Origin of the sequence: Sphingomonas sp. Leaf38 (assembly GCF_001421825.1) — a bacterium.
Taxonomy (GTDB): Bacteria; Pseudomonadota; Alphaproteobacteria; order Sphingomonadales; family Sphingomonadaceae; genus Sphingomonas.
Window position 1 is genome coordinate 1,270,549 of record NZ_LMLD01000011.1, and the last position, 57,392, is coordinate 1,327,940.

The following is a 57,392-nucleotide window of genomic DNA, read 5'->3' on the forward strand; positions in this document are numbered from 1 at the left end:
CGGGGAAGGATCGTTATGGGGGCGTCCCAAATCAGGCCTAATCGTCGCTTGATCTACATCTGTCATAAGATTGTCATCGTAAGGGCCGACTGCGACTCCATGGTTACATCCACATTTGCACGCGACGCGCTGACGGCTGATTCGAGCGCCAGCGACGCGGCGCCGCGTACCGGTCCCAAGCTCGATTACGCGCTGCATCCGGCGGGGCGGTGGATCTTTCTCGCGGTGCTGATCGGCGGGCTTGCCTATGCCGGGTTCAGCATCGCGTTCGACACCGCGCAGGTCGGCGAGAGCCTCGCGGGCGGCGCGTTCGCGTTTCTCGCGCTCGCGCTGTTGATCGCGCTTGGGTTCGAGTTCGTGAACGGCTTCCACGATACCGCCAACGCGGTGGCGACCGTCATCTACACGCATTCGATGCCCGCGCCGCTTGCGGTGGTGTGGTCGGGGTTCTTCAACTTCCTCGGCGTGATGCTGTCGTCGGGTGCGGTCGCATATTCGATCGTCACTTTGTTGCCGGTCGACCTGATCCTCAACGTCGGCAGCGTCGGCGGGTTCGCGATGATCTTCGCGCTGCTGCTCGCGGCGATCGTCTGGAACCTGGCGACCTGGGCGGTCGGCTTGCCCAATTCGTCGAGCCATGCGCTGATCGGCTCGATCCTCGGCGTCGGCCTCGCCAACCAGCTCATCCGCGGCGGCGCCGACGGGACGTCGGGCGTCGACATGGCGCAGGTCTGGAAAGTGCTGTCCGCGCTCGCGTTCAGCCCAATCGTCGGCTTTGTCGGCGCGCTTCTGCTGCTGCTCGTGATGAAGCGGTTCCTGCGCGACAAGGCGCTGTACGAGGCGCCCGAGGGCCAGACGCCGCCGCCGCGCGGCATCCGCGCGCTGCTGATCGGCACGTGCACCGCGGTCAGCTTCGCGCATGGCAGCAATGACGGGCAGAAGGGGATGGGGCTGATCATGCTCATCCTGATCGGCTGCGCGCCGACCGCTTATGCGCTCAACCGGACGATGCCCGAGAGCGCGACTCCCGCGTTCGTGCAGACCGCGCAGGCCGCCTCCGCCGCCTACCGCGCGCATGCCAATGGCGCGCCGGCCAGCGTCGGTGCGGCGCGCGCGCAGGTCACGCAGGCGCTGAAGACCAAGCACGTCTCGGATCCGGTCATCTATGGCGCGTTGGCCACTCTGTCGGACGACGTGTCGAGCCGGATCGCGGGCTATGGGTCGCTGGGCAAAGTGCCCGCCGCGGCGACGCCGAACCTGCGCAACGACATGTACCTCGTGCTCGATACGACCAAGCTGATCGCCGCCGACACGTCCGCGCAGAGCCGCTTCACCGCGCAGGAGATCACGACGCTCAAGAGCTACAATAGCGGGCTTGAACAGGGCACGCGCTATATCCCGACCTGGGTGAAGGTGACCGTCGCGCTGGCGCTGGGGCTGGGGACGATGGTCGGGTGGAAGCGGATCGTCGTCACGGTGGGCGAGCGGATCGGCAAGACGCACCTGACCTACGGGATGGGCGCCTCGGCCGAACTGGTCGCTGCGTCGACGATCCTGCTGGCGGTGAATTTCGGGATGCCGGTGTCCACCACGCACATCCTGTCGTCGGGCGTCGCGGGCGCGAGCGTCGCCAACGGCGCCGGGCTGCAGCGCCGGACGGTCATGAACATGGCGCTGGCCTGGGTAATGACGCTGCCGGTGGCGATGCTCCTGTCGGGCGGGCTGTACTGGCTGCTGCTGACGCTGGCGCATGCGCTGGGATATTAATCCCCGCTTTACGGCGTTGATCAGAGCCCGATCGCCAGCCTGAGCGTGATCGAGCGCGGACGGATCGGGACGGTCTGCGTGGTGGTCGCCAGCGTAAAGGGGTTGCCGAAGCCGAAGCTGTTGCCGCGTCCGTCGAGCAGATTGTCGACCGTGACCGACCAGTGGCGCGCACCATCGTCGAGGGTCGCGCCCGCGCCGAGAGTCGCGTAATCGCCCGCGGGACGATCGAGCAGCGGATCGAAGCTCAGTCGAGTCTGGCCGATATAACGCACCGTCACATACCCGCGCGTGGGTATCGCGTTCAGCGCGAACCGCCGCGTGACACTCAGCCGCGCCGAATAATCGGGGACGACCGGCAAGCGGCGATCGACCTGCTCAGTACGCTCGGTCGCAGGCGAGGTGAGCCGCGCACGTTGGATCGTGGTACCGAAGTCGATCATATAGGGCTCTGCGTCGAACCGCCCGCCAAACTCGACGCCGTAGTTCGTCGCGTCCCCCGCATCGACCGTTCCGAACAACCCATCCGAGCCGACCACGTCGCTGCGAAGATGCTCCCAGACAGATCCAAAGATCGCCCCGCTGAGACTCAGCCGATCGTCCAGCCCGCGAATACGCCAGCCGAGTTCGATGCTCTGCAATTCGTCGCCGGGGATGCGCCGTTCGTTGCTGATCGTCGCGCGCGTGACACCAGCCGGGCGAATGGCGCTGGCATAACGCAGCCAGACCATCCCGGCATCGTCACGATGCCAGCTGAGCGTACCGCTCGGGGTGATGCCCAGCTTGGTGGTGCTCTGCTCGTCGGGGCCCTGCTGCTCGATGTCGTTCACCGTCACGAAGCCTCGCAGGCCGATCTTCAGGTCGAGCGCGGACGACAGTCGCTGCGTGCCCTCCGCGAACATCGCCGCCTCGAACACCGCTTCCTTGTCGTCGCGTGCGATTGCGCGGGTCGCATCCGTTTCGAAGCGGCCTTTGAGGCGCGTGGTCGCATGCAGGATCGACGCGCCGACGATCCAGGGGTGGCGCGCCATCGGGTCGCTGAGCCGGACCTCCTGAGTCAGGAGCCGGATCGCCCGATCCTCGACATAGGCAACGGGCGCGGCCGTCCCGAGTGCCCCCGCCAGAATGCTGGCATCGTAGGTGCTGCCGAATTCATGCGAGACGATCGAGGTGGTCGACTGCGCGTCGAGGCTGCCGATCGGGCCGTGTACATCGAGCGAGCCCGACACGAAGTCATTGTCCTGCGGTTCGGCAAGAGCGGTCGCGCGCGCGAGCCCCTTGGTCGCGTACTGGCTGTCGCGCGCCTCTATAGACTGCGCGACAGCGCTCGCGGTCGCGCTCCAGCCATTGCTGATCGCCCAGCGCAGTGCGGCGCGACCGCCACGGCGGGTGGTTCGGTTGACATCGCTCTTGTCTCGGCCGGTGTCATCGATCCAACCGGGCATCGTCTCGGTCCAGCCCGACGCGCGTAGGGCGAGCGTCCCGGTGACGATCGGCAGGTTGAGCGTCGCGTCGAGCGCGCCCCCGAACGCGCCGTTGTTGATGCCGGTCGCTTCGCCCGCGACGCTGCCGGAAACGTCGTCGAGCTCGGGCGCGGCGGTGACGATGCGGATCACGCCGCCAAGCGCGCCGGTGCCGTACAGCGTACCCTGCGGTCCGCGAAGAATCTCGACGCGGTCGATGTCGACCATCCGCAGATCGGGATCGGGCGAGGAATAGCCTATCCGCGCGTCGTCCAGATACAGGCTGACGAGCGACTGGCTGGTGCCATTGAATGCGCTGTCGGCGACACCGCGCAGGAACACGCGATCACGGCCGGGGCCGAGATTGGTCGAAAACGCGCCGTCGGTGGTCGCGAGCAGATCGACCAGGCCACGCTTGCCGGCGAGCCGGTCGAGCGACGGGCCGCCGAGGATGCTGATCGACGCGGGCAGGTCCGATAGCCGTTCGTCGCGCTTGCTGGCGGTGACGATGATATCGCCACCTTCGATGATCGGCGGTGCGACGGCATGCGGGGAGTCCGGCCGACGGGGCAGCGGTTCGATCCGCCAGGTTGCTACATCGATTTGGACCGCGCGCAGATGCGTTCCCGCGAGCAATCGCTTCAGCGCCTGCGCAACATTGCTGGCGCGCGTTGTCTTCCGGGGCGGCGTATCGGGTAGTGCGCCGGCCATGCCGATCGAGATGCCGGTCTGGCGGGCGAGCGCGTCGAGCGCGATCCGCAGCGATCCGGCGGGAAGGACGATGCGCGCGGGGTTGCTGCGCGGGGGCTCAGCGTGAACCGATGCGCTCGATATGGACGACGCCGTCAGCGCGACGCAGGCGCAGCGGCAGTACCGCACGAAGCTGATCGAGAAGCCGCGAGCCGTCGCCAATCGTCAAAACCCCGGAAAAAACCAGTCCAGCGGCGGACGGATCGACCACCAGCGGGGCGCGGGCATACCGCGATATGTCGGCGACAACCAGCGTCAACGGCGCGCCGTCATAATCGAGGCGGCCGTCGCTCCAGTCCGCCACCGAGGCCGGTGAGATATTGCGACGCTCGGCGATCCCGACGGCGGGGTCGATGTCGATCCGCTGGCCCGCGGTCAAGGTGGTCGGCGGGCTGCCGTCGTCGACATGCGGCGAAACACGGACGCTGCCCTCGGCGACCGCTACCGAAATTCGTCCCTGCGCATTGACGACGGCAAAGCGCGTGCCGATGTCCTGGATGTCATAGCCGCCGGCGCGAACGATCACCGTGCGCGATGGATCGTGACGCACGGAGAAGCTGGCCGCGCCGTCCGCGATCTCGATCAATGGGGTCGTGCCGCCCGACACCGACACGCGCGAGCCGCGATCGAGCCGCATCGCACTGCCATCGGCCAGCGTGATTGCGCGCGTGTCACCGGCGTTGGTGGCATAAAGCTGCACGGCGCGATCCCCGGTATTCGCGACGGGCGACATGACGAAGAGCAATGCCAGACCCGCAGCGAGGGCACCGCCGGTACCGCCCGCCATCCAGCGCCAGCGGGACGAACGCGCGACAGGAGGTCGGTCGGCGAGGCGGTCGTCGTTTGCCGGGAGCACAGCGGCGATCGCCGGGGCCGCCGCGCCGATCTCTGCATCGAGTAGCGCGACCGAGTCGTAGGCAGCGCGGTGCGACGGATCGGCGGCGAGCCAGTCGCCGAAGCGCGCCCAGTCCATGTCGGGCGCATCGATCCGCGCGTGCCAGGCGGCCGCCGCGTCAATCGGATCCTGGGTCGTTGCATCCATCACGGCACCCTCGTTCCGAGCGGATGCCGCCCGCTCGCCTGATAGACGCCACCACGGGCAGCCCACCGCAGTCCGGCGCTAAACTCAATCATTCAGCGCCTTTCTGAGATGGCGCAGCGCGACCGCGACATGCTTTTCGACCGCGCTACGGCTGATGCCGAACTCGGCGGCGACCTCGGCGTGCGACAGGCCGTCGATCTTGTGGCGGCGAAACACGCGCATCGCGCCTTCGGGCGGACCGGCGAGCGCGGCGGCGAGTTGCGCGATCCGCTGGCGTCCGGCGACTGCATCGAACGCGGACGGTGCGTCGTCGACCGCCTCGGCACCGCCCATGATGGTCGTCGTCGCATCGACATAGCCGCTGTCGCGCCGCACCCGCCGGCCGTTCGCGCGGACGCGGTCGAGGACGATGTTCATACCGATCCGGTGAAGATACGCGACCGGATTGGCAATCGGACCCGCGATAGGTTCGGCGATGTGCAGCCAGATCTCCTGCACGACGTCTTCGGCGTCCGCGACGCTGCCCGTCCGCCCGGTGAAGAACCGGATGAGCTGCAGGCGATGCGCCGCAAGGACCGCCGACAGACCGGCGGGCCGAAGAGGGTCCGTGTCGGCTACTGCATGGCTCCGAACGTCATCATGCGGGTCTTGCCCGTTGACCGATCGGAAGTCGCCCCCGAAATGTCGGCGCCGGTCAGGCTTGGCGCAACCCGGTGACCATTCGCCAGGTCAGGACGATCGCGATTGCGACGAGCAGCACCGCGCCCGCCACGAACGAAAGGTAGAAGAGCGGCGCATGCCATGGCGACGCCGCCACCGTCTGCGGTAGGTCGAGCAAAGCGTCCTGCTCGCTCCGCGTCGCGCGCACGATTGGTGTGACGAAGCGCGGCGTTTCGTCTGCGATGAAGAGCTGTGGCGCGATCGCGGTCATCGTCCCGTTCCTTGCTGATACCGTCGGGTGTGATCGATCGCGGGTGCGGCGCCGTAGAGCGCGAGCAGCGCGTCGAAATGATCGTCCATCGTTCGGACCGGGCGGCGGCGCTGCACGGAGGCCGTGATCGTGCGAGCCACGGCGAGGATCGCCTCGGCCGCGTCCTGCGCATCCCCCGAGCGATACCGCGCGCCATCGTTTGCGCAGGCGAGATCGGCCGCGCCGCCCCGGTCGGGTGCGATCAGCGTCAAACCCGACGCGATCGCCTCGGCGGCAACGAAGCAGAATGTCTCCGCCTCGCAACCATGGATCAGCGCGTCGGCGCTGGCCATCAGCCGCGCCACCGCGCCGCGATCGCGGACCGGCTCGAGCAGGCGGACATGTGGATTGTCGCCGATCGCCTCGATCACGCGCCGCTGGCGAGAGCCACCGCCGATGATCAGCAACCCGACCGGCGCCTGCGTGCCGGCGATCGCTGCGGCCTGCGCGACCATGTCCCAGCGTTTCTCGGGTGCATGGCGCCCGACGCCGATCAACAGCAGCGCATCCTCGCCAAGTCCGCACAGCGCGAGCATCTCGCGGCGCAGCGCGGGATCGCGCAGTCGTGGCGAGAACTGACCCGGCTCGACGCCCATCGGATCGGTCGTCACTTTCCGCAGACCGCCCTCGCGCAGCCGCTGCGTCAGGCTTTCGCTCGCGCTGACGATATGATCGAACTGCGCGTCGAGCCGCCGCAGATGGCGCCAGTACCAGTCGAACGCACGATCGATCGCGTGCGTAGACGCGACGTTGCCGAACCAGCGATAGGCATAAGCGGACAATGGGTCGGCATGCGCGATCAGCGAGAGCCGCGCGCGCGATCCCGACCGCGTCCGCCAGTCCGCGACCATCGACGCACTGCGCCACGGCGACGACACCTCGACGACATCCGCATCCTCTTCGTCGAGCATGGCGTGGAGCGCGTCGCGATCGGCGAAATAGCGGTAGGACCGGTCGAGCGGAAAGCGTGGCGAGCGCAGCCAGCGTACGCGCGCATTGGGCCCGCGCCGTTCCTCGCGATCCTCTTCGCCCGGCGCGATCACGACGATCTCGTGACCGCGGTCGGCGAGCGCGACCAGCTTGCGATCGATATAGGTCCGCACCCCGCCGCCAGTCGGCGTGTAGAACGCGCAGACGTCGACGATCTTCATGCTGCCACCGCCAACGGGACCTGCTCGGAGACCAGTTCGGCATAGCGCGACACGGTACGGCGTTCGGCGAGCGTGCGAAGCGTGCGGTCAATGCTGGTCAGCAGCGACTGCTTGGTTATGTCGCCGGGATGCACCGCGACGCGCATCGTCGGCATCCAGTCGGGCAACATGCGTGCGGCGGCGGCGACAGCGAGCGAACTGGCGGTGCGCGCGGGCGAGCGGCTGGCCCAGGTCACGACCGGACCGCGCGCAACGATCGCGCCGGTCCGCGGCTGCCAGACCCTGACATGATCCTCGGCCAGCGCGAAGTCGCAGGCTTTCAGCGCGGCATGCGCGCCCGGACCATAGAGCCAGGCGGGGGCGATGAATCCGGCGACGGGGCGGCCGATGGCCTGTTCGACCATATCGCGACCGGCGCGCATGCGGCGTTCCGCCTCGCCCGCGTCGAGCCCGAGAAACTCGCCTTCGCCAGCGGTCATGTAGCGTGCCTTCAACGCGCTGGCACCGATGCGATGCGCACTCGTGTCGCGATGGTACCAGCCGTGAAGAAACATCTCGACGCCCGCATCCGCCCAGTCGCGCAGCCGCCGGACGAACGCGGGGGACTGATCGATCCGCGCGCTGCCCCAGTGATCGGGCACCACGAGCATCGCGAACCGTGGCCCGCCCAGGATCGTCGCGATCCGCTCGGCAAGCATAGCGATCGGCAACGCGAATGTGGGCGACACGTCGTGGATCGATACGATCAATCGCCTGTCGGCAGGGGGCGCCCGTAACGACGCCCGATCGGCACTGTCGGTCTGCACGATATTCTCGCTCTCGTTCGTCATGGCAACACTGTCGACGGGACGGCACGGCGGATCCGCGTCCGCAGTCCTGCCCCCTCCTTGCCAAAAATTTATTTCACCGCAGCGACAGCAGCGGCTGGGGCCAGCCGCAAACGGCGGCGTCGTTCGGCCATGATCACGGTTTGCCTGCCCGTCTCCCATCCCGCCGACGTGCGATCGGCAAGATGTCCCGGACCCCGTATCGTTCGAAGGAGAGCCGCATGAGCGACAGGCCGATACCGCTGGGACTGCCGCCGCTGGCGCGCGTACATCTGCCGCCGCTGACGCCGACGATCGTGCGCAAGAATGTCCTCGGCCGCTGGCTCGCACCCGTGCTGTCCGCCGCGATCCTGATCGCCGCCTTGTGGCAACTGCGCGGGATCGACGTTCGCGAGATGCTGCGCATAGTGCCGCGCTCGCCGCTGTTCTGGACGATCTTCGCGCTCGGCTATCTGGTCACGCCGTTCAGCGAATGGGTGATCTATCGCCGGTTGTGGCAGTTGCCGCCGATCGGGATCCTGGCGCTGCTGCGCAAGCGGATCAGCAACGAGATCGTCCTTGGCTATTCGGGCGAACTGTATTTCTATGGCTGGGCCCGCAAGCACGCGACGATGGTCGGGACGCCGTTCGGCGCGATCAAGGACGTCGCGATCCTGTCGGCGGTGGTCGCCAATGTCTGGACGCTCGCGCTCGCGCTGGTCAGCTGGCCGACGCTCGGCGCGCTGCATCTGGGCACGGATGCCAAGGTGATGACGCTATCGGCGGCCAGCATGGCGATCCCGTCGCTCGTCACGCTCGTTCTCCGCAAGACGCTGCTGACTTTGCCGCGGCACGAACTGCGCCGGATCGCGGTCATTCACGTCGTCCGGATCGTCGCAACCACGCTGTTCGCCGCGGTGCTGTGGGCAGTGGTGATGCCCGCCGCGCCGCTCGCCTGGTGGCTGGCGTTGGCCACCCTGCGCCTGCTGGTGTCGCGCCTGCCGCTGTTGCCCAACAAGGACATCGTGTTCGCCGGGCTGGTGGCGTTCACCGTCGGGCGGACCTCGGACGTGACCGCGGTGCTGACGATGATCGCCGGGCTCTGGCTCATCACTCATCTGCTGCTCGGCGCCGTGCTAACCGCCGTCGAACTCGTGACCATGGAGCGTACCACGTGATCCTGCTTGCCCTGTTGACCCTCGCGGTGACGCCGCCCTCGACCCCGGCGCTCGGTACCGCCGAAGCGCGCTGCCGTCCGCACGAGCAGGGGCCGGCGTTGATCGTCGACGTGGACGGACTGAAGGACCGTGTCGGCGGGCTCCGCGCCGAACTCTATCCGGCGAAGGACGGCGATTTCCTTGCCGACGACAATGTGCTGATCGGGCAGGGCAAGGTGTTCCGGCGCGCAGTTGTGACCGTGCCGGCGGCGGGAATCGTGTCGCTGTGCCTGCGCGTTCCTGCGCCGGGCGCCTATGCGCTGAGCGTCGTCCATGCGCGCGACGGCGGTCACGGTTTCAGCCTGCTGCACGACGGCATCGGTTTTGCGAGCAACCCGAGGCTGGGGCATTCGAAGCCGCACGCCAATCAGGCGACGGTCGTCGTCCATGACGGCGTGACGACGACGCATGTCGTGATGAACTATCGCAGCGGGCTGTTCTCGTTCGCCCCGATCAAGCGGTAGCCGCGCTTTTTCCCAACCTGCTTCGCATAGGACGATATCATGCTTCGGTATCTCACGACGCTTGTCGTGGCCGCAACGATGCTGGCGACCGTCTCGCCTGCCGCCACCCCCGCCGCACGCGCCGTCACGCTGATGACGTATAACGTGCACGGCCTGCCCTGGCCGATCGTCGAGGACCGCTCGTCCGCGTTGCAGGCGATTGGCGACCAGTTGAAGATCATGCGCGACCGGCATGTCCAGCCCGGCATCGTCGCGGTCCAGGAGGCGTTCGTCCCCGAGGCCAAGGCGATCGGCCGGACTGCGGGATATCGCTATGTCGCGTTCGGCCCGGCCGAGGATGCGGATGGCGCCCGCGCGCCGGGTGATGGCGGGTTCGTCGCGGATGGCAGCAGGCTGGTCGGCGAGCGGCTCGGCAAGCATGTCGACAGCGGCTTGGCGATCTTCTCCGACTATCCGATCGTTGCGGTGCGACGCATGGCGTACCCGGTGTGCGCCGGATATGACTGCCTCGCCAACAAAGGCGCGCTGGCGGCGCTGATCGCGGTGCCCGGGATCGCCACACCGATCCTGGTAATCGACACGCATCTCAATTCGAACGGCGCATCGGGCGCCGCAAATACGCGGGCAATCTATGCCTATCGCCGGCAGCTCGATCTGCTTTCGAACTTCATCGCCGCCCTGGGCGCGGGTGATCGGCCGGTGCTCGTCGCGGGCGATTTCAACGTCGGTCGCGACCTGGCCCGGCGTGCGCATTTCGATCTGCGGATGTTCGGCGGGAGCGACCTGCTTCAGGCCGCCGCCGTCACGTGCAGCACCGCACCGGCCTGTCCGGTCGCCCAACCGCTGGCGATGGCAGAATCGCTCGGCCGGGCGAAGGACTGGCTGATGTATCGCGCCTCGCCAACGATCGCGATCACGCCCATCGCGCTGGCCGCACCGTTCGGCCGCCGCGCCGATGGTTCGATGCTGTCGGATCACATCGGCATCGTCGCGCAATATCGGATCGAACGGCGCGCTGCCCCGCAATCGGCAGTGGTAGATACCGCCAGCCGATAGTGTGGCGCTGCAATCCTCCCCCGCCGGGGGAGGACAGCCGACGCCGGGTTACAGCACGCGGTTGATCAGGTTTTCGATCCGCTCCTGCTGCCCCGAAACCGGCTTCGGATCGATGCCGCGCTCGACCGCCAGGTCGGCGATCCCGGCAAGGTCCAGCCCGCCGATCGCGCCGCCGAACTCGCCGTCCCAGCCTGCATAGCGCTTGGCCTTGATCGCATCGATCCGGCCGTCCTCGATCAGCTTGGCCGCGTTCAGCAGGCCCTTCGCGACGACGTCGATCGCGCCGACATGGCCGTAGAACAGGTCGGCCGGGTCCATGCTCTGGCGCCGCACCTTGGCGTCGAAGTTGAAGCCGCCGGTCGTGAACCCGCCGGCGCGGATGATCTCGAGATTGGCGAGCGTCAGTTCCTCGACCGAGTTGGGGAATTGATCCGTGTCCCAGCCATTCTGCGGATCGCCGCGATTGGCATCGATCGACCCGAAGATCCCCAGCGCCGCCGCGATCGCGATCTCGTGCTCGAAGGTGTGGCTGGCCAGCGTCGCATGGTTCGCCTCGATGTTCACCTTGACCTCGTTCTCCAGGCCGTAGCGCTTGAGGAAACCGTACACCGTCGCGGTGTCGAAATCGTACTGGTGCTTGGTCGGCTCGAACGGCTTGGGCTCGATCAGGATCGTGCCGGTGAAGCCGATCTTGTGCTTGTGCTCGACGACCAGGCTCAGGAAGCGGCCGAAATTGTCGAGCTCGCGCTTCATGTCGGTGTTGAGCAGCGTCTCATAGCCTTCGCGACCGCCCCACAGCACATAGTTCTGGCCGCCCAGCCGGTGCGTCGCCTCGAGCGCGTCGCGCACCTGCATCGCGCCGAACGCGAACACTTCCGGATCGGGATTGGTCGCGCCGCCTGCCGCAAAGCGCGGATGGCTGAACAGGTTGGCGGTGCCCCAGAGGAGCTTGCGACCCGAGCTGGTCTGGAGCTGTTCGAGATGGTCGACCGCTTCGGCGAAGAATTTGCGGTGCTCGGTGATGTTGGCGGCATCGGCCATCACGTCGACGTCGTGGAAGCAGTAATAGGGCACGTCGAGCGTCTTGAAGAAGTCGAACGCGACCTCGCGCTTCATCGCCGCGGCGGCGCTGTCATTGGCACCGCGATGCCAGGGCCGATCGAACGTGCCGCCGCCGAACACGTCGGAGCCGGGCCAGCAGAAGGTATGCCAGAAACACGCGGCGAACCGGAGATGATCCTCCATCCGCTTGCCAAGGACCATCTTGTCCTTGTCGTAGAAGCGATAGGCCAGCTCGTTGGTGCTGTCGGGGCCCTCATATTTGATCTGGGGAATATCGGCGAAGAAGTCGGACATCGGGATTCCTACGATTTTGGCGTGATGCGGGAATAGGCGTGGCGGAACGCGGCCTTTTTCTCGGCGAGCGCGGAGACGAGGGCAGGGTCGGGGACGATGCTGTGCGAGACGGGGGGCGCGACGCAGATGTCGGCGGGGTCGCCGCCGTCGACGCCGAGCTGGGCAAGCCGTGCCGCGCCCAGCGCGGGGCCGACTTCGCCGCCCTCGAGGTAGACGAGTTCGACCTCCATCGCCGCGGCGATCACCTCGCCCCAATAGCGCGAGCGTGCGCCACCGCCGATGACCGCGAGCCGCTCGACGACGGTGCCCGCCTCGCGCAGGACATCGAGACCGTCGGCGAGCGCGAACGCGACGCCTTCGAGCACCGCCTGCGACAGGCGGCCGGCATCGGTGTCGTTGTCGAGACGCAGGAACGCGCCGCGAACTTCGGGGTCGTTGTGCGGCGTGCGCTCGCCCGACAGATAGGGGAGGAAGAGCTCGGGGCCACACGCGGGGCCGGCGGCCTCGGCGCGTGCGAACAGGTCGGCGGCGCCGGCGGCACCGGTGATCCGCGCGACCCAGTCGATGCACGACGCGGCCGACAGGTGCACCGACATCTGGTGCCACATCCCCGGCAACGCATGGCAGAAAGCGTGGACCGCGCGATCGGGGTTGGGGCGGAAGTCGCTGGTCGCGACGAAGATCACCCCCGACGTCCCGAGCGACAGCAGCGCGTCGCCGTCCGCGACCACGCCGACGCCGACCGCGCCGGCTGCATTGTCGCCGCCGCCTGCCGCGACCGGCACCTGCCGCATCCCCCAGAGCTCGGCGACCGCGGCGGTCAGCGTGCCGGTGATCTGCGTGCCCTCGTACAGCCGGGGCATCTGCGCCTGCGTCAGTCCGCACGCGCCGAGCAGCGCGTCGCTCCAGCAGCGGCCATCGACGTCGAGCCACAGCGTGCCCGCGCTGTCGGACAGGTCCGAGGCCTTGTCGCCGGTCATCAGCAGCCGGACATAATCCTTGGGCAGCAGCACGGTGGCGATCTTCGCGAAGACGTCCGGTTCATGCTCGCGCACCCACAGCAACTTCGGCGCGGTGAAGCCGGGCATCGCGATGTTACCCGCAATCGCGCGGAGGTCGGGAACGGCACGCTCTAGCGCCGCGCATTGCGCGAAGCTGCGGCCGTCGTTCCACAGGATTGCCGGGCGCAGCGGACGGTCGTCGGCGTCGAGCAGCGTGGCGCCGTGCATCTGGCCGGCGAGCCCGACACCCCGCACCGAACGGCGGACACTCGGGTCGATCGCCTGCACCGCGGCGGTGGTCGCCTGCCACCATGCGTCGGGATCTTGTTCGGACCAGAGCGGGTGCGGCCGCTGCACGGTCAGCGCGGCCGTGCCCTGGCCCACCACGCTGCCATGCGTGTCGAGCACCACGGCCTTGACACCCGAGGTGCCGATATCGATTCCGAGGAACATCAGTTGACGAACGGATCGATGGTCGGGATCGAGCCGTCGGGTGCGAACTTCAGCTCGGTCACCTTGACGTTGCGGAGGTGGTTCTTGTTGCTCAGCTGCGTGTCCGCATAGAACAGCCACCATTTCTTGTTCCATTCGATGATCGAATGGTGGCTCGTCCAGCCCTGCACCGGCTTCAGGATATGGCCCTTATAGGTGAACGGACCATAGGGGTTGTCGCCGGTCGCATAGTTTAGGAAGTGCGTGTCGCCGGTCGAGTAGGTGTAGTAATATGTGCCGCCGCGCTTGAAGACCCAGGACGCCTCGAAGAAGCGGCGTTCATGGTCGCCGCCCAGCACCGGCTTGCCGGCCTCGTCGAGGATCTGGACGTCGCGCGGCGTCTCGGCGAAGCTCTTCATGTCGGGGTTGAGCTTGGCGATCTTGCCCGACAGCGCGGGCTGGTCGTCCTTGCCGAGGTCGGTGTCCGAGCCGTTGGCGTCGAACTTGCCGTCCTTCCAGCGCTGGAGCTGGCCGCCCCAGATACCGCCGAAATACATGTAGCTGGCGCCGGTCGCGTCGGTGAACACCGCCGGATCCATCGAGAAGCTGCCCGCGATCGGCTTTGGATCAGCCTTGAACGGTCCGGTCGGGCTTTTCGACGTCGCGACGCCGATCCGGAACGTGCCGAGGCCGTTCTTGTCGAGCGCCTTGTCGCGGACCGGGAAGTACAGGAAATACGTGCCGTTCTTGTAGGCAGCATCGGGTGCCCACATCTGCTTCGACGCCCAGGGTACCTGCTTCACGTCGAGCGCGACGCCGTGCACCGTCACCGGGCCGCCGATGCGGTCCATGCTCAGGACGCGGTAGTCGCGCATCGCATATTGATTGCCGAGATCGTCGTCGCCGATGCCCGCATCGATGTCATGGCTGGGATAGACGTAGATCTTGCCGTTGAACACGTGCGCGGAGGGATCGGCGGAGTAAATGCTGCTGACCAGCGGTTGCGACAGATAGCGTTTGCCGTCGGGGCTGCGCGGGTCGCTCTTGGCGGTGCCCGACGCAGTTTTGGAGGCCGACGGGGCGGTGGGCGCGGCGGTCTGTGCCAATGCAACGCTGCCGCCGAGTATCAGCGGCAGGCCCATGACGAGAGCGGGTAGACGAATCTGCATGACCGTTCGATCCTTCCTAATGTGAGCGATCCTCTGCGAGATCTGCCCTCCGCCTTGTCACGGAAATAGCGCTACCATAACAGGCCGCTCAGGTCGGGCAAGCGGACTTTGAGGGGCGCGCCGTCGCCCGTCGCCGCCGTACCTATGCACCGGCCACCCCGGACGCCGCAGTTCGAGGACGGTCGAACGTCGACGGCCATTTCCTGCGACGAGCGGTTGCGCTAACGCTACGCCCGATGGAAACCACTTCCCCTCCGGCGATCAGGCCGTCGCGTCGCGCGGGCGGCGCACCCACGATCAGCGACGTCGCGCGACGCGCCGGCGTCTCGCCGATGACGGTGTCGCGTGTCATCAACGGCGAAAGCAACGTCCGTCCGGTCACGCGCGACGCGGTGAACGCCGCGATCACCGCGCTGAACTATGCGCCCAACCCCGCCGCGCGCAGCCTGGCCGGGGCAGGGCAGACGCGGATCGGCCTGCTCTACAGCAATCCGAGCGCGGGCTTTCTCAGCGAATTCCTCCTCGGCAGTCTCGATCAGGCGGCGCGCAGCGATGTCCAGATCATCGTCGAGAAATGCGACCTCGGCGAGCATGAGCTCGAGGTCACTCGGCATCTGATCGCGGGCGGGATCGACGGTATCGTCCTGCCGCCGCCCTTGTGCGAGGCCGAGGCGATCCTCGACCTGCTCACCGAGGCGCGGATTCCGACGGTGTCGGTCGCCAGCGGGCGGCCGTCTGACGATGTCCTGGCCGTCCGGATCGACGATCGCGAGGCGGCGCTGACGATGACGCGCCACATCATGGCACTCGGCCATCGCCGGATCGGCTTCATCACCGGCAATCCTAATTTGTCGGCCAGCGCGCGTCGCCTCGAAGGCTATGGCGCGGCGTTGCAGGAAGCGGGGATCGCGGTCGACGAGACGCTGATCCAGCCCGGGCTCTACACCTACCGATCGGGGCTCGACGCCGCCGAGGCGCTGCTCTCGCTCCCCGAGCCGCCGACCGCCATTTTCTCGTCCAACGACGACATGGCCGCCGCCACCGTCGCGGTCGCGCATCGCCGCGGGCTCGACGTGCCGGGCGACCTCACCGTGTGCGGGTTCGACGACACCATCATGTCGACCGCGATCTGGCCCGAACTGACGACGGTCTACCAGCCGATTGCGGACATGGCGCGAATCGCGGTCGAGATGCTCGTCGGCGCCATCCGTCGCCCGGCCGGAATCGCAATCGCCGATCGCCACCGATTGCTCGACTACACGCTGATCCGTCGCCAGTCGGACGCCGCACCGCGGCGGCGGCCGCGCGCGGACCAAGCGTGATCCGCGCCCGCAAAGCACGATAAACTGATGCTCGACGATGGCGCAGCGCGCTTGACGTCGGCACCGAAGATGGTAGCGATACCAGAAATACTGTACGTCGACGGATCGGCGATGGGCCAACGGGAGAGTTTTGCGTGCAACGGCAACCGGTTCGGCCCTTCCGATCGCGGGACTGGTTCGCGGACCCCGCGCGCGCCTACGACACGCCGCTCAATGAACAGGCGGGCTTCCTCGTGCTCACGGGCAAATTGTTCGACGTCGCGATCGTGAAGACCAGCGTGATCTCGCCGGCGTTCCGCGCGCGCTATCTGGAGCGCGCCGGCGCCGAGGACGTGTTCGAATCGAGCGCGATCGTGTTCGAAGGGGCGGACGATTATCATCACCGGATCAATGATCCGGCACTCGACATCGACGAGGATTGCATGCTCGTGATCCGCGGGGCGGGGCCGATCGGCTGGCCCGGCTCGGCCGAGGTCGTCAACATGCAGCCGCCGGATCATCTGATCCAGCGCGGCATCATGACCCTGCCGACGCTTGGCGACGGGCGCCAGTCGGGCACGTCGGACAGCCCGTCGATCCTGAACGCCAGCCCGGAGAGCGCGGTCGGCGGCGGCCTGTCCTGGCTGCGGACCGGCGACATCATCCGCATCGACCTCAAGGCGGGGCGGTGCGACGCGCTGGTCGACGCGGACGAGATCGCGCGGCGGCGCGGCGAACCGGCGCCGCCGATACCGCCGAGCAATACGCCGTGGGAGGAGCTGTACCGGGAAAAGACCGGGCAGCTCGCCGATGGCGCGGTGCTCGACTTCGCGGTCAAATACCGCGGCATCGCGGCGCGCACCCCGCGGCATAATCACTGACCGCTTCGAATACCAAAACCAAGACAGACGACACCAGGCCGCAACGGTCGGCGCACAGGAGAGGAATAACATGGCGAACATGCACAGTGGAGATCCGGGAGCGGGATTACAGGGGAACGCCGCGGTAAACCATGGCTTCATCGCCGCGATCGTCGCAGTGGCGACGATCGGCGGGTTCATGTTCGGCTATGATTCGGGTGTCATCAACGGCACGCAAAAGGGTCTCGAAGCCGCCTTTGGTCTCGGTCGGCTCGGGATCGGCGTCAACGTCGGCGCGATCCTCGTCGGCTCGGCGGTCGGTGCGTTCGGCGCCGGACGGTTGGCCGACGCGATCGGCCGGCGCAACGTCATGATGCTCGCCGCTGGCCTGTTCCTGTTCAGCGCGTTGCTGGCCGGGGCTGCGACCGGATCGGGGATTTTCATCTTCGCGCGCATCATCGGCGGCCTGGGCGTCGGCGCGGCCAGCGTCATCTCGCCGGTCTATATCTCGGAGGTCACGCCGGCCTCGATCCGCGGCCGCCTGTCGAGCGTCCAGCAGGTCATGATCATCTCCGGCCTGACCGGTGCGTTCGTCGCCAACTTCGCGCTCGCGCGCTATGCCGGCGGCTCGACTGCCGATTTCTGGCTCGGCTATCCCGCCTGGCGATGGATGTTCTGGCTGCAGGCGATCCCGGCCGCGATCTATTTCCTCGCGCTGCTCGTGATCCCGGAAAGCCCGCGCTTCCTGGTCGCCAAGGGCCGCGAAGCCGAGGCGCATGTCGTGCTCACGCGGCTGTTCGGCACTGCCGAGGCGGACCGCAAGGTCGTCGAGATCCGCAATTCGCTCGCCGCCGATCATCACAAGCCCAAGCTCAGCGACCTGGTCGACAAGACCACGGGCAAGATCCGGCCGATCCTGTGGGCCGGCATCGGCCTCGCCGTGTTCCAGCAGCTCGTCGGCATCAACGTCGTCTTCTATTACGGCGCCGTGCTGTGGGAAGCGGTCGGCTTCACCGAAGACAATGCGCTGCAGATCAACATCCTGTCGGGCGTCCTGTCGATTGCGGCCTGCCTGTTCACGATCGCGACCGTCGACCGGATCGGTCGCAAGCCGCTGCTGCTGGTCGGCTCGGCGGGCATGGCCGTCACGCTGGCGGTGGTCGCCTATGCGTTCTCGACCGCGGTGACGGGGGCGGACGGCGCGGTGTCGCTGCCCGGCCATAACGGCATGATCGCGCTGGTCGCGGCCAATCTGTACGTCATCTTCTTCAACGCGAGCTGGGGCCCGGTGATGTGGGTGATGCTCGGCGAGATGTTCCCGAACCAGATCCGCGGATCGGGTCTGGCGGTGTCGGGCTTCGCGCAGTGGATCGCCAACGCCGCGATCTCGGTCAGCTTCCCCGCGCTTGCGGTGTCGCCGGGCCTGGCGGTGACCTATGCCGGCTACGCGGTCTTCGCCGCGATCTCGTTTTTCTTCGTGAAGGCGCTGGTCAACGAAACGCGCGGTCGCGAACTCGAGGACATGACCGGCTGATCGTCGCCCCTCCGTCGCAAGGGGGAGGGGGCTGGCGTTTGCCAGACGGAGGGGGGAAGGACAACCGCCGTGCGGTGTCCGCCCCCTCCGTCACCTTCGGTGCCAGCTCCCCCCTGGCGGGGGGGATCACATAGAGCCAAACGAAAAAGGGCACCGCGGATCGATCCGCGGTGCCCTTTTTGTGTTCGACGGCGCCGCGCCGGTCAGGCGATACGGCGGCCCGCTATCGTCGCGATCCGGTGCGCCGGCTGGCCGGCCACTCCCGCATCGAACGCGAACACGTCGCCTGCATAAGGCTGGAGCGCGCGGTGTTCCTCCGACAGCCCCTTGGCGGCCGTCGTCGCATAGGCGGTACGGCCATCGGGGCCGCCAATCGCGATCTTGGTGACGTTGGAGACGGGCAGGCGGATCTCGGCGACCTGTTCGCCATCGGGTGCATAGCGCCGCACGCACCAGCCGCCATAGAAGGACACCCAGACATACCCCTCGGCATCGACGATCGGTCCGTCGGGATAGCCCTGCGTCGCGACGTCGACCGCCGCGAAGATGCGTGTGTCGGCCAGGCTGCCGTCCTCGCCGATCGTGCAGGCGTGGATCGTGCCGGCCAGCGTGTCGCAATGATACAGCGTCGTTCCGTCGGGCGACACCGCGGGGCCGTTGGTGATGGCGATCCCGTCGACCACCGGCGCAACGCCGGCCGCATCCGCGCGATAGATGAGGCCCGTTGTCGCGCTCTCGCCATCGTCCATCGATCCGAACCATAGCCGTCCCGCCCCATCGACGGTCGAATCGTTCAGACGGTTGCCGGGCGCGTCTGGCTCGACGACGTGCAAATGCGCGAAGCTGCCATCGGCCGGATCGAACCGATAAAGCCCGGTCTGCAGCCCCGCGAGCATACCGCCATCCGCCATCGGCTGGACCCAGCCGACCTGCGCCGGTGCGGTCCACGTACGGTGATCGCCGGTCGCGGGATCGAAGCGGTGAACATGATGCTGTTTGATATCGACGAACCACAGCGCATCGTCGAGCCACACTGGCCCTTCGCCGAGCACCGCACCGACACCCAGGACGCGTTCCACGCCACTGTCGACCTCGCCGTTTACCGCCATCCTGCATCCACCCAATAATTGTGTCCGGTGCACATACGCGCATCGTCCGACGCAAGAAACAGCGCCATCGCGGCTATATCGGACGGCTGGATGCGACCGTCCAGGCATTGCGCCTCGACGATCTCCGCTTCGCCCTCGGGGGTGTACCATTTTTCCTGGCGGGGGGTCTGGACATTGCCCGGCACGATCGCGTTGACGCGGATATTGTCGCGGCCTAGATCGCGCGCGAGGCTGCGCGTCATCCCCTCGATCGCGGCCTTCGCCGTCTGGTAGAGGATCAGTTCCTTGAGCGCGAGATGCCAGCTGATCGACCCGAAATTGACGATCGCACCCCCACCCGCAGCCTTCATCGACGGCACCACCGCCTGTGCTGCGAAGAACACGTGGCGCAGGTTCACATTCATCCGCTGGTCCCAATAGTCCGCGGTGACCTCATCCACGGTGTGGCGATCGTCATTGGCGGCATTGTTGAGCAGGATGTCGACGCCATCAAGCTGGTCGATCATCGCGGTGAACCTAGCCTTCAGCGCGTCGAGATCGGTCAGATCGAGCGGATGAAAGCTCGGCGCATGATCCGCACCTCCGCTCAGCCGTTCGACCAAAGCGAGGCTGTCGGCGCGTGCGACGTCGACGAATGCGACCTTTGCGCCCTGCGCGACGAACGCCTCGACAAGGCCCGCGCCGATGCCCGATCCGCCGCCGGTGACGATCACGCGCTTGTTGCGGAGCGAGGGATAGACGGCGCCTTCGTGGCGGCCGGCGGTTTTCTGCAGCACGTCGTTCTCCGGATAGATCATGCCGACAACAGCCCGCGTGCGGCCAGGTTGCGCATCAGTGCGACCAGCCCGAATTCCCAGGGCGGTGCGGCTTTCGAGGTGGTAACGGTATTGACCAACCGGCCGAGCCCCGGCGTGGCGATCGAAACGGTGTCGCCAGGCTTGTGCGTGAAGCCGCGACCGGCATCGTCACGATCCTTGGTCGGCGCGAACAACGTGCCGAGGAACAGCACGAAGCCATCAGGATATTGATGCTCGCTTAGCGCCTGACGCACCAGCTCCTCAGGGTCGCGGCTGATCTGGCTCATCGAACTCGCGCCATCGAGCACATAGCCATCGGTCCCTTCGATCCGCAGCGCGACTTCGGCGGCGCGGACGTGATCGATCGTGAAGCGTTCGTCAAACAGCCGGACAAACGCGCCGAGTGAGCAGGACGCGTTATTGTCCTTCGCCTTGCCGAGCAGCAGTGCCGAGCGCCCCTCGAAATCGCGCAGATTGACGTCGTTGCCGATCGTCGCGCCGACCGCGCGGCCATCGGGGGCGACCAGCAGCACGATTTCGGGCTCGGGATTGTTCCAGGTCGAGTCCGATCGCACACCGATTTGCGCCCCCCAGCCGACCGTCGACAGCGATGGCGCCTTGGTGAAGATCTCCGCATCGGGGCCGATCGCCACCTCGAGATATTGCGACCAGAGCCCCTCCTCGATCAGCGCGGTCTTCAAAGCCGCCGCTTCGGGCGTGCCGGGCACGACGCGTGCGAGCCCGCCGCCGATCCGCTCCTCAAGTCGGCCACGGACCGCGGCTGCGGCACCGGCGTCGCCACGCGCCTGCTCCTCGATAACGCGCTCCAGCGCGGACACCGCGAAGGTGACGCCCGCTGCCTTGACGCACTGAACGTCGATCGGGCTGAGCAGTCGTGGCAGGTCCTCGACCGACAATCCAAGCGTATCAAGGTCGCCGATCGCTTCGCCCGCATCGGCGTCCAGCAGGTCGCGCGCGACGAGTTCGGCCACCGTCGGCGCGACCCTGCTCATGTCGAACACGATGCCGTCGGCAATGATCACGGGGGTAGGGCCTTCGCCGCGGTCGATCCGACCGATCCAGCGCCCCTCACGCCAATCGGGTCCAAGGGCGTCGAGGGTATCGAAAGCGAATGTCACGGCAACGTCTCCGGCGAGTCTGTATCGGTCATTGGGGGAGGGATGGGATCGGGATAATGATCGACCTGTGCATAGCGGGCGACGGTCGCGCGACCTGCGCCGCCCGAACCCCAACTCCGCGGCCCATACGCGGTAGCGGTATCATTAGCGATGTCCCTCCCGGCTTTGCAAGCCAGTAACCGATGTGGGGCAAGCAGCGTCATCGCGGCAGCGCGATCGTCGATGCGGTGGTGAAATTAGCCGAGCGGGTGGGGACGCCGGTTCCGGGCTGGCCCGCGCCGACACTCACCCGGTATTGCCCAGCCACGACCTGGCGCACGCCGTCGGGCGTCACGCTGCTCAGGTCGCGCGGCGACAGGGCGAATGTCACCGCCTTGCTTTCGCCCGGCGCGAGGGTGATCCGGCGATACCCGCGTAAGGCGATCCGGGGCACGCCAGGCGTATCGGGAAAGTTCAGATATAACTGGACCACCTCGTCGCCCGCGCGCCTGCCGGTATTGCGGACCGTGGTCGTGGCGCGCAGCCCATACTCGGCACTGATGGCTGCGGGCGTCAGGCGCAACGGGGCGTAGTCGAACGATGTGTAGCTGAGCCCGTGACCGAACGGAAAGACCGGCGCCCCCGTGTAATAGCGATAGGTGCGGCCGGTCATCGCGTAATCGTCGAACGCGGGCAGCGCCGCGACGTCGCCGTAGAAGGTGACGGGGAGCCGCCCGGCCGGATTGATTGTGCCCATCAGCGTCTCGGCGACCGCGAGCCCGCCCGACTGTCCGGGATACCAGGCCTCAACGATCGCGGCAGCATGGGCCTTGGCCCAGCGCAGATCGATCGCGCTGCCGTTCATGGCGACGACGATCAGCGGCTTGCCCGTGCGCTTTGCCTGTTCGAGGAGCGCGATCTGGTCGGCGGGCAGCGATAGCGACGTGCGATCGCCGCCCGCGAATCCGTCGACCTTGACGGGCATTTCCTCGCCTTCGAGATCGGAGGTCAATCCCACCACCGCGATCACCACGTCGGCGTCGCCGATCCCGGCCGCCAGATCGCGTTCGGGCGTCCTGGTGATGCGTTTCCAGACGACGCCGGGAAGACCCGATCCGCTCGACTCCGCCTCGAGCCGCAGCGGATACCGCTGGCCCTTGACCAGGTCCACGTCGCTCAGGTGGAGCGGTTCGGCCCAGCGCGATGCGGTATTGGCGGCGATGCTGCGATTATTGTCGAGCGTGATCGCGCCCGTCACCCCGGTCAGCGCGATCCGGTATGTGCCGGTCTCGGGGGCGACCAGCGCACCCGTCCAGACGATCTTGTGCCGCTCGCCGACGGTGCGCAGTTGCGCGGCACCGGACCGAACGTTGCGCTCGATGTGCGTCGCGATCGCCGTGGTGGCATAGGTCGCCTTGTTCGGATCTCCGCCCGCCGCAGCGCGCGCGTTGAAATATTCGGTACGCAGACCCGGTCTGCCGTCGGGGGTGACGAAGGCCGTGTCGGGGACCGGATCGCCATCGGTGATCGACGCCGTGAACGGGATCAGCGTCACCCGGCCTCCCGCCACCATCACCTGCCGCAAGCCCGCATCGACCGAGATTGGCGGGGCGCTCTGCGGCGACGAATAATTGCCGCGCAGCACGCGCGTCGCATCGGCGAGCGGACCGATCAGCGCGATCCGCGCGCCCGGCTTTAGCGGCAGGACGCCGTCGTTCTTGAGCAACACCAAACTTTCCGCCGCCATGCGCTGTGCCAGCGCGCGGTGCGCCGCGGTCTCGATCCGGGTGACGGGGGTCGGCGTGCGCGCCACGATGCCGCGCACGAGATCGCCGTTGCGATAGCGGGCGGAAAACAGGCGAATCAGTGCGCGATCGATATCGGCCTGCACGATCAGTCCGCGGGTCAGTGCCTCCCGGTAGCGCGCGCCGAGATCCGGCGTTCCCGACAGCGTCGCGCCGTTGCACTCGTTGTCGACGCCCGCCTTCAGCGCGACTGCGACACCTGCCGCCGGGTCCGGTGCGTATTTGTGATGCTCGGAGATATCGACGACCGCATCGCAATCGGACACCACATAGCCGCGGAACCCCCATGCGCCGCGCAAATGGTCCTTCAACAGCATTGCACTGCCACAGGCTGGCTGGCCGTTGACGCGGTTGTACGCGCACATAATCGAGCCCGCCCTGCCATCGACGATCGCGGCGCGGAACGCGGGCAGATAGCTGTCCTCGAGATCGTGCAGCGAGACGATCACGTTGGCGCTGTGCCGCGTCGATTCAGGACCGCTATGCACGGCAAAATGCTTAGGCGTGGCGATTACGTCGGGCGAGGCCGGGTTGGGCCCCTGCATGCCTTGGATAAACGCCACGCCGAGGGTGGCGGTCAGATACGGGTCCTCGCCATAGGTTTCCTGGCCACGCCCCCAACGCGGATCGCGGAAGAGGTTGATGTTGGGGGACCAGGTGTCGAGCCCGGTGCCGATCTTGCCGAGACGCCCCGTGGCGCGACCGAGCGTGTGGAGCGCCCGCACCTCGGTGCTGATCGCGCCGGCCACGGTCTTCAGCAACGGCGCGTCGAAGCTTGCGGCGAGTCCGATTGGCTCGGGGAAATTGGTGGTTGGGACAGGGCCGAGCGCGCCGTGAAGCGACTCGGTCCACCAGTTATAGGCCGGAATGCCAAGGCGGGGAATCGCTGGGGCCACATTGAGCAACTGCGCGATCTTCTCGTCGATCGTTAGCCGCGCGACCAAAGCCGCTGCGGCGCGATACGCGTCGGGGTCGACCGCATTCGACGCGATCGCCGGGGCAGGAGCCTGCGCGCAAATCTGCCCGGTCGCCGCCAGGGTCGCTGCCACAACCACGCCACCGCGCCAAGAAATTGGATATGCACGCATGGCGTTTCTCCATCGTCTAACGTCAGGGAAGCGGGATTTCGAATGGTCCGACCGGCAGTTGCGCGTCGTCGACGAGATTGACGACCGGGCTGTCCGCCCAGGCATAGCGGACGCGGACCACAGGCCAGCCATCGGGCGCGAGCGTCACCCGGTCGCCCTGGACCAGGCCGTTCGCGTAGCGGCAACTGCCGGCCGTTGGACCGCAGAGTTCGAAGCCGATCGCGATGCGCGACGCCTGCGCATGGAGCGATCCCGTCACCCCGGCGAAGCGCAGCGCCACGCCGTCATCAGTGCGCGACGCGGTGGCGATACTCGGACCCATCGGCTTGCGGCCGGCATAGGCGAGCGGGCGGATGACACGCGCGAGACGCTGTCCAACGGCATGCTTCTCGCCCGGATGAATATCGAGCGGATCGCCAAGATCGACCGTCACCGCGACACCGGCATGACCATCGCGCGCCGCCATCAGGCGCTGCGCCTCGCGGACGTCGGCCCAGCCACTCTCGCCCGGCGCGATCGGCGGCTTGCCGTAATTGGCGAGCTGCGCGACCGCGAGCGGGATTGTCGCCTGTCCGAATTGCTCGCGCCAGCCGCGGGTCATCGCCGCGAGTCGCGTCTCGTATCCAGGCAGGCCGGTGTCGGACTCGCCCTGATACCAGGCAATCCCTGCGAGCGCGGTCGATCCGAGCGGCGCGATCATGCCGTTATACAGCGTCCCCGCGCCGTTGATGTCGTCCCAGGGCGAGCGCGGTGCATTGCCCTGCACGCGTTTGGCAACCGCGTAACGCCAGCCGTCGCCGATCGGCATAGGCGTCCCATCCGCCAGCGTCAGCTTCATCGTGTCCGCCGGGCCGGTCATCCCGCCATAGGCATAGACGTCGTCGTCGTTGACGGTGATGACGTTGCGCCCCGGTTTCAGCGCACCCGCGGGCAACGCATAGACGCGGGCGCGGGCCGCGTTGCTGGTGCCGCCGACGCCGATCCCGTTGATCCAGGTGCGGTCCGCATCGTCGACGACGCCGATCGCCAGAGTCGCCGCGCCGCGCGCCTGCGCCTCGGTCAGCGTGATGACGCGCTGATACCAGATCATGCCGTTATAATCGGCGAGCGCGGCGACGCTCCAAAGCTCGAAATTGGCCATCTTCGGCACGGGCTTCCAGTCGAGCGCGGCGTCGGGCTGCCACGGTTCGCGACCCGCCACGTCGCCGGTACCACGCCGCCACCACTCCTCCCAGATCGTCGAAGCGCCGCGCTCCGCCACCACCGGGTCCCTGGCGTGTCGCGCGAGCAGCGCCGCCTCGCGCGCCATCCCGGCGGATCGCAAGGCCGCGTCGTCCATCCACGCGCTGATCCGCGAGCCGCCCCAGCTCGCGTGGATCGCACCGATCGGCACACCCTCGCTGCGGCGCAAGGCCTGCACCATGTAGAAACAGGCCGCGGAGAAAGCGGGTACCGTGTCCGGTCCCGCCACCGCCCATTGCGGCATCGTCGCGAACCGCGGCAACGGCGTCTCGCTGCTCGTCTTGGCGATCGTCACGAGACGCAGGTGATCGTCGAGCGGGGGATGCGCGTCGGGGATGAGATCCTGCGCGGCGTTGACCGGAAGCTCCATGTTGCTCTGCCCCGAACACAGGAACACGTCGCCGATCAGCAGGTCGCGCACCGTCGTCGTACCGCCAGCGGCCGTGAGAGTCAGGTCGTACGGCCCGCCCGCTGGGAGTGCGGGCAGACGCGTCTCGAACCGACCCTGGCGATCGGCTGTCACCGTCGTGCTGCGCCCTGCGAACCGGAGCGTGACCGGCTGCCCTGGTCCACTGGCGCCGCGCACCACGATCGGCTGACCACGTTGCAGCACGGCATGATCACCGATCAGCCCGTCGAGGCGTGGGCCGGTAGGATCGGCCGCTACAGCCGGGCCGCCCAACGCTGTGGTGAGCCCCAGTGCGGCGGCGGAGACAAGGGTCGACGGTCGGTTTCTCATGCGATTGCCGCTTCGGTGCAAGAGAGTCATCGTGTCGACGGACCACGCTCGGCGATCTTGCGCAGCAGGTCGCGGTAATGCGGCACATCCGCCAGCGGGCGCTTCGCCCGCCGAGAGTGCCGGACCGGACCCAGCAGACCGGGGAAATGCTTGGTTTTCGCCTCGAGCGTCACCGGGCGGCCGTGCAGCAGGACGTCGCCGATCGTCGTGATGGTCGAAACCGCGGCGGGTCGCGGGATGGATTGTGGCTTGGTCTGCGGCTGCGCCGGGCCCGCGCGCGCGTTCGTCATCCGGCTCGATGCGAGGGCGCGGATCGCGCGCGGAAACGCTCGCTCCGACTCAGGACTATATGCGAATTGGTACCCCATCGCCGCTCACCTCTCCTCCCTCCCGAACCGGTCCTTGCCGGGGCCGGGAAGTCGTCGCGCGCACCATTTATCACACCGAACCGACAGGGCTCGAGTAGCCATGGTATCGCTCACATAGCCCGGTATAGTCTGACCAGGCAAACCGGCAAGACCTTTATCACGATGCGGATCCGACCCTGGCCGAGATGACGAAATACCGGGATTAAGACTCTCATAGGCACCGCATCGGTGATAGCGATATCAATATCAAATCAGAACAGGAGGGGATCGATGACCTTGCCCAAGACAGGATTCCGTCGTTCGACGATGACGGCGGTCCTCGTCGGCGTCGCGCTTGCGACCAATCCTTCCGTCGCCCAGGTCGACACCAACGCGCCGCCGGCGGTGGTTGGGGCCAAGCCCGTTACGATCGAACGGATCAAAGTCCATGGCGCCTCGATCGAGGGTAATCTCGAAGGCAATGCAGCCGACCGTGACGTGATCGTAATCCTGCCACCCGGCTATGCCGCGGATCGCGCGCGGCGCTATCCGGTGGTCTATGCGCTGCATGGCTATTCGATCGGCGCGGCACAGTGGATCGGCGAGATCCATGTCCCGCAGACCGTCGAAGGCGCATTCGCCAAGGGTGCGCGGCCGATGATCCTGGTGCTGCCCGATGCGAAGACGGTGCACAACGGATCGATGTATTCCAGTTCGGTCACGACCGGCGATTTCGAGACTTTCGTCGCGCGCGATCTGGTCGCGTATATCGACGCGCATTATCGGACAATCGCGCGGCGCGAGAGCCGCGGACTCGCCGGGCATTCGATGGGGGGGTATGGCACCACGCGCATCGGGCTAAAACATGCTGATATGTTTGGGGCGCTCTACATGATGAGCCCCTGCTGCCTGTCGCCGCGCGATGCCAAGGCGTTCGACCCGGCGATCGAAGCCAGCGTGCGCGCGCTGCGATCGGCGGGCGATGCTGCCACGCTGTCCTGGGGAACACGCGCGCAACTGGCGAGCGCGGCGGCATGGTCGCCCGATCCGGCCGCGCCGCCGCTATTCCTCGACCTGCCGATCAAGAACGGTGTCGTGCAGCCTGACGTGCTCGCACGCTGGGCCGCGAACGCGCCGCTCGCGATGCTGGATCAATATGTCGGCAATCTGCGCCGCTACCGCGCGATCGCGATCGATGTCGGCGACAAGGATAATCTAAAGGACGATGCTGCAAGACTGCATGCGGCGCTCGATCGCTACGGCATCGCCAACAACTTCACGATCTACCCGGGCACGCATACCAGCAACGTCGCGCTGCGCTTTCAGGATCACGTGGTTCCGTTCTTCAGCCAGCATCTCGTCTTTGACCGCTGAATAAATCCGCCTCGGCGCGGTGAACGGGATCGGCGTATTCGGCGCGAGGATATGCGGCTAGCCATCGGACCACGTTACCGGCAACAGGAAGGTCTCGCGGCCGATCGCATAGCGTTCGGCGCATAGGGGCGCGTTGCGAGAAACGTCGCCCACCATTCGCTGCTCTGGGTCTGGACGAACTGAGCGTGACCCGCGGACGTTATTGGGTTGGGGCGATCCAGGCGCAGACCGCGGTGCGTCGGGATCGGGTTGTGCGGATAGGGTATGAACGGGCCGGTCAGGCGCTTCGATCGAAACACGACCTCGGAATGATTGTCGCCGGTGCCACCCTCGGCTGCGATCAGATAGTATACTCGTCGTGGCGGAGCAGATGCGGCCCTTCGATCCAGACCGGTTTGGTCGCCAGGTCGACGCCGCCATTGACGATCTGCGTGCTCGGCCCGACCATCCTGCCCGCGCGCCAGTCATATTCCTGCACCCAGATCGCGCGGAGCCCGTCATAGCGCGACGGCTGGTTCGGCGCGCGGTTGTTGACGATATAGGCCTTGCCGCCCTCCCAATAGAGCGATGGGTCGATACCCTCGAACGGCAACCAGATCGCCTCTGACCACGGCCCGGCCGGGTCCTTCGCGGGGATCACGAAATTGCGTTGGCACGCGACGCAGGTGTTGACGATTTAGAACACGTCGGCGTGCCACGAGATGTCGGGCGCGAAGACGCCTTGCGACACGGTGCGTCCCGCCAGATCGAGCTGGCTCGGCCGCGATGTTCCGTTACCGATCTGTGTCCAATTCACCAGATCGGTCGACCGGAAGATCGGCAGCCCGGGGAAATGCGCGAAGCTGGAATTGCCGAGATAATAGTCGCCGCCGACCCGGGCGATCGACGGATCGGCATAAAAGCCCGCCAGGATCGGATTGCGGTATGCATTGGGCCCTGCGGCGACGCGCTCCTGCGACCGGCCGTCATAGCTGAAGTCTTCGAAACTGGCGGTCTGCGCGCCAACGCTCGTCGTGAGCATCAGCGCGCAAAGGGCCGCCAAGGCGCGGAGTACGGATTGAGTCATGGCAGGATGCTGACATCGCGATCCGTACGCCGTTTGCGGTTAGTGGTTGTCGCGCGGCAGCCCCATCGTCTGGGCGATGCGCTGGTATTTCTCGGCACCCTCCAGGATCGCGCCGGTTTCCATCTGGCCGACGGTCGCCCGCTGGATTTCCTGCCAGGGCGTCTGTGAGCGCGGATAGGCATAGCCACCCGCTTCAGTCAGTGCACGACGGCGCTCCGCGAGATCGTCATCGGAGATCAGCACATTGGCGCTGCCCTGGCCGAGATCGATGCGGACACGGTCGCCGGTACGGATCAGCGCGAGCCCGCCCATCGCGGCGGCTTCGGGCGACGCGTTGAGGATCGAGGGCGAACCCGATGTCCCCGACTGGCGGCCGTCACCGATGCAGGGGAGTGCGTGGACGCCTTCGCGGATCAAATATGCCGGCGGGCGCATGTTGACGACCTCAGCGGCACCTGGATAGCCGATCGGACCGGCGCCGCGCATGAACAGCAACGTGTCGGTGGTGATCCCGAGCGAGGGGTCGTCGATCCGGTGGTGGTAATCTTCCGGACCATCGAACACGACCGCGGGGCCCTCGAACGCCTCGGGGTCGGCGGGATTCGACAGATAGCGTTCGCGGAACTCGGGAGAGATCACGCTGGTCTTCATGATCGCGCTCTCGAACAGGTTGCCGCGCAGGACGATGAAGCCCGCGTCTTCCTTCAGCGGCGTCGCGAACGGGCGAATCACGCGCTCGTCCTCGATCGTCGCGGTCCGGCAATTGTCGCCGATCGACTTGCCGTTCGCGGTCATCGCGTCTTCGTGGATCAGGCCCTGCTTGATCAGTTCACCGACCACCGCGGGGACGCCGCCGGCATGGTAATAATCCTCACCGAGATATTCGCCGGCCGGCTGCAGGTTGACCATCAGCGGCACCTTGTGGCCGTGGGTCTGCCAGTCGTCGATCGGCAGCTCGACGCCGATGTGGCGCGCGATCGCCGAAAGGTGGATCGGTGCATTGGTCGAACCGCCGATCGCCGAATTGACGACGATCGCGTTGTGGAACGCTTCCTTGGTCAGAATGTCCGACGGCTTCAGATCCTCGGCGACCATCTCGACGATGCGCTTGCCGGTCTTGTACGCGACCTCCTGGCGGTCGCGGTACGGCGCGGGAATCGCGGCCGATCCGGGCAGCTGCATGCCGAGCGCTTCGGCCAGGCTGTTCATCGTCGTCGCGGTGCCCATCGTGTTGCAATAGCCGGTCGAGGGGGCCGACGAGGCGACGAGCTTGATGAAGCCCTCATCGTCGATCGCGCCGGTCGCGAGCAACTCGCGCGCCTTCCACACGATCGTACCAGAGCCGGTCCGCTCGCCCTTGTGCCAGCCGTTGAGCATCGGCCCCACCGACAGCGCGATCGCCGGGATGTTCACGGTCGCCGCCGCCATCAGGCAGGCGGGCGTCGTCTTGTCGCAGCCGATCGTCAGCACGACGCCGTCGAGCGGATAGCCGTAGAGCACCTCGACCAACGCCAGATAGGCGAGGTTGCGGTCGAGCCCGGCGGTCGGGCGCTTGCCGGTTTCCTGGATCGGGTGGACCGGGAATTCGAGCGCGATGCCGCCTGCTTCGCGGATGCCTTCGCGCAGGCGTTCGGCGAGCACAAGATGGTGGCGATTGCAGGGGCTCAGGTCGCTGCCGGTCTGCGCGATGCCGATGATCGGCTTGCCCGAGCGCAGTTCCTCGAGGCTAAGCCCGAAGTTCAGATAGCGCTCGAGATAGAGCGCGGTCATGTCGATATTCTCGGGGTTGTCGAACCACGCGCGGCTTCGGAGCGGCTGGGGGAGTTTTGGCATGTCGGTCATCGGGAAGTTCCTGGGGGGAGCGGTGGGGTCAGCGGGCGACGGAAAGGCGGTAGATCATCGCATGATGATAGGGCTTGCCGGGATCGACGCGCGCGGAGACGAAGTTGGGCTTGTTCGGCGAGTCCGGGAATTTTTGCGGCTCCAGCGCGATGCCGTCGCCCATCCGGTACAGATGGCTCTGCTTGCCGATATACGTGCCGTCGAGGAAATTGCCCGTGTAGAATTGCACGCCGGGCTCGGTCGTCAGCACTTCGAGCACGCGACCCGAGGTCGGATCCTCCAGTCGCGCGGCCAGCTCGGGCGTGGCGGTCAGGCCCTTGTCGAGCGCGAAGTTATGATCATAGCCCTGGCCATAACGGATCTGCTGGTCGCGGCCGTCGCGGATGCCCTCGCCGACGATTCTACCCTTGCGGAAGTCAAACACGGTCCCATCGACGGGTTGCAACGCGCCGGTCGGAATCAGCTTGTCGTCGACCGGCGTGATCGCCTTGGCGGGAATCGTCAGGCGGTGGCCGTAAATGCCGCCCACCGAGCCTTCGCCGGCGAGATCGAAGATTGCATGATTGGTCATGTTGACCACGGTCGGCTTGTCGGTCTTCGCATCGAAGGCGATGCCGAGATTGCCGGCTTCGTCGAGCGTGTAGGTCACGGTGACATCGAGGTTGCCGGGATAGCCGGCGTCGCCGTCTGGGCTACGATGCCCGAGCACGAGCGTTGCGATCGGGCCGCTTTTGACAGACATGACCTTCCACGCGGTCTTGTCGAAGCCCTGGCCGCCGCCGTGGAGCGAGTTCGTCTTGTCGTTCAGCGGCAGCTGATACGCCTTGCCATCGAGCGTGAAGCGACCGCCCGCGATCCGGTTGGCATAGCGACCGACCGTCACGCCGAAGAAGTTCGGATGGTCGACATAGGAGGCGAGGTCGTCATAGCCGAGCATGACATCGGCGATCTTGCCGGCGCGGTCGGGGCCCATCAGCGATTGCAGCGTTGCGCCATAGGACAGGATACGCGCGGTGACGCCGTGCGCGTTGCTGAGCGTGATCGCCTCGATCGCGGTGCCGTCCTTCAACGTTCCGGCGGGCGCGCGCTTCGCCTCCGCCGCATCGGCAGTGTGCGCCGACAGCGCAGCCAGCAAGGTTGCCACGATGATCCCCGAGTTTATGATTGCGCGCATTCCGCTTCCCGTCCTTAATCGCTTGACGCCGTTGACGCGCCTTGTGGGGCTATATAGTCGGACAACAGAAATTTGGGCAAGCCATGCGGAAAAAGACTGTTGATCAGTCACCGACATGGCGTGGAGGATAGAGCGACTATGGCAATGCCGATACAGACCCAACATGCTGTCGGAGCGGGGGCTCCTTCCACGACGGGCGGGGCACCGAGCTATCGGTCCGCGCTCACGCTGCTGGCCAGCCTGTTCTTCATGTGGGGCTTCATCACCGTCATCAACAACACGTTGCTGCCGCACTTACGCAGCGTGTTCGACCTCAGCTATACGCAGACCACGCTGATCGAGAGCGTCTGGTTCATCGCCTATTTCTTCGCCTCGATCCCATCGGCCAAGCTGATCGAGCGGGTCGGCTATCAGCGCGCGATGGTGTTCGGGCTGGGCCTGATGGCGGTCGGTGCGCTGATGATGGTGCCAGCCGCGCGGTTGCCGTCCTACGGCGTCACGCTGGTCGCCCTGTTCGTGATCGCGAGCGGGATCACGTTGCTGCAGGTCGCCGCCAACCCCTATGTCGCCGTCGTCGGGCCGCCCGAGACCGCGTCGTCGCGGCTCAATCTGGTGCAGGCCTTCAACTCGGCGGGTGCGACGCTCGCGCCGCTGTTCGGCGGGTATCTGATCCTCGGGCGCTCGACCTCGGGCACCGCGGTTGCCGGGTCCACTGCGGTGTTGACGCCGGCCGAGCGACTCGCAGACGCGCAGTCGGTGGTGTTGCCGTATCTGATCGTCGCGGGCGTGCTGGTCGTGCTGGCCATCGTCATCGCGCGCTTCCCGCTGCCGGCGATGGGCTCGGCGACGCAGCGCTCGGCCAAGGCTGATCGCAAGGGGCTCTCGCTCTGGTCGCACCGCAACCTCGTGTTCGGCATCCCGGCGATATTCATCTACCTGATTGCCGAGATTGGTGTTGCCAATCTGTTCATCAACTTCGTCAGCCAGCCGCAGATCGGTAATCTGACGCACGAACAGGCGTCGCATTACCTGTTCATCCTGTGGGGCGGGATGATGGTCGGCCGGCTGCTCGGCAGCGTCGCGATGCGGACGATTCCTGCCGAGCGCGTGCTGGCCGGGGCAAGCATCGGCGCGTTCGTCGTGATGCTGATCGCGACGTTCACGACGGGGCATGTTGCGATGTGGGCGCTGATCTCTGTCGGTCTGTTTCACTCGATCATGTTCCCGACGATCTTCACGCTCGGCATCCGCGGGCTCGGACCGCTGACCGAGGAGGGGTCCGGGCTGCTGATCATGGCGATCGCCGGCGGTGCGCTGGTGATCGTTCAGGGTTGGCTCGCCGATACCTACGGGCTGCAGACCTCGTTCCTGCTGACCGCGGCGTGCGAACTGTACGTGCTGTTCTACGCAGTGTGGGGGTCGAAGGTCACCGACGCGTTGCCCGATCCCGTCACGGTCCACTGAGACTTGCAGGGCGATGGGGTGCGGTTCAGCGCTCCATCGCCAGCTTGGTATCCTCCAGCGCCAGATCGACCAGCGTTCGCATCGCTGCGCTGGCCGCCGCGGCATCCCCCGCCGCGATCGCGTCATAGACCAGGACGTGATCCGGGATCGGATTGCGGGGCAGGGCCCGCGCCCGCTGCTTGAACTGCGTGGTCCAACTGACCGCAGCACCGATGCTCGCGCTCAGGACGATCAACGCGTCGTTGCGCGTCGCGGTCAGCACCGCGTCGTGAAATTCGCGATCGGCGGCGCGGCCGGTTTCGGTGGCAAGCGTGTGACGCCGCATCGCCGCGAGCGCATCCTTCATGATCTTCAGGTCGCTGCGTTCGCGGCGTTCCGCGGCGAGCGCGGCGGCGGCGGGCTCGACGATCGCGCGCAGCTCGAACAAACCGCGGACGAAGGCGATATCGGGCTCGCCGGCAAACGCCCAGGCCAGCACGTCGGGGTCCAGCAGGTTCCACCGGTTGCGCGGCAGGACGCGCGTCCCCGCCTTCGGCCTGCTCTCGACCAGCCCCTTCGCGGTCAGCACCTGCACCGCTTCGCGATACGCACTGCGCGACACGTCGAGCGTCTCGGAGAATGCGACCTCACCCGGCAGGACGTCGCCCGGCGGATAGTCGCCCGCTAGGATTGCGGTGCCCAACTTATGCGCGATCGCGCCATGAAGCCGCCGCCCCGTCCCGCGCGGCACCCGCGGCGTTGCAACCGGGGTCGATGCGGGCGCCGTTGGTTCTGCGATGGTCTTGGTCATGATTGCACTCCTGTAGACCTGCGTACCAGCCGATCTCGGCTGGCGAAACGGCAAAGATCACCGCCCCGAGGTACGCTGATATGTCCGAGTAGATACTATGCCAAATCCTTGGGTTTCTACGTGATCGAACAGGTGACGGGAACCGGATGGCTCCCTATCTCTGATCCATGTACAAACCAAAAGCCGGTCTTCCGACGCGCGAGCAGATCCTCGACTTCATCGCCACCTCCGACGTGCCCGCGGGTAAACGCGAGATCGCCAAGGGCTTCGGGCTCAGCGCTCAGGACAAGATCGGGCTGAAGGCGCTGTTGAAAGACATGGCCGACGAGGGGCTGATCGACAGCGCCCCCGGTCGCGCGTTCCACAAGATGGGCGGCGTGCCGAAGGTCACGGTGTTGCGAATCGTCGATGTAGACGATGGCGGCAACGTCTGGGCGGTGCCCGAGCGGTGGGAGGCTGAAGGCGTGCCCCCGCCGCGGCTCCGCGTGCGCGAACGCAAGCGGGGGGCGCTGGGCGTTGGCGAACGGATCCTGGCGCGCACCGAGGAGGCCGGGAACGGCTGGATCGCGCATCCGATGAAGGTGCTCGCACCGGCGTCCGAACAGGTATTGGGCGTGCTGCGTGAAGACGGGGGGCGGCTGTGGCTGACGGGGGTCGACAAGCGCGAGCGGCGTGAGTTCGCGGTCGCGGATGCGGGCGGTGCGGCGCCGGGTGATCTGGTGCTGGCCGAACTCGCGGGCAAGCCGCCGAAGATCGCCGCGCGCGTCGTCTCGAAACTGGGTGATCCGTTTGCGGCGCGCAGCTTCTCGCTGATCGCGATCCACAAGCTGGGCATTCCCGACGTCTTCTCGCAGGAGGCGCTCGACGAGGCGGAGCGGGTGTCCAAGCTGCCGCTGGGCGAGGGGCGCGAGGATTTGCGCGACGTGCCAATCGTCGCGATCGATCCCGAGGATGCGCGCGATCACGACGATGCGGTGTGGGCGGAGGCGGACGACGATCCCGCCAATGCGGGCGGCTGGAAGGCGATCGTCGCGATCGCCGATGTCAGCTTCTACGTGCGGCCGAAATCGGAGGTCGATCGCGAGGCGCGGCGGCGCGGGAACTCGGTGTATTTCCCCGACCGGGTCGTGCCGATGCTGCCCGAGATCCTGTCGGCGGAGGTGTGTTCGCTGAAGGAAGGCGCGGATCGCGCGGCACTGGCCTGCCATTTGCGGATCGGCAAGGATGGATCGCTCAAGTCGTGGCGCTTCACGCGCGCGGTGGTGCGGATCGCGGCGAACCTGGCCTATGAAGAGGCGCAGGCGGCGATCGACGGTACGCTCGACCTCGATCTGACCGAATCCGTGCTGCGTCCCCTCTGGGCATGCTGGCAGTCGCTCGCCAAGGCGCGCGATGCGCGGGCGCCGCTCGATCTCGATCTGCCCGAGCGCCGGGTAGTGCTCGACGAGCAGGGGCGGATCATGTCGGTTTCGCCGCGCGAACGGCTCGACGCGCACCGGCTGATCGAGGACTACATGATCGCCGCCAACGTCGCCGCCGCCAAGGCGCTCGAGGCGAAGAAGGCGCCGGTGATGTATCGCATCCACGAGCCGCCGAGCCGCGAGAAGATGATGGCGCTGAAGGAGTATCTCGAGACGTTCGACGTGCCGTTCGCGCTGGGGCAGGTCGTCCGCCCGGCGACGTTCAACCACATCATCGAGCGGATCGGCGATGCCGACTTCCGGCCGCAGGTGATGGAGCAGATCCTCCGCACGCAGACACAGGCCTATTATGCGCCGGGCAATCATGGGCATTTCGGGCTCAGCCTTGGCAGTTACGCGCACTTCACCTCGCCGATCCGGCGTTATGCGGATCTGCTCGTGCACCGCTCGCTGGTGTCCGCCTACGGGCTAGGCGAGGGCGGGTTGCCGGCAGACGACGCGGCCAACATGGAGTCGGTCGGCGAGATCATCAGCCGGCTCGAGCGCCGCGCGATGGAGGCCGAGCGCGATACCACCGATCGCTATGTCGCGGCGTTCCTGTCGGAGCGAGTCGGGCAGGTGATGGATGTCAGGATCACCGGCGTGACCAATTTCGGCTTCTTCGCGACGGTCGAGGGGATTGGCGGCGACGGGCTGATGCCGGTGCGCGATCTGGGCGGCGAGTATTTCCGCTTCGACGAGGGCGCACGCACGCTGACCGGCGAGCATAGCGGCGACGTGTTCGCGCAGGGGCAGGCACTGGAACTGCGGCTCGCGGAGGCGAACCCGGTATCGGGGGCGCTGCGCTTCGAGATGCCCGAGGGGAAGGGGGCTGCTCCGCCGCCGCGTGACGGGCGCAAGCCGGTCCGCCAGATTAAGCACCGCGGTCGGCCCATGAACATCCGCCACCAGGGAAAGCGGCGGTAGAGCGTCAGCCGACGGTGAACGTCAGCCCCGCTTTCGCCACCAGCCGGTCGCGCAGAACCGTCCCCATCAGCGCGCCCGGTGTCCATATGCCGCCGTCGCCGCTCACGTCCTGGGCGAGGCACAAGGCGGCCTCTGCGATCATCTTGCTGGTCGAACCGTAACCGGGATCGCGATCGCCGGTGACGACCGCGTCGATCCGTGCGCCATCGGGCATGATGCCGACGAACAACAGGTCGTAATGGCCGGCGTCGCGCTCTTCTTTCGACGGACCCTCGCCCGGCTTCGGCCCCTTGTCGCCCGCGAACGGATTGAACTTGGCGATCGCCTCCGCGGCCATCTTGCCCATGTCGCCCAGCCCTGCGACCATCATCTCGTCATAGACGAATTCCGCGCCATACGCCTCGCCGAGCAGGAAGTTGGTGCGGTGGACGTTCTTGGTATTGATCGGTGCCATCACGAACGGCGCGACCCAGGCCGAGAGCGTCGTGTCATATTCGGGGAGAAGCCCGGTCGGCTGGTGCGGCCCCTGGAAGCCCGGGGTCAGCGCGAACGGGCTGGTCAGCAGCTTGACGATGCCGGGATCGCGCGCGGCGGCGGCGAGCGTCGCCTTGAGGCTGGCCGCGGTGCCGCCCGAGAACGTCCCCTGCATTGTCCGCACGCGACCTTTCACGCGGGGCGCGGGGATGCCGTATTTGGCTTTTGCCGCGTCCTGCAACGTCAGCACGCCGAGATCGAACGGGATGCTGTCGAATCCGCACGAGAAGACGATCCGCGCACCGGTGCGCGTCGCCTCGCCCTCATGCGCGTCGATCATGTGGCGCATCCAGGCGGGCTCGCCGCACAGATCGACATAGCCGGTGCCGGTCGCGGCGCACGCGGCGACGAGTGCGCTGCCATAGAGTTGGTACGGGCCGACGGTGGAGATCACGACGGTGGCGCGCTCCGCCATCGCGCGCAGGCTGGCGGGATCGTCCGAATCGGCGGTGACGAGCGGCGTGTCGGCGGGCGCACCGATCAGATCGCGCACCTCCTGCAACTTCGCCAGCGACCGGCCCGCCATCGCCCAGCGGACACCGCTCGGATAGGTCTGAGTCAGATATTCGGCGACCAGCCGACCGGTAAAGCCCGTCGCGCCATAGATGACGATGTCGAAATCGCGCATATCCGCCTCCTGTTTGCGCCGGTTCTGCGCTCCTGCTCGTGGCATCGCAAGAGAAACACAGTGACTCGCCAAGGCTGCGTCGATCTGCGAGCATCGCTAAATGGCCTCCGATCGCAAAACCGTCGCGTTCATCGTCGAGCAGCTCGCAGCAGCGGGCGACGTCTCGGCAAAGCCGATGTTCGGCGAATTTGGCGTCTATTGCGACGGCAGGATGGTGGCGTTGATCTGCGACGACCAGCTGTTCGTGAAGCCGACCCCCGGCGGCCGTGCGTTCGCAGGCGCGATCGACGAGGGGGCGCCCTATCCGGGCGCGAAACCCTGCCTGCTGGTCGACGCCGATCGCTGGGACGACGCCGACTGGCTTGCCGAACTCGTCCGTATCTCGACCGCGGAACTGCCGCTGCCAAAACCCAAAAAGGCTAAGCCGCCTCGTTGAACTGGAGGCTGGCGAGCCGCGCGTAGAGGCCGCTGTTGGTCATCAGCGCGCCGTGCGAGCCCTCCTCGACGATCTGCCCGTCGCTCATCACGATGATCCGCTCCGCCGCGCGCACCGTGGCGAGGCGGTGTGCGATGACGAGCGTGGTGCGGTTCGCCATCAGCCGCTCGAGCGCCTCCTGCACCAGCCGCTCGCTTTCGGCGTCGAGCGCGCTGGTCGCCTCGTCGAGCAGCAGGATCGGCGCATCGCGGAGCAGCGCGCGCGCGATCGTCACGCGCTGGCGCTGCCCGCCCGACAGTCGCGCGCCGCCCTCGCCGAGGAACGTGTCGAGCCCCTCGGGCAGCTTGCGCAGGAATTCGGCCGCGTTGGCGGCCTCGGCGGCGGCCCAGAGCTGGTCGTCGGTCGCGGTCCAGTCGCCGTAGCGCAGATTGTCGCGCGCGGACGCGCCGAAGATGATCGTCTCCTGCGGGACCATCGCGATCCGCGCGCGCACTGCGGCGGGATCGGCGTCGCGCAGGTCGACGCCGTCGAGCGTCACGCGGCCCGCATCGGGATCGTAGAAGCGCTGGACGAGCTGAAACAACGTCGTCTTGCCTGCGCCCGAGGGACCGACGACCGCGACCGTCTCGCCCGGCTTGATGTCGAGCGAGAAGCCGTTGAGCGCGGCGACGTCGCGGCGGGTCGGGTAATGGAACTGGACGTTCTCGAACGCGAGCGCGCCGCGCGGCGGCAGCGGGAGCGCGACCGGGGTGGCGGGGGCGGCGATCTCGGGCGTCTCGCGCAGCAGTTCCGACAGTCGCCCGGCGGCGCCGGCACCGCGCAACAGGTCGCCATACACCTCGGTCAGCGCGCCGAACGCGCCTGCGACGATCCCGCCGGTAAGAACGAACGCGGCGATCGCGCCGCCGCTGATCCGTCCGGCGGCGACGTCGATCGCGCCCTCCCACAGGACCAGCGTGATCGATCCGAAGACCAGCCCGATGACGATCGCGGTCATCACCGCGCGCAGCAGGATGCGCGCGCGCGCCGCCGCGAAGGTCGCGCCGACCGCATCGGCGAAGCGGATCGCCTCGCGGTCCTCCTGGCCGAACGCCTGCACGACCTTCATCGCGCCGAGCGTCTCGGTCGCGATCGAGCCGACATCGGCGACCCGGTCCTGCGAGGTGCGCGAGTAATTGCGCACGCGTTTGCCGAGCAGTGCGATCGGCAGGATGATCAGCGGGATGCCGATCATCAGCATGCCGGCGAGCTTCGGCGAGATCGCGAACAGATAGATCAGCCCGCCGATCCCGGTGAAGGTGTTGCGCAGCGCGATCGACACGGTGCTGCCGACGACCTGTTCGATCAGCGCGGTATCCGAGGTGAGCCGCGAGGCGATTTCGGACGGGCGATTCTCCTCGAAGAAGCGCGGCGTCAGGCGAAGCAGGTGGCGCTGCACGGTGGTGCGAATGTCCGCGACGACGCGTTCGCCGAGCCACGAGACGTAATAGAAGCGCACCGCGGTCGCCAGTGCGAGCACGACGACGATCATCAGCAGATAGTGGAACGACGTGCCGACCGATCCGCTGGCGCCAGGGCCGAAGCCGCGATCGATCACGCGCTTGAAGCCATAGGGTATGCCGATCGTCGCCGCGGACGTGGTCATCAGCGCGAGGCCGGCAAACGCGATCTGGCGCGGATAGTTGGCGGCGTGGCGCCATACCATTGCGAGATCGCCGATCCGGCGGGACGTCTTCTCTTCGGGGTTCGGCTTGGCCATGCGGCACCGCCTAGCAGCCGTGGGGGTGCCGCTCAACGACAACCACCGTGCGCGGTGGCCGTGGAGACAGCCCGGCCTGACGCGATAGGTAATGATCGCGCGTTGCGCTGCGGCGCTTTTGCGTTACGACCGTTATAGCCTATATAAAGGCGAAGGATACCGCATGCTCTACGATGCTTACGAATTCCAACGGTCGATGATGTCAGGTGCCAGCAAACTGGCGAGTTTCGGCGCGGAAATGCTCAACAATCCGGCAAACCCATTCGCCTATTTAGGGGGCGGGGCGGTGATCGGATCGGCGCTGGAGGTGTTCGCACACGCGAATGCGACTCGCGGAAAGCCGGCGTTCGGGCTCGACCGGACGGTCATCGACGGGCGTGAGGTCGCGGTGCGCGAGGAGATCGTGCTGCGGAAGGATTTCGGCCAGCTGAAGCGGTTCGTGCGGGACGGCGTCGAGGGCGGCCCCAAGCTGCTGATCGTCGCGCCGATGTCGGGCCATTACGCCACGCTGCTGCGCGGGACGGTCGAGCGGATGCTCCCGTTCGCGGACGTCTACATCACCGACTGGCGCGATGCGCGCAGCGTGCCGTTGTCGGCGGGCCGCTTCGATCTCGACGATTATGTCGATTATTTGATCGCGTTTCTCGAGCAGATCGGCGCGAACGAGGGGCAGGGCGGGACGCACATGCTCGCGGTCTGCCAGCCGTCGGTACCCTGTTATGCCGCGGCGGCGCTGATGAGCGCGGACAAGAATCCGTGCCGGCCCAAGACGCTGACGATGATGGGCGGTCCCGTTGACACGCGCGAAGCGCCGACCGCGGTCAACACGCTGGCGACCGAACGGCCGCATGCCTGGTTTGAGCAGAATGTGATCGCGACGGTACCGGGCAATTATCCGGGTGCGGGGCGCAAGGTCTATCCCGGGTTCCTGCAGCTTGCCGGGTTCATGTCGATGAATTTGGGCAACCACATGGTCTCGCATTGGGAGATGTATAAGCATCTCGTCCAAGGCGACGATGCGAGCGCGTCGCAGAGCCAGGATTTCTATGAGGAATATCGCTCGGTCTGCGACATGACCGCGGAATTCTATCTCCAGACGATCGATGTGGTCTTCCAGACCCACGCACTGCCGCGCGGGATCCTGACGCATCGTGGACGGCTCGTGGATCCGGCGGCGATCACCGATATCGGGCTGCTGGCCATCGAGGGGGAGCGCGACGATATTTCAGGCCTGGGCCAGACCAAGGCTGCGCTGACGCTGGCGACGGCGTTGCCGGATGCGAAGAAGCGCTATTTGATCGCGGAGGGCGCAGGGCATTACGGCATCTTCAACGGTTCGCGCTGGCGCGACAAGATCGCGCCCGTTGTCGAAGAGTTCATCACCGCGAACGGGTGACGGCTATGGGCAGCCCCGATCGCGGGGCTGCCCACCGGTAGCTTATGCGACCGAGTCGACGACCGCGTGGCTGCTCGACTCGTCCGGACGGATCGTGCCGCCGAACAGCATCTTCAGGCGACCACCGATCGAGATGTCCGTCTCCCACAGTTCTGCGCTGTCGATGTCGAAGCGCAGCAGCGTGAGGTTCGGGTCTTCCTTGCCGCCCGGAAACCATGCCTCGACTTGGTTGTTCCAGAGCTTGTCGATCTGCGTGCGATCGTTCGACGTCGAAACGTCTCCCGACATGCAGGCAAAGAAATCATGCCCCTTGCCGACGAACTGCGCCATCGCCGCGCCACCCTTGGCGATGCGATTGTCGCGACCGGCGAAGAAGAACAGCGTGTTGGGCTGATCGTCGTCGATCTGCGCGGTCATCGGCTCGGAATGCTGGCCATCCTCGAGGCCGATCATCACGAACGGGCTCGACTTCAGCTTGTCGATGAACTTCGCTGCGATTTCCTGCGGGGTATCCTTGTCGGCCATCGTCATTCTCCTGTGGGCTTGGATTGCCTGAGAGAACGGGCGGGGCGGGCGTTGGTTGCGCTGCGCGGTCCGATGCGATGCTGCTTGGTGAAAGCGCAGACAGCGCGCCATGATGGGGGCGGCAGCAGTCCTGCTGCCAAACAAGAAAGGTAAGGTGTATGCAACTTGCCGATCTGTGCCTGATCCCCGGCATGCGCTTCGCCTTCGCGACCCTGGTCGTGAAGATCATCGGAGTGTCGCGCAAAGGCTAGGTGCACGGGAGGGGCTTGGGCTGACACCCAAGTCCCAAACGTATTGGGCCCCGGCCGCTGACACGACCGAGGCCCAGACAAGAAAGGCGGTGTATGCAACGCCGCTTTATTACATGCGCGAATGCGGCATGGTTTTCAAGATCACAGCACCTCGAACAACCCGGCGGCACCCATGCCACCGCCTACGCACATCGTGACGACGACGTACTTGGCACCGCGGCGCTTGCCTTCGATCAGCGCGTGGCCGGTCGCGCGCGCGCCGGTCATGCCATAGGGGTGGCCGATCGAGATCGCGCCGCCGCTGACGTTGAGCCGCTCGTCGGGGATGCCGAGCGTGTCGCGGCAATAGAGCACCTGCACCGCGAACGCCTCGTTCAGCTCCCACAGGCCGATATCGTCCATCTTGAGGCCGAAGCGCTTGAGGAGCTTGGGGATCGCGACGACCGGGCCGATCCCCATCTCGTCGGGCTCGGTGCCGCCGACCGCGATGCCGACATAGCGACCGAGCGGCTGGAGGCCGCGCTGCGAGGCGATCTTCTCCTCCATCAGTACCGACGACGACGACCCGTCCGACAGCTGCGATGCGTTGCCGGCGGTGATCGTGAAGTCGGGGCCCATGACTGGCTTGAGCGACTGGAGCCCTTCGAGCGTGGTGTCGGCGCGATTGCCCTCGTCCTTGGCGATCGTCACGTCCTTGTAGGTGACCTCCTTGGTCTCCTTGTTGACGATGGCCATGTTGGCCTCGACCGCGACGATCTCCGCGTCGAAATAGCCTGCGGCCTGCGCGGCGGCGGTGCGCTGCTGCGACTGGAGCGCATAGGCGTCCATCGCGTCGCGGCTGATGCCGTAGCGCTTGGCGACCACCTCGGCAGTCTGCAGCATCGGCATGTAGACGTCCTTGTGCATCGCGACCAGCTGCGGATCGGGCGCGACGCGCATCTGCGGGGTCTGGACGAGGCTGATGCTCTCGACGCCGCCGCCGATCGTGATGTCCATATTGTCGGTGATGATCTGCTTGGCGGCGGTGGCGATCGCCATCAGGCCCGACGCGCACTGGCGGTCGACCGACATGCCCGAGACGGTCACCGGAAGCCCGGCGCGCAGCAAGGACGTGCGCGCGATGTTGCCGGCCTGGTGACCCTGTTGGAGCGCGCAGCCGAAGACGACGTCGTCGATCTCCGCGCCATCGACGCCGGCGCGCTCGACTGCGGCGCGGATCGAATGTGCGGCGAGCGTGGGGGCAGGCGTGTTGTTGAAGCCGCCGCGATAGGCGCGGCCGATGGCGGTGCGGGCGGTGGAGACGATGACGGCTGAACGCATGGGTATATCCTTTTCTGCTCCCCTCCCGCTCGCGGGAGGGGACTCGGTAAAATCAAACGAAGATCTGGCTGATCCATTCGGCGATCAGGGCGGGCTTTTCCTGGCCTTCGATCTCGACCGTGAAGGCGTTGGTCTGCTGCCACTGGCCGGGGCGCTTTTCGTCGAACGACAGCAGCTTGAACCTGCCGCGCACCTTGGAGCCCGACCGGACCGGCGAGAGGAAGCGCACCGAGTTGCCGCCGTAATTGACGCCCATCTTCGCACCCTCGATCGTCGGCGCGTCGGGCACCTTCGACGATAGTAGCGGCATCAGCGAGAGCGTGAGGAAGCCGTGCGCGATCGTGCCGCCGAACGGGGTCTGCGCCGCGCGGGCCGGGTCGATATGAATGAACTGGTGGTCGCCGGTCGCGTCGGCGAACTGGTCGATCATGGCTTGCGTGACCTCGACCCAGTCGGACACCGTTTCGGTGCCGATGCGAGCCTGCATCTCTGCGGTGGTGATCGTTGCCACGGGGTTCCTCTCTGTTGGCGCAACGCGCTGACGCGTCTCTAGGCGAGGAGGCCTTGCTCTCGCAAGCCTTGCGCTAACCGGAAAGAGGAAAATGATGGGTTTGTCGAGGTGGGGTTGCGAACCCGATATTCTAAAGCGCTATTTTCTAAGGAGAGTGGGGGCTGCATTTGGATAGCGGTTTTCCGTTCCTTGCTCTCCCGCGAAGGCGGGAGCCCAGTCTTGGTCCCCCTATTCGCGAGGAAACATGCCAAGGTTGGTTTGAGGGCCTGAAGTACCTCCCCGGCGCAGGCCGGGGTCCAATTGGGGGGCGTCGCTGACGGAGGTTGCGCCTCGTTAATGCCACCTTACCAATTGGGCCCCGGCCTTCGCCGGGGAGGTGCACTCGTTCGAATGCGATGCGCCAACTCAATGGTCTGGATGCCGATGGCTTACGCGTCCAGGCGTGCTGGCTTGCCCTCGGGATACGGAGCGACGACCGAGCCATCCGGTGCGGCAATCATGTTGACCTGGGTCGGGAAGGCGATCTCGATCTTCTCGTCGTTGAGGCGCTTCAGGATCGCGATGCCGACTGCGGTGCGGCCGTCGTAGAAGCTCGCATAATCGGGGCCCTTGCTGTCGAACTGCACTTCGAAATCGAGGCTGGATGCGCCGAAGCCGGTGAAGCCGGCGCGGGTGAAGATCTTGTCGTTGGCCTCGACGATCTCCTTCAGCATCGCCGGGATGCGCGAGCAGACCTCTGGCGGGGTCGAGTAGGTGACGCCGATGATGAATTTCGCGCGGCGGTGGTTACGCTGCGTGTTGTTGAGGATTTCCTTGTTGAGCAGGTTCTTGTTCGAGATCACGCGCTCCTCGCCGTCGATGCCGCGGATGCGCGTCGATTTCAGGCCGATCGCCTCGACGCTGCCCGAGGCGGTGTCGTAGCTGATCGAATCGCCGCGGCGGAACGGACGGTCGAAGATGATCGCGAGCGCGGCGAACAGGTCGGCGAAGATACCCTGCGCGGCGAGACCGATCGCGATGCCGCCGACGCCGAGCCCGGCGACGAGGCCGGTGACGTTGACGCCCAGATTGTCGAGCACGACGACCAAGGCGACCGCGAACACGACGAACGTGACGAGCAGCCGGATCAGCCCCATCGCCGACAGCAGCGCCTCACCCGAATAATGTTCGGACTGGGTGCGGTGTTCGATCGCGCCGAGGATGATCTCGCGCACCCAGACCGCCGCCTGGAACACCGCGGCGACGGTGAAGAGGAAGTTGATCGTCGTCGCGACCTCGCCGGGGGCGGCGGAATAGCCCGACACGAGCTTTGCCGCGAGCATGACGATGAAGAAGTTGCCGGTGCGCGCGATGGCCTTGCCGACGACCATGCCCCAGCCATTCAGCGCGCGCGGGCGCTGGCACAGCTTGCTGCCGAACCGGCGCGCGGTGTGCAGAACGACGACGATCGCCGCGCCGATCCCGACCGCGATCAGGATCTGGAGCCAATAGGCCTGGATCCAGGCGATGCTGGCGGTGAAGAAGCCCTGCGCTTGGTTGCCGACGTCGCCGGCGTCGAAGATCGGTTGTTTGGCGGCGGTGGTTGCGTTGGACATGGAGATACTCGTCAGGCCGCGTTGGCGATGATCGCGGGCGTGCCGGCTTCGAGGAAGGCGATCAGCCCGCATTCCTCGCGGCTGAGATAGCGCTTGGCGCGCGGGAGGCGGAGCGCCTTGCGGAACGTCGACTGGCCGGTCTTCACCAGCGCGATCAACGAGGGATGGACATAACTCTTTCGCGCGATCGCATGCGTGTTGCCGAGCCGTGCGACGACGGGCTCGAGCATCGACTTGAGGCTGAGATCCGCCTCGGCGGAGGCCAAAGCCTCGAACGCGGCGACGCTGGCGGCCCAGGTGCGGAAGTTCTTCGCGGTGAATTCGGTGCCGGTGACGTCGCGGATATAGCAGTTCACGTCGGTCGAGGTGACGGGATGCGCGACTCCCGCATCGTCGAGCCAGGCGAACAGATGCTGTTCGTCGAGATCCTGGCATTTCTTGACGAAGCTGCTGAGCGAGCGATCGGTGATCTTGAGCGTCCGCATCTTGCCCGATTTGCCCTTGTACTGGAGTTTCAGCGTCGCACCCTTTATCGCGCCGTGGCGCTTGCGCAGCGTAGTCGCGCCGAAGCTCTCGTTCGCCTCGGCATAGGCTTCGTTGCCGACGCGGATATGGCCGCCGTCGAGCAGGCGGAGGACGGCGGCGACGGCGCGCTCTCGGGTGAGCGAACGTTTGCGCAGGTCGGACTCGACCGCCTTGCGTAGCTTGGGGAGCGCATGGCCGAAATCGGCGCAGCGTTCGTATTTGGCCGCCTCCTGCGCTTCGCGGAAGCCGAGGTGATAGCGATACTGCTTGCGACCCTTCTCGTCCCAGCCGACCGCCTGGATATGGCCGTTGGGCTTGGGGCAGAACCAGGCGTCACGATAGGCGGGGGGCAGGGCGATCGTGTTGAGCCGGTCGATCTCGTCGCGGTCGGTGATGCGCTCGCCCTTGGCATCGAAATAGCCCCAGCCGTTCCGCATCTTCTTGCGGGTGATGCCGGGCTTGCTGTCGTCCGAATACACGATTCTGGTGGGCAATGCGGTGGTCCTTGGGGCGCCGTATGAACTCTCTCTGGAAATGTTCGGGAAGGCGCATCGTTCCGGAACGACGCGGGCCGCCCGTGGTTGAGGGGGCACTGGATTTCACTGGAGACATGCCATGACCGATCTTTCCCAAGCTCGCGTACTGATGCTCGCTGCCGATGGTTTCGAGACCGTCGAACTGTTCGAACCCAGGAAGGCGCTCGAGGCGGCGGGGGCGAAAGTCACGCTTGCGTCGATCAAGACCGACCCGATCCAGGGCATGAAGGGCGACATCAACAAGGCGGAGACGGCGACGCCCGAGCTGACGCTCGACGAGGTCGATACCGACGATTACGACGCGCTGGTGCTACCGGGCGGCGTCGCCAATCCGGACACGATGCGCCAGGAAGAGCGCGCGATCGAGATCATCACCGAGTTCATGGAGGACGGCAAGATCGTCGCGGCGATCTGCCATGCGCCGTGGTTGCTGGCCGAGGCGGACGTGATCGACGGCCGACGCGTGACGAGCTACCCGTCGATCCGCACCGACCTCGAGAATGCGGGCGCGGACGTGGTGGACGAGGAGGTCGTGGTCGACGGCAATCTGATCACCAGCCGCAAGCCCGACGACATCCCCGCGTTCAACAAGGCGATCATCGCCGCGCTGGAGGAAGAACTGGCCGACGAACCGGTCGACTGATCGGCGATGGTGAGGCGGGTGCCCGCATGGGGTGCCCGCCGCTCGCTGTCAGCGTGCGTTGACCCAGCGTTGGGCAGGCCGCTCGACCAGATGGTAGAGCGCGACCGAGGCTAGCAGGACGAGCGTAAGATAGAGCGCTATCAGCGGCAGTGATACCGCGCGTGCATCGGTTACAAAGGCGAGTTTGAACGCCTTCCACAGGATGAAATGGCTGAGATACGTCGCATAGCTGATCTCGCCCAGATAATGGACCACGCGGCCTTCGAACAGATTGCCACGACGCCCCGCAGTGAGCGCCAAGACCATCAGGACCGACGCGAAGAACGCGGGGACGACGAGGGTTTCGGGCGCGCCCAAAGCCCTGCTGATAGCCAACGCTACAGCGACGATGACGGTACCGGGTATCGCCCTTGGTCGATCTCGCCAACGCAACCATAATGCGCAGACGATGCTGCCGGTGATGAATTCGACCAGACACCGCAACAGGCCAAAGCGCGATATGTCGGCGCCGAGTTTCTCCGCATGCATCGTGAGGTGCAGGGCCACCAGCAAGGCCGCCGCGAGCGCCACCAGCGCCGCGCTCGGCAGCCGCCGCCAGTCCACCGCAATCACGAGTAGCGGAAACACCAGATAGGCGCCGAACTCGGCACTGATCGACCAGGCCGGATCATTCCATGACAATTCCTGCGTAAAGCCCCAATTCTGGAGCAACAGGATATGCAGCGGCAGTTCGGCGAACACGAATTGCGGGTCGGCTCGTCCGGTCGCGCGCAACACCAGCGCGAGCAGGACGGCGGCGGCGAGCATGACCAGATGTAACGGCCAGATCCGCGCGACGCGTTTCTGCAGGAAGCGGGGAATGCCCGCAAAGCCACTGGTGCCGATCCGCGCGCTCCAGGTCAGCCAGATCACGAAACCCGAGAGCAGAAAGAAGAAATCGACCGCGAGATAGCCCTTGGCGAAAACGTCGCGCAATGCGGTCGGCAGCCCTGCGATCGACAGGCGAATATGATACAAGACGACGAACCACGCTGCGATCCCGCGGATACCGGTCAACGCACGCAATTCATGCACCGGCGCGCGATCGGTCATGCCGATGCGGGACTCGCGGTGGCGGACGGCACGCGCCGCATCGACCGAAACGACTCCTCGCCCCGCTTGCGCGTCAGATACGTGTCGAGCCCGATCTGCGCGCCGATCAGCATGTAGACGAACGGCTGGAACGCGATGGCGATAAAGGCCGCGCCGAGCAGATAGACGAGATGCCCGGTCTGCAATGCCGCCGCGAGCGGCCCCGCCCAGGCGAAATCGCCGTCGGGGTCACGGTATCGACGGCGCAGGATTTCCATGCGGACGACCCCGATCAGGTTGATCGCAAGCCACAAAGCGAGCCCGAAATAGCCCTGTTCGCCGAGCATCTCGAAATAGGCACTGTGATAGGCGCGGCCTTGATCGACCGAAACGCGCGCGCCGGAATCGTCACCCGCAGACTTCACGTCGAAGCGGATGTGATTGCCCAGATATGCATTGAAGCCGCCGCCGAAGGGATGGCGTTCGGCATAGTCGATCGTCCATTGCCACACCGCGAGCCTGGTCAATGCCGACGAATCGGCATCATAGGTCTTGATCGTGTTCATCCGGTTGGTGAAGGTCGAGGGCAGGAACGGGACCGCCGCGAGCCCCAGGACGGCGAGCATGATCAGGTACGGAATCTTACGCTTGACTGCGCGGATCGACAGCACCGCGAGCAAGCCGATGCAGAGCAGGCCGGTGCGTGTCGAAGTGCCGACCGGGATCAAGAGGCAGGCGAAGACCAGTGCGACGCAGTAAGTCTTAACGCGCCAATCGGGTTTGAATATCGTGCCGTACGACATGAACCAGATTATGACCGGAATAATCGCGATCGCCACCGCGCTGATCGTGCTGCCCTCGTACAGTCCCGAATTGTTATCGACCATCAGGTTGAGCGTACCGTAGCCGCCGCCGCCGCTGGCAATCGTCTTGATCCCGCCGACGATGATGATCGATGAGGCCGACAGGATCATGAACAGCAGCAACGCCTCGATCCTCAGGCGCGTGCGCAGCGTCAGCGGCAGGAATGCGGCAAAGATCAGCGCCTTCCACACCCAGCCCCATTTCTCCAGCGCCTCCGCGGGGAAGTCGGCATTGATCGTCGTCGCCCAACAATACAGCATCAGCAGCACGATCAGCACCTGTCGGGCACCGACGCGGGTATCGCGCTTGTCCTCGACGAGAATCCAGCCGCCAACCGCCAAGGCGAACGCAATCAGCGAGATCGGTACCGTATTAAGTAGAAGATAGGTCAGACGCTGCGGCGAGACGATATCGATGTAGAGATAGGCGAGCACGAGCAGAAACGGTCGCTTGAACCCCATCGCGAAGAACGCGAACAGAAAGGCGATGAACGCGAGATCACGCACCGGGAGGAGTCCTGGGGCGACCGGGCTTGGGGGACGCGACGTCGTGCGGGCTTGGCTCGGAATCGAGATCGGGGCGTCGCAGCAGCAGGAACGCGGCGAGGATCATCAGCCCATGGCTCAGGCCGAGCGCGAGATTGTTGATCATGGTACGGCCTCCTCGTGCAGTGTGGGCGATCTGGGATCGTCTGTAGGTCTAGTCGGTTGACGCGCCGTTAAGCGATCTGTGGCAGATGGCGTCGACGATGCGTATCCTTCATATCCTCGACCACGGCCTGCCGCTGCAAAGCGGCTATACGTTCCGCACGCGCGCGATCCTCAAGGCGCAGGAAGGGCTGGGGTGGACCGTCGCGGCGGTCACCGGCCCGCGTCACGGCGTCGCGCCGGCTTTGGTCGAGTCGATCGACAGGCTGACGTTCCACCGGACGGCGGCAGGCGTGAAGCCGGGTCCCGTCGGCGAAGTCGCGGGGATCGCGGCCTTCGCCAGGCGGATCGAGTCGGCGGTCGATGCCTTCAAGCCCGACATCCTCCACGCGCATTCGCCGGTGATCGACGCGCTCGCCGCGCTGATCGTCGCGCGCAAGCGCAAGCTGCCGCTGGTCTACGAGATCCGGGCGTTCTGGGAGGATGCGGCGGTCGGCAACGGGACGGGGACCGCGACGTCGCTGCGCTACCGCGCGACGCGCGCGCTGGAGACATGGGCGGTGCGGCGCGCGGATGCGGTCGCGGTGATCTGCGAGGGACTGCGCGGCGACCTGGTCGCGCGCGGTATCGCTGCGGAAAAGATCACGGTGTCGCCCAATGGCGTCGATCTCGAGCTGTTCGGGACGGCGCCGCCGCGCGATGATGCGCTGGGCGCGGCGCTGGGGCTCGACGGTGCGGACGTGGTCGGGTTCATCGGCAGCTTCTACGATTACGAAGGGCTCGACGACCTGATCGCGGCGATGCCTGCGCTGGTCGCGGTGCGGCCCAACGCGCGGCTGTTGATGGTCGGCGGCGGGCCGATGGAGGCGGCGCTGCGCGCGCAGGCCGAGGCGTCGCCGGTGGCGGACGCGATCCGTTTCGTCGGGCGCGTGCCGCATCAGGAGGTCGAGCGCTATTACGGGCTGGTCGATATCCTGGCCTATCCGCGCAAGCGGATGCGGCTGACCGATCTCGTCACGCCGCTCAAGCCGCTTGAAGCGATGGCGCAGGGGCGGCTGGTCGCGGCGTCCGATGTCGGCGGGCATCGCGAGCTGATCCGCGACGGCGAGACGGGTACGCTGTTTCCGCCCGACGATCCGCAGGCGATCGCGGAGGCGCTGGCGGGAATGTTCGCGGACCGGTCCGGCTGGGACGAACGCCGCACGCGCGGGCGGGATTTCGTCAAGACCGAGCGTAACTGGTCGTCAAACATTCGGCGTTATGATCCGCTTTATGGACGGCTGATCGCAGCTGCTGCACGGGAAAAACGATGATCGCGCTTGGTCGCTACCCCCTGATCCGATCGCTGCCGCTATACGGCGCGGTGGCCGGCGGGCTGCTCGCCGCCGTCGGCGTGGTGGCGATTTCGACCGAGACGCTGGAGTCGCTGGTGTGGACCACCGGCGTCGCCGCGCTCGTGCCCGCTGCCGCGCCGCCGCTCGGGATGACTGCGCGCGCATTGCTGGCGCTGGGCAGCGGGCTTCTGGTTGCGGCGTTGCTGTGGTCGTCGCTGTTCCTGCTATTCGGGCCGGGCGGGTTCCTGATCCGCCGGGGCGCGCGCGAGGACGGCGTGCCGGTGATCCGCCGCGCCGATGCGCATCCCGACGCGCCGCCGCGCAAGCCGATGTCGGCGGCCGACCTGGGCACGCCGATGATGGAAGTGGGCGTGGGGCCGGATGGGCGCGACGAGCGGACGATCCCGGCTGATCTCGATTTGCCGCTCGCGGCGTTTGATCCCAAGGCGATCCTGCCGGTGCCGATGGAGCCCGTGCGCCCCGTGCCGCCGCTGATCCCGGCGATCATGGCACCGCTGATCGCGGTCGAGTCGACGGCGGCGGCGACGACGTTCGTGACCGCGCCCGCACCGCTGCCGGCGCATCCGCCTGTCGTCGCCGCAAAGGCCGCTGTCGAAGCACAGCCTGGGGTTGCGCTCGAGCCCTTCGTCGAGGCACCGCCTGGAGTCCCGCCCGAGCCCTTCGTCGAGGCACGTGCCGTGCCGGTGCAGGAGGACGTCGTCGAAACCGCGGCGCCGACGCCGATCGCGCGGCCGGCACGCGCGGTGGTTGAACCGGCGTCGCCGCCGACGATCGAGGCGTTGCTGACTCGGCTCGAAAACGGGGCACTCCGTCGCGGGTTGATCGGCTCTCACTGACCGCGCGAGCTGACGCCCCTCCGCCGGGCCTACGTACCGGACCCTGCTGAAACCGCTGTTTCTGCCTGATCCGCTCTGATACCCATAGCTCGAAAACATCGAGGAGGGATCATGGCTGGCGCGGATACCAAAATTGTCGAGCCGGCAAACGAGGCTGAACGCGGTGCTCCCGTGGAGCAGGGGGCGACGCGCTACGCCTGGTACGTGCTGTCGATCCTGTTCCTCGTCTACGTGCTGAACTTCGTCGACCGGCAGATCATCTCGATCCTGGCGGAGGACATCAAGCGCGACCTAGGGCTGAAGGACCAGGATCTCGGCTTCCTGTACGGCACTGCGTTCGGGGTGTTCTATTCGCTGTTCGGGATCCCGCTCGGGCGGCTGGCGGACAATTGGCACCGCGTGCGGCTGATGACGATCGGGTTGTCGCTCTGGTCGGTGATGACCGCACTGTCGGGGTTTTCGCGGACCGGTGGGCATCTGGCCGCGGCGCGGATCGGGGTCGGGATCGGCGAGGCGACCGCGAGCCCGTCGGCCTATTCGATCATCTCCGATTATTTCCCGAAGCGGCTGCGCGCGACCGCACTCTCGATCTACTCCGCAGGGCTGTACGTCGGCGGCGGCTGTTCGCTATTCATCGGCGGGCTGATCGTGCAGGGCTGGAACACGGCCTATCCGGGCGGCGGGCCGCTCGGGCTGGTCGGGTGGCAGGCGGCGTTCATGGCGGTCGGCGTGCCGGGGCTGTTGCTCGCGGTGTGGATCGCGACGCTGAAGGAGCCGATCCGCGGGCTGGTCGAGGGGCTGCCCGAACCCGAGAAACACCCCGCGCCGTTCCGCGCGTTCGGCGCCGAGCTGGTAACGATCGTGCCGCCGCTTACGCTGATCGGTGCGGCGATGGGTGGGGCGCGTGCGCTTGGGTATAATCTGCTGGCGCTCGCGCTGGTAGCGGCCGCGGTGACCGGGCTGATCGAGGCAGGCGAGCCGTGGCCGCAATGGGTGGCGATCGGGATTGGCGTGTATGCGGTGTTCTCCTGGGCGTCGGCGTTGAAGCGCCGCGATCCGCCGACGTTCGCACTGATCGTCGGAACGCCGGCGTTCCTGTGCACGGTCGTCGCGTACGGGCTGAACGCGTTCCTGAGCTATGCCGCGAGTTTCTGGGCGGCGCCCTACGCGTTGCGCGAGCTTGGCGTGACGCCGTCGTCGGCGGGGTTCATGATCGGCAGCCTGGGCGCGACCGCGGGTTTTCTCGGGCTGACGATCGGCGGCGTGGTGTCGGATCGGTTGCGGCGCGGTAATCCCGCCGGGCGGTTGTGGGTCGTGATCTTCGGCGCGGTGGTGCCGGTGCCGTTCCTTGTGCTGGCTTTCACCGCCAGTGCGCCGACTGCCTTCTACACCGGGATCTTCCTCGCGCAGCTGACCGCGTCGTGCGCGCTGGGCGCGGCGGCGGCGACGACGCAGGACATGGTGCTGCCACGGATGCGCGGGACGGCGACCGCGACCTTCTTCATCGGTACGACGCTGATCGGGCTGGCGCTCGGGCCGTATATGGCGGGGCGGGTGTCGACGCTGACGGGGAGCCTGTCGATCGGCATGCTGTCGTTGCTGGTAGTGACGCCGATCACGCTGGCCTGCGCGGTGGCGGCGTACCGGCTGGCACCGCGCGCCGAGGCGACGCGGGAGGCGCGGGCTCGGGCTGCGGGGGAGGCGGTTTAGGGGGGGGCTGCCTGCTTGCCCTCCTTCCGTTCGTACTGAGCGAAGTCGAAGCACCTCCGTTTGGGGCACACCCTTCGACTTCGCTCAGGGCGAACGGGAAAAGGGGGGCGAACGGAAGAGGCAGGCGTACGAAAAGAAGCGCCCCTCTCGTCTCGAGAGGGGCGCTGGTACTCAGCCGGCCTGGAACACGCCGCAGGCGATGCGGCCGCCGCTGTTGCCGGACGGGTCGGTCATCAAGTCGTCGGGCGCTGCATGCACGACAAACGCAGCGCCGTCCGCGTCGAGCAGTCCGGCCATCGTCGCACCCGGGATCGTCATGCCGATCGTGCCGCGACCATCGGTGCCGATGATCAGGTTGGGCAGGTCGCCATCGTGCGGACCCTGCGGGTTCATGCTGCCGTGCTTCGTGCCCGTCGGGTTCCAATGGCCGCCCGCAGTCGTGAAGTCGGGTGCGTCGCAGCGGCCGACGGTGTGGATGTGCGCGCCGTGCGTGCCGGGAGGCATCGCCTTGGCGTCGAGCGTGAAGCGGACGCCGCCGGCGACTTCGGTCGCGGTGGCGCGGCCGACATCGACGCCGGTGGCGGTCATGAGCATCGCGGTGGCGCGCTGGCCGCCCGCGACCGGGGTGCCGGTGTCCATCCCGCTCTTTTCGCAGGCGCTGAGGCCCATCGTTGCCGCGCCGAGCAGTGCCAGTGTCGCAATCCGCATATCGTCTCTCCCTGTTATTCTTCTGGCGAACCCCCCGCCGCGGCTCTGGTTCCCGGCGGCGTATCAAGTGCCCAGCGCGCGACGGGCGCGTAGGTCGCGCCATCGCGGCCGAGATGGCTCTGGTACAGCACGAGGTGGGGGAGCGGGAAGGACGCACTGGCGAGCCCGGCGTGCGTCGCCAGCCAAGGATCGACCGCGATCCCAACGGCGGCAGACCGCGGTAGCCGCGCGACCGTCATATGCGGGAGATAGGCGCGGCGTTCGGGCTCGAGCCCCGCGCGAACGCACGCCTGATCGACCTTGCGGTGGAGGGCTGCGAGCGCATCGTGCGGAGTGAAGCCGACCCAGAGCGTATCGGTCCGGCCCCGCTTCTCGAATTGGCCGACTCCGGCGAGCGAAACGACCGGCGCCGGCGCGACGACATGGCTGAGCGCGACCGCGATATCTTCCGCCACCGGCCGCTCGACCGCGCCGATGAAGCGCAGCGTGATGTGCAGCTGATCGTCGTCCTGCCAGCGCGCGGCAGGGACGCCCTCCATTATGTCGAGCAAGCTCCGACGGATAGGCGGCGGGGGGCGGAGGGCGACGAACAGACGGATCATGACCGCGACAGGTTAACCGTCACTATGGCGCGCGATGCAACCACTCCGCTTGAAAAGCGTCCTGCAAAAGACGATATTCACCGTAACCGGCACGATGCCGGACAAAGGAGCTGATTTCACCATGGCTAATTGGTCTGACCCCCGGCCCCGCGCCACGTCGTTCGGAACGACGGCCACGGGGCAGCGTACCGAGGCCTATGACGCTGGTCTCCGGTCGTACATGCTGTCCGTCTACAACTATATGGGCTCGGCGGTTCTGCTGACCGGCATTGTCGCGATGCTCTTCGCCTGGGGCGGCGCGGAATCGCCTGCCGCCCAGGTATTCCAGAGCGGCGGCATCCTGAAGTATGTCATCATGTTCTCGCCGCTGGCGATCGTGTTCGGCATGAGCTTCGGCCAGAACCGGATGAGCACCGGCACGATGCAGATGCTGTTCTGGGGCTTTGCGGTCCTGATGGGCCTGTCGATGTCGACCATCTTCCTGGTCTATAGCGGCACGTCGATCGCGGGCGCGTTCTTTGCGACCGCCGCCGGTTTCGCGGGGCTGAGCCTGTACGGCTACACGACGAAGCGCGATCTGTCGGCGTTCGGGACCTTCCTGATCATCGGCGTGGTCGGCCTGCTCGTCGCCAGCCTGATCAACATGTTCCTGCAGTCGGGCGTCATGCAGTTGGTCATCAGCGGCGTCGGCGTGCTGCTGTTCGCAGGCCTCACCGCCTACGACACGCAGCGTACAAAGAGCCTGTATGCGCAGGTGGCGGGCACCGACATGGTCGGCAAGGTCGTGATCCTATCTGCACTCAGCCTCTATCTCGACTTTATCAACATGTTCATGTTCGTGCTGCGTCTGTTTGGTAGCAGCCGTAACTAACTCCCGCTAAGGGTGTGACGAACGCAGGGCTCGGCGGGACACCGCCGGGCCCTTTTCTTTTGGCCTCAGGATAGGAATGGGACGCGCGATGCGGCTCTCGATCGACGTGCGTCTGGATTACGGAATCGGGGGAGACGCCGATGTGCTGCTCCAGATCGAGGCCGCGGCGATGGCCGACCAAAAGATCGAATCCGAATCGCTGACGATCTGGTCCGACAGTCCGATCCGCGCGGTGCGTGGCGAGGACGGGATCGGCCAGCGCTGCTGGTCGCGCGGACATGGCCGCTTCACCGCAGAGTATAAATCGATCGTTGCGGTGTCGCGCGAGCGCGTCCAGCTCGAGCTGTATCCGGCGACCCCACCGCGGATGCTCGATGGCGATCTGACGCCCTATCTGATGCCGAGCCGCTATTGCCCGTCGGACCGCTTCGAAGGCTTTGTCGCGCGCGAGTTCGGCGGGCTGGAGGGCGGGCCGCTCGCCGCTGCGTTGACGGAATGGGTGTACCAGTCGCTCGACTATCGGTGCGGTTCGAGCAGCGGGGCGACGACCGCGCTCGATACGTTCGCGTCGCGATCGGGGGTGTGTCGCGATTATTCGCATCTGCTGGTGTCGCTGGCGCGCGCGGGCGGGATACCGGCGCGGTGCGTGTCGGCCTATGCCCCCGGCGTCGATCCGCCCGACTTCCATGCGGTGGCGGAGCTGTGGCTGGCGGGCGACTGGCGGCTGATCGATGCGACCAAGATGGCGACGTGCAGCGATATCGCGCGCGTGTGCGTCGGGCGCGATGCGACCGACATCGCGTTCATGACGGTGTTCGGTCAGGCGTATCTCTGGGAGCAGCGGGTCACGGTCACGCCGCTCGACTGAGCGCTGCCGCAGGCGGACCCTTGGGAAACAAAGCGCGGCTGGACCGTTGGTCTTCGCAAAGATTTCAAAGAGGGACATTCGCGATGACCGACATAGACAAGAGCGCACTCGACAGCCTTTCGGTCGCACCTGACGAGAAGGACGCCGAGGGCAAGAGTTCGGGCCGCGATCCGCGCCAGGAAGCGGGCCAGGACAAGTCGATCGCCAAGCGCCTGCAGAAGAACCCTGACAGCGCCGATGCGCGGCTCGACAATGGGTTGGACGAGTCGATGGACGGTAGCGATCCGATTTCTGCGACTCAGCCGGGGTCGGGCACTGAGCCGGCACAGTCGTCGGGCTATGACGCGGATGCCGAGCGAGCGCTGCGCGAAAAGCAGGCGTAACGCAGCTGCTGCACAACGAACGGGCGCCGGTCGCGATCGACCGGCGCTTTTTTGTTGCCTAAACGCCTCGCAACACGATCAAATCGCTTGATTTCATTCGGTTCATCGCAGCCTTGTTGCAGCGCAACAGCTTTCATGGT

General features: G+C 66.5%; 49 protein-coding genes and 1 pseudogene. 19 read left to right on the top strand and 31 right to left on the bottom strand.

Going from position 1 to position 57,392, the window contains the following annotated elements; genetic code table 11:
* Positions 1-99 precede the first annotated feature (99 nt).
* Entirely contained in the window at positions 100-1,767 is a 1,668-nt protein-coding gene (locus tag ASE88_RS13205) for an inorganic phosphate transporter (protein WP_082466535.1), read from the top strand.
* 20 nt (positions 1,768-1,787) lie between these two features.
* Here ASE88_RS13205 and ASE88_RS13210 read toward each other — a convergent pair whose 3' ends face one another.
* The 6 genes from ASE88_RS13210 to ASE88_RS13240 form a co-directional block, all read right to left on the bottom strand.
* A complete protein-coding gene (locus tag ASE88_RS13210) occupies positions 1,788-4,139 on the bottom strand; it encodes a TonB-dependent receptor (RefSeq protein WP_162233421.1) in 2,352 nt (783 codons plus the stop codon).
* Entirely contained in the window at positions 4,036-5,019 is a 984-nt protein-coding gene (locus tag ASE88_RS13215) for a FecR family protein (protein ID WP_056478439.1), read from the bottom strand. The genes ASE88_RS13210 and ASE88_RS13215 overlap by 104 nt, the downstream gene beginning before the upstream one ends.
* 84 nt (positions 5,020-5,103) lie before the next feature.
* Entirely contained in the window at positions 5,104-5,604 is a 501-nt protein-coding gene (locus ASE88_RS13220) for an RNA polymerase sigma factor (protein ID WP_056478440.1), read from the bottom strand.
* A gap of 109 nt (positions 5,605-5,713) precedes the next feature.
* The gene (locus tag ASE88_RS13230) at positions 5,714-5,950 is read right to left on the bottom strand and encodes a hypothetical protein (protein WP_056478444.1); all 237 of its coding nucleotides are present in this window, start codon (positions 5,948-5,950) and stop codon (positions 5,714-5,716) included.
* Entirely contained in the window at positions 5,947-7,140 is a 1,194-nt protein-coding gene (locus tag ASE88_RS13235; RefSeq protein ID WP_056478446.1) for a glycosyltransferase, read from the bottom strand. The genes ASE88_RS13230 and ASE88_RS13235 overlap by 4 nt, the downstream gene beginning before the upstream one ends.
* Entirely contained in the window at positions 7,137-7,970 is an 834-nt protein-coding gene (locus tag ASE88_RS13240; RefSeq protein WP_082466536.1) for a DUF2334 domain-containing protein, read from the bottom strand. The genes ASE88_RS13235 and ASE88_RS13240 overlap by 4 nt, the downstream gene beginning before the upstream one ends.
* A gap of 218 nt (positions 7,971-8,188) precedes the next feature.
* Here ASE88_RS13240 and ASE88_RS19590 point away from each other — a divergent pair, with 218 nt between their 5' ends.
* Genes ASE88_RS19590 through ASE88_RS13255 form a run of 3 tightly spaced genes read left to right on the top strand, consistent with a single transcriptional unit; the run spans position 8,189 to position 10,683 of the window.
* Entirely contained in the window at positions 8,189-9,124 is a 936-nt protein-coding gene (locus tag ASE88_RS19590; RefSeq protein ID WP_235527938.1) for a hypothetical protein, read from the top strand.
* Positions 9,121-9,627, top strand: coding sequence for a DUF2141 domain-containing protein (locus ASE88_RS19595; protein WP_056478448.1), 507 nt, complete (start codon positions 9,121-9,123; stop codon positions 9,625-9,627). The genes ASE88_RS19590 and ASE88_RS19595 overlap by 4 nt, the downstream gene beginning before the upstream one ends.
* A 39-nt stretch (positions 9,628-9,666) precedes the next feature.
* Positions 9,667-10,683, top strand: a complete 1,017-nt coding sequence (locus ASE88_RS13255; RefSeq protein WP_056478450.1) for an endonuclease/exonuclease/phosphatase family protein — start codon at positions 9,667-9,669, stop codon at positions 10,681-10,683.
* Between the two features lie 48 nt (positions 10,684-10,731).
* Here ASE88_RS13255 and xylA read toward each other — a convergent pair whose 3' ends face one another.
* From xylA to ASE88_RS13270, 3 genes are read right to left on the bottom strand one after another with little or no spacing between them, the layout of a single operon-like run.
* Positions 10,732-12,039, bottom strand: a complete 1,308-nt coding sequence (gene xylA / locus ASE88_RS13260) for a xylose isomerase (RefSeq protein WP_056478452.1) — start codon at positions 12,037-12,039, stop codon at positions 10,732-10,734.
* Between the two features lie 8 nt (positions 12,040-12,047).
* Positions 12,048-13,493, bottom strand: coding sequence for a xylulokinase (gene xylB / locus ASE88_RS13265; RefSeq protein WP_056478454.1), 1,446 nt, complete (start codon positions 13,491-13,493; stop codon positions 12,048-12,050).
* On the bottom strand, positions 13,493-14,641 hold the full coding sequence (locus ASE88_RS13270; RefSeq protein ID WP_056478456.1) for a glycoside hydrolase family 43 protein: 1,149 nt from the start codon (positions 14,639-14,641) through the stop codon (positions 13,493-13,495). Before ASE88_RS13270 ends, xylB begins: the two co-directional genes overlap by 1 nt.
* A gap of 236 nt (positions 14,642-14,877) precedes the next feature.
* On the opposite strand from ASE88_RS13270, the gene ASE88_RS13275 reads away from it, so the two are divergent.
* From ASE88_RS13275 to ASE88_RS13285, 3 genes are all read left to right on the top strand, one after another.
* Entirely contained in the window at positions 14,878-15,963 is a 1,086-nt protein-coding gene (locus tag ASE88_RS13275; protein ID WP_056478458.1) for a LacI family DNA-binding transcriptional regulator, read from the top strand.
* A gap of 134 nt (positions 15,964-16,097) precedes the next feature.
* The gene (locus tag ASE88_RS13280) at positions 16,098-16,823 is read left to right on the top strand and encodes a dihydroxy-acid dehydratase (RefSeq protein ID WP_414893768.1); all 726 of its coding nucleotides are present in this window, start codon (positions 16,098-16,100) and stop codon (positions 16,821-16,823) included.
* Between the two features lie 70 nt (positions 16,824-16,893).
* Positions 16,894-18,336: a sugar porter family MFS transporter gene (locus ASE88_RS13285; RefSeq protein WP_082466538.1), complete on the top strand. Its 1,443-nt coding sequence runs from the start codon at positions 16,894-16,896 to the stop codon at positions 18,334-18,336.
* Positions 18,337-18,539: 203 nt separating this feature from the next.
* Here ASE88_RS13285 and ASE88_RS13290 read toward each other — a convergent pair whose 3' ends face one another.
* The 6 genes from ASE88_RS13290 to ASE88_RS13315 all read right to left on the bottom strand — a co-directional run bounded on the left by ASE88_RS13290 (position 18,540) and on the right by ASE88_RS13315 (position 26,524).
* Positions 18,540-19,445, bottom strand: coding sequence for an SMP-30/gluconolactonase/LRE family protein (locus tag ASE88_RS13290; RefSeq protein WP_056478460.1), 906 nt, complete (start codon positions 19,443-19,445; stop codon positions 18,540-18,542).
* Positions 19,436-20,242 (bottom strand): SDR family NAD(P)-dependent oxidoreductase, encoded by an 807-nt coding sequence (locus ASE88_RS13295; protein ID WP_056478462.1) that lies wholly within the window; start codon positions 20,240-20,242, stop codon positions 19,436-19,438. Before ASE88_RS13295 ends, ASE88_RS13290 begins: the two co-directional genes overlap by 10 nt.
* Positions 20,239-21,381 (bottom strand): fumarylacetoacetate hydrolase family protein, encoded by a 1,143-nt coding sequence (locus ASE88_RS13300; RefSeq protein WP_055878402.1) that lies wholly within the window; start codon positions 21,379-21,381, stop codon positions 20,239-20,241. Before ASE88_RS13300 ends, ASE88_RS13295 begins: the two co-directional genes overlap by 4 nt.
* A 199-nt stretch (positions 21,382-21,580) precedes the next feature.
* Positions 21,581-24,253, bottom strand: a complete 2,673-nt coding sequence (locus ASE88_RS13305) for a glycoside hydrolase family 3 C-terminal domain-containing protein (RefSeq protein ID WP_056478464.1) — start codon at positions 24,251-24,253, stop codon at positions 21,581-21,583.
* A 22-nt stretch (positions 24,254-24,275) separates the two neighbouring features.
* Positions 24,276-26,234, bottom strand: a complete 1,959-nt coding sequence (locus tag ASE88_RS13310; RefSeq protein ID WP_056478466.1) for a sialate O-acetylesterase — start codon at positions 26,232-26,234, stop codon at positions 24,276-24,278.
* A gap of 26 nt (positions 26,235-26,260) precedes the next feature.
* Entirely contained in the window at positions 26,261-26,524 is a 264-nt protein-coding gene (locus ASE88_RS13315; RefSeq protein ID WP_056478468.1) for a hypothetical protein, read from the bottom strand.
* 348 nt (positions 26,525-26,872) lie between these two features.
* On the opposite strand from ASE88_RS13315, the gene ASE88_RS13320 reads away from it, so the two are divergent.
* Complete coding sequence (locus ASE88_RS13320; RefSeq protein WP_082466539.1) at positions 26,873-27,955, top strand: alpha/beta hydrolase; 1,083 nt, start codon at positions 26,873-26,875, stop codon at positions 27,953-27,955.
* Between the two features lie 60 nt (positions 27,956-28,015).
* Here the strand turns inward: ASE88_RS13320 and ASE88_RS18420 are convergent.
* The 3 genes and pseudogenes from ASE88_RS18420 to ASE88_RS13340 all read right to left on the bottom strand — a co-directional run.
* Positions 28,016-28,976 (bottom strand): annotated as a pseudogene (locus ASE88_RS18420) (glycoside hydrolase family 43 protein); the annotation flags it as partial.
* 84 nt (positions 28,977-29,060) lie between these two features.
* Positions 29,061-30,863, bottom strand: a complete 1,803-nt coding sequence (locus ASE88_RS13335; RefSeq protein WP_056478474.1) for an IlvD/Edd family dehydratase — start codon at positions 30,861-30,863, stop codon at positions 29,061-29,063.
* 28 nt (positions 30,864-30,891) lie between these two features.
* Positions 30,892-32,037: an aldose epimerase family protein gene (locus tag ASE88_RS13340; protein ID WP_056478476.1), complete on the bottom strand. Its 1,146-nt coding sequence runs from the start codon at positions 32,035-32,037 to the stop codon at positions 30,892-30,894.
* A 138-nt stretch (positions 32,038-32,175) separates the two neighbouring features.
* On the opposite strand from ASE88_RS13340, the gene ASE88_RS13345 reads away from it, so the two are divergent.
* Positions 32,176-33,501 carry a sugar MFS transporter gene (locus ASE88_RS13345; RefSeq protein WP_055878385.1) on the top strand — a complete coding sequence of 442 codons (1,326 nt, stop codon included), beginning with the start codon at positions 32,176-32,178 and terminating at the stop codon, positions 33,499-33,501.
* Between the two features lie 25 nt (positions 33,502-33,526).
* Here the strand turns inward: ASE88_RS13345 and ASE88_RS13350 are convergent, their stop codons facing one another.
* Complete coding sequence (locus ASE88_RS13350; RefSeq protein ID WP_082463372.1) at positions 33,527-34,291, bottom strand: FadR/GntR family transcriptional regulator; 765 nt, start codon at positions 34,289-34,291, stop codon at positions 33,527-33,529.
* A gap of 167 nt (positions 34,292-34,458) precedes the next feature.
* Between ASE88_RS13350 and ASE88_RS13355 the strand changes: the two genes are divergently transcribed.
* Positions 34,459-36,678, top strand: a complete 2,220-nt coding sequence (locus ASE88_RS13355) for a ribonuclease R family protein (protein ID WP_056478478.1) — start codon at positions 34,459-34,461, stop codon at positions 36,676-36,678.
* A gap of 4 nt (positions 36,679-36,682) precedes the next feature.
* Here ASE88_RS13355 and ASE88_RS13360 read toward each other — a convergent pair whose 3' ends face one another.
* Complete coding sequence (locus tag ASE88_RS13360) at positions 36,683-37,840, bottom strand: saccharopine dehydrogenase family protein (RefSeq protein ID WP_056479532.1); 1,158 nt, start codon at positions 37,838-37,840, stop codon at positions 36,683-36,685.
* 100 nt (positions 37,841-37,940) lie between these two features.
* Between ASE88_RS13360 and ASE88_RS13365 the strand changes: the two genes are divergently transcribed.
* On the top strand, positions 37,941-38,276 hold the full coding sequence (locus ASE88_RS13365; RefSeq protein WP_055878378.1) for a TfoX/Sxy family protein: 336 nt from the start codon (positions 37,941-37,943) through the stop codon (positions 38,274-38,276).
* Here ASE88_RS13365 and ASE88_RS13370 read toward each other — a convergent pair.
* A complete protein-coding gene (locus ASE88_RS13370) occupies positions 38,260-40,035 on the bottom strand; it encodes an ABC transporter transmembrane domain-containing protein (protein ID WP_055878375.1) in 1,776 nt (591 codons plus the stop codon). The genes ASE88_RS13365 and ASE88_RS13370 overlap by 17 nt on opposite strands.
* Positions 40,036-40,198: 163 nt before the next feature.
* On the opposite strand from ASE88_RS13370, the gene ASE88_RS13375 reads away from it, so the two are divergent.
* Complete coding sequence (locus tag ASE88_RS13375; RefSeq protein ID WP_055878885.1) at positions 40,199-41,431, top strand: polyhydroxyalkanoate depolymerase; 1,233 nt, start codon at positions 40,199-40,201, stop codon at positions 41,429-41,431.
* 42 nt (positions 41,432-41,473) lie between these two features.
* Here the strand turns inward: ASE88_RS13375 and ASE88_RS13380 are convergent, their stop codons facing one another.
* From ASE88_RS13380 to ASE88_RS13400, 5 genes are all read right to left on the bottom strand, one after another.
* The gene (locus tag ASE88_RS13380; protein WP_055878883.1) at positions 41,474-41,956 is read right to left on the bottom strand and encodes a pyridoxamine 5'-phosphate oxidase family protein; all 483 of its coding nucleotides are present in this window, start codon (positions 41,954-41,956) and stop codon (positions 41,474-41,476) included.
* 392 nt (positions 41,957-42,348) lie between these two features.
* Positions 42,349-43,527: an acetyl-CoA C-acyltransferase gene (locus ASE88_RS13385; RefSeq protein WP_055878373.1), complete on the bottom strand. Its 1,179-nt coding sequence runs from the start codon at positions 43,525-43,527 to the stop codon at positions 42,349-42,351.
* Positions 43,528-43,579: 52 nt separating this feature from the next.
* On the bottom strand, positions 43,580-44,014 hold the full coding sequence (locus ASE88_RS13390; RefSeq protein ID WP_200910251.1) for a MaoC family dehydratase: 435 nt from the start codon (positions 44,012-44,014) through the stop codon (positions 43,580-43,582).
* A 452-nt stretch (positions 44,015-44,466) separates the two neighbouring features.
* Complete coding sequence (locus tag ASE88_RS13395; RefSeq protein ID WP_056478483.1) at positions 44,467-45,633, bottom strand: mechanosensitive ion channel family protein; 1,167 nt, start codon at positions 45,631-45,633, stop codon at positions 44,467-44,469.
* Between the two features lie 11 nt (positions 45,634-45,644).
* A complete protein-coding gene (locus ASE88_RS13400) occupies positions 45,645-46,595 on the bottom strand; it encodes a DNA topoisomerase IB (RefSeq protein WP_056479534.1) in 951 nt (316 codons plus the stop codon).
* A gap of 178 nt (positions 46,596-46,773) precedes the next feature.
* On the opposite strand from ASE88_RS13400, the gene ASE88_RS13405 reads away from it, so the two are divergent.
* Entirely contained in the window at positions 46,774-47,337 is a 564-nt protein-coding gene (locus ASE88_RS13405) for a type 1 glutamine amidotransferase domain-containing protein (protein WP_055878364.1), read from the top strand.
* Positions 47,338-47,385: 48 nt separating this feature from the next.
* On the opposite strand, the gene ASE88_RS13410 is transcribed toward ASE88_RS13405, so the two are convergent.
* From ASE88_RS13410 to ASE88_RS19250, 3 genes are read right to left on the bottom strand one after another with little or no spacing between them, the layout of a single operon-like run.
* Entirely contained in the window at positions 47,386-48,429 is a 1,044-nt protein-coding gene (locus ASE88_RS13410) for an acyltransferase family protein (protein WP_082466540.1), read from the bottom strand.
* Positions 48,426-49,778: a putative O-glycosylation ligase, exosortase A system-associated gene (locus ASE88_RS13415; RefSeq protein WP_055878361.1), complete on the bottom strand. Its 1,353-nt coding sequence runs from the start codon at positions 49,776-49,778 to the stop codon at positions 48,426-48,428. The genes ASE88_RS13410 and ASE88_RS13415 overlap by 4 nt, the downstream gene beginning before the upstream one ends.
* Positions 49,771-49,923, bottom strand: coding sequence for a hypothetical protein (locus ASE88_RS19250; protein WP_200910208.1), 153 nt, complete (start codon positions 49,921-49,923; stop codon positions 49,771-49,773). The genes ASE88_RS13415 and ASE88_RS19250 overlap by 8 nt, the downstream gene beginning before the upstream one ends.
* Before the next feature lie 97 nt (positions 49,924-50,020).
* Here ASE88_RS19250 and ASE88_RS13420 point away from each other — a divergent pair, with 97 nt between their 5' ends.
* The 3 genes from ASE88_RS13420 to ASE88_RS13430 all read left to right on the top strand — a co-directional run bounded on the left by ASE88_RS13420 (position 50,021) and on the right by ASE88_RS13430 (position 53,820).
* Positions 50,021-51,232, top strand: a complete 1,212-nt coding sequence (locus ASE88_RS13420) for a TIGR04063 family PEP-CTERM/XrtA system glycosyltransferase (RefSeq protein ID WP_055878876.1) — start codon at positions 50,021-50,023, stop codon at positions 51,230-51,232.
* A complete protein-coding gene (locus tag ASE88_RS13425) occupies positions 51,229-52,110 on the top strand; it encodes a hypothetical protein (RefSeq protein ID WP_055878358.1) in 882 nt (293 codons plus the stop codon). Before ASE88_RS13420 ends, ASE88_RS13425 begins: the two co-directional genes overlap by 4 nt.
* Before the next feature lie 111 nt (positions 52,111-52,221).
* Positions 52,222-53,820 (top strand): spinster family MFS transporter, encoded by a 1,599-nt coding sequence (locus ASE88_RS13430; protein WP_082466541.1) that lies wholly within the window; start codon positions 52,222-52,224, stop codon positions 53,818-53,820.
* A 171-nt stretch (positions 53,821-53,991) separates the two neighbouring features.
* Here ASE88_RS13430 and ASE88_RS13435 read toward each other — a convergent pair whose 3' ends face one another.
* Positions 53,992-54,528 carry a superoxide dismutase family protein gene (locus ASE88_RS13435; protein WP_056478485.1) on the bottom strand — a complete coding sequence of 179 codons (537 nt, stop codon included), beginning with the start codon at positions 54,526-54,528 and terminating at the stop codon, positions 53,992-53,994.
* Positions 54,529-54,542: 14 nt separating this feature from the next.
* Complete coding sequence (gene thpR, locus ASE88_RS13440) at positions 54,543-55,130, bottom strand: RNA 2',3'-cyclic phosphodiesterase (RefSeq protein ID WP_056478487.1); 588 nt, start codon at positions 55,128-55,130, stop codon at positions 54,543-54,545.
* A gap of 121 nt (positions 55,131-55,251) precedes the next feature.
* Here thpR and ASE88_RS13445 point away from each other — a divergent pair, with 121 nt between their 5' ends.
* The 3 genes from ASE88_RS13445 (at position 55,252) to ASE88_RS13455 (ending at position 57,252) form a co-directional block, all read left to right on the top strand.
* Positions 55,252-56,001, top strand: coding sequence for a Bax inhibitor-1/YccA family protein (locus tag ASE88_RS13445; RefSeq protein ID WP_055878870.1), 750 nt, complete (start codon positions 55,252-55,254; stop codon positions 55,999-56,001).
* An 88-nt stretch (positions 56,002-56,089) separates the two neighbouring features.
* Positions 56,090-56,869, top strand: a complete 780-nt coding sequence (locus tag ASE88_RS13450; RefSeq protein WP_056479541.1) for a transglutaminase-like domain-containing protein — start codon at positions 56,090-56,092, stop codon at positions 56,867-56,869.
* 83 nt (positions 56,870-56,952) lie between these two features.
* The gene (locus ASE88_RS13455; RefSeq protein ID WP_055878352.1) at positions 56,953-57,252 is read left to right on the top strand and encodes a hypothetical protein; all 300 of its coding nucleotides are present in this window, start codon (positions 56,953-56,955) and stop codon (positions 57,250-57,252) included.
* Positions 57,253-57,392: the final 140 nt, after the last annotated feature.

Coding starts and splice junctions, on each gene's coding strand:
- ASE88_RS13375 (WP_055878885.1), top strand. CDS start 40,199: ATGCTCTACGATGCTTACGAATTCCAACGGTCGATGATGTCAGGTGCC.
- ASE88_RS13320 (WP_082466539.1), top strand. CDS start 26,873: ATGACCTTGCCCAAGACAGGATTCCGTCGTTCGACGATGACGGCGGTC.
- ASE88_RS13340 (WP_056478476.1), bottom strand. CDS start 32,037: ATGCGCGCAATCATAAACTCGGGGATCATCGTGGCAACCTTGCTGGCT.
- ASE88_RS13270 (WP_056478456.1), bottom strand. CDS start 14,641: ATGCAGATTCGTCTACCCGCTCTCGTCATGGGCCTGCCGCTGATACTC.
- ASE88_RS13430 (WP_082466541.1), top strand. CDS start 52,222: ATGGCTGGCGCGGATACCAAAATTGTCGAGCCGGCAAACGAGGCTGAA.
- ASE88_RS13230 (WP_056478444.1), bottom strand. CDS start 5,950: ATGACCGCGATCGCGCCACAGCTCTTCATCGCAGACGAAACGCCGCGC.
- ASE88_RS13305 (WP_056478464.1), bottom strand. CDS start 24,253: ATGCGTGCATATCCAATTTCTTGGCGCGGTGGCGTGGTTGTGGCAGCG.
- ASE88_RS13425 (WP_055878358.1), top strand. CDS start 51,229: ATGATCGCGCTTGGTCGCTACCCCCTGATCCGATCGCTGCCGCTATAC.
- ASE88_RS13445 (WP_055878870.1), top strand. CDS start 55,252: ATGGCTAATTGGTCTGACCCCCGGCCCCGCGCCACGTCGTTCGGAACG.
- ASE88_RS13315 (WP_056478468.1), bottom strand. CDS start 26,524: ATGACGAACGCGCGCGCGGGCCCGGCGCAGCCGCAGACCAAGCCACAA.
- ASE88_RS13385 (WP_055878373.1), bottom strand. CDS start 43,527: ATGCGTTCAGCCGTCATCGTCTCCACCGCCCGCACCGCCATCGGCCGC.
- ASE88_RS13450 (WP_056479541.1), top strand. CDS start 56,090: ATGCGGCTCTCGATCGACGTGCGTCTGGATTACGGAATCGGGGGAGAC.
- ASE88_RS13365 (WP_055878378.1), top strand. CDS start 37,941: ATGGCCTCCGATCGCAAAACCGTCGCGTTCATCGTCGAGCAGCTCGCA.
- ASE88_RS13275 (WP_056478458.1), top strand. CDS start 14,878: ATGGAAACCACTTCCCCTCCGGCGATCAGGCCGTCGCGTCGCGCGGGC.
- thpR (WP_056478487.1), bottom strand. CDS start 55,130: ATGATCCGTCTGTTCGTCGCCCTCCGCCCCCCGCCGCCTATCCGTCGG.
- ASE88_RS13360 (WP_056479532.1), bottom strand. CDS start 37,840: ATGCGCGATTTCGACATCGTCATCTATGGCGCGACGGGCTTTACCGGT.
- ASE88_RS13420 (WP_055878876.1), top strand. CDS start 50,021: ATGCGTATCCTTCATATCCTCGACCACGGCCTGCCGCTGCAAAGCGGC.
- ASE88_RS13235 (WP_056478446.1), bottom strand. CDS start 7,140: ATGAAGATCGTCGACGTCTGCGCGTTCTACACGCCGACTGGCGGCGGG.
- ASE88_RS13405 (WP_055878364.1), top strand. CDS start 46,774: ATGACCGATCTTTCCCAAGCTCGCGTACTGATGCTCGCTGCCGATGGT.
- ASE88_RS13455 (WP_055878352.1), top strand. CDS start 56,953: ATGACCGACATAGACAAGAGCGCACTCGACAGCCTTTCGGTCGCACCT.
- ASE88_RS13255 (WP_056478450.1), top strand. CDS start 9,667: ATGCTTCGGTATCTCACGACGCTTGTCGTGGCCGCAACGATGCTGGCG.
- xylB (WP_056478454.1), bottom strand. CDS start 13,493: ATGTTCCTCGGAATCGATATCGGCACCTCGGGTGTCAAGGCCGTGGTG.
- ASE88_RS13290 (WP_056478460.1), bottom strand. CDS start 19,445: ATGGCGGTAAACGGCGAGGTCGACAGTGGCGTGGAACGCGTCCTGGGT.
- ASE88_RS13345 (WP_055878385.1), top strand. CDS start 32,176: ATGGCAATGCCGATACAGACCCAACATGCTGTCGGAGCGGGGGCTCCT.
- ASE88_RS13295 (WP_056478462.1), bottom strand. CDS start 20,242: ATGATCTATCCGGAGAACGACGTGCTGCAGAAAACCGCCGGCCGCCAC.
- ASE88_RS13390 (WP_200910251.1), bottom strand. CDS start 44,014: ATGCAGGCTCGCATCGGCACCGAAACGGTGTCCGACTGGGTCGAGGTC.
- ASE88_RS19590 (WP_235527938.1), top strand. CDS start 8,189: ATGAGCGACAGGCCGATACCGCTGGGACTGCCGCCGCTGGCGCGCGTA.
- ASE88_RS19250 (WP_200910208.1), bottom strand. CDS start 49,923: ATGATCAACAATCTCGCGCTCGGCCTGAGCCATGGGCTGATGATCCTC.
- ASE88_RS13400 (WP_056479534.1), bottom strand. CDS start 46,595: ATGCGGAACGGCTGGGGCTATTTCGATGCCAAGGGCGAGCGCATCACC.
- ASE88_RS13215 (WP_056478439.1), bottom strand. CDS start 5,019: ATGGATGCAACGACCCAGGATCCGATTGACGCGGCGGCCGCCTGGCAC.
- xylA (WP_056478452.1), bottom strand. CDS start 12,039: ATGTCCGACTTCTTCGCCGATATTCCCCAGATCAAATATGAGGGCCCC.
- ASE88_RS13240 (WP_082466536.1), bottom strand. CDS start 7,970: ATGACGAACGAGAGCGAGAATATCGTGCAGACCGACAGTGCCGATCGG.
- ASE88_RS13395 (WP_056478483.1), bottom strand. CDS start 45,633: ATGTCCAACGCAACCACCGCCGCCAAACAACCGATCTTCGACGCCGGC.
- ASE88_RS13370 (WP_055878375.1), bottom strand. CDS start 40,035: ATGGCCAAGCCGAACCCCGAAGAGAAGACGTCCCGCCGGATCGGCGAT.
- ASE88_RS13335 (WP_056478474.1), bottom strand. CDS start 30,863: ATGACCGACATGCCAAAACTCCCCCAGCCGCTCCGAAGCCGCGCGTGG.
- ASE88_RS13380 (WP_055878883.1), bottom strand. CDS start 41,956: ATGGCCGACAAGGATACCCCGCAGGAAATCGCAGCGAAGTTCATCGAC.
- ASE88_RS13435 (WP_056478485.1), bottom strand. CDS start 54,528: ATGCGGATTGCGACACTGGCACTGCTCGGCGCGGCAACGATGGGCCTC.
- ASE88_RS13355 (WP_056478478.1), top strand. CDS start 34,459: ATGTACAAACCAAAAGCCGGTCTTCCGACGCGCGAGCAGATCCTCGAC.
- ASE88_RS13205 (WP_082466535.1), top strand. CDS start 100: ATGGTTACATCCACATTTGCACGCGACGCGCTGACGGCTGATTCGAGC.
- ASE88_RS13410 (WP_082466540.1), bottom strand. CDS start 48,429: ATGACCGATCGCGCGCCGGTGCATGAATTGCGTGCGTTGACCGGTATC.
- ASE88_RS13350 (WP_082463372.1), bottom strand. CDS start 34,291: ATGACCAAGACCATCGCAGAACCAACGGCGCCCGCATCGACCCCGGTT.
- ASE88_RS13310 (WP_056478466.1), bottom strand. CDS start 26,234: ATGAGAAACCGACCGTCGACCCTTGTCTCCGCCGCCGCACTGGGGCTC.
- ASE88_RS13285 (WP_082466538.1), top strand. CDS start 16,894: ATGGCGAACATGCACAGTGGAGATCCGGGAGCGGGATTACAGGGGAAC.